Origin of the sequence: Novosphingobium pokkalii (assembly GCF_014652855.1) — a bacterium.
GTDB lineage: Bacteria > Pseudomonadota > Alphaproteobacteria > Sphingomonadales > Sphingomonadaceae > Novosphingobium > Novosphingobium pokkalii.
The window spans coordinates 1-57,671 of the sequence record NZ_BMZP01000006.1 but is presented as its reverse complement, the minus strand read 5'-3'; the positions used below and the strand labels follow the sequence as shown (position 1 = coordinate 57,671).

34 protein-coding genes (1 of these 34 running past the window's edge) are annotated in these 57,671 nt (G+C 68.2%); 24 read left to right on the top strand and 10 right to left on the bottom strand.

What is annotated here, in order from left to right; translation table 11 throughout:
• The 15 genes from IE191_RS07930 to mmsB form a co-directional block, all read left to right on the top strand.
• Positions 1–2,505, top strand: the 3' portion of a protein-coding gene (locus tag IE191_RS07930) for a response regulator (protein ID WP_191323840.1). The gene continues 489 nt to the left of window position 1, outside the view; 2,505 of the gene's 2,994 nt are visible here — the last part of the coding sequence; its start codon lies off the left edge, out of view; the stop codon is at positions 2,503–2,505.
• Positions 2,502–3,500: a diguanylate cyclase gene (locus tag IE191_RS07925; protein WP_229815187.1), complete on the top strand. Its 999-nt coding sequence runs from the start codon at positions 2,502–2,504 to the stop codon at positions 3,498–3,500. The genes IE191_RS07930 and IE191_RS07925 overlap by 4 nt, the downstream gene beginning before the upstream one ends.
• 200 nt (positions 3,501–3,700) lie before the next feature.
• Positions 3,701–6,622 carry a TonB-dependent receptor gene (locus IE191_RS07920; protein ID WP_444544237.1) on the top strand — a complete coding sequence of 974 codons (2,922 nt, stop codon included), beginning with the start codon at positions 3,701–3,703 and terminating at the stop codon, positions 6,620–6,622.
• A 146-nt stretch (positions 6,623–6,768) separates the two neighbouring features.
• A complete protein-coding gene (locus IE191_RS07915; RefSeq protein ID WP_191323839.1) occupies positions 6,769–7,479 on the top strand; it encodes a SapC family protein in 711 nt (236 codons plus the stop codon).
• Positions 7,480–7,492: 13 nt separating this feature from the next.
• The gene (locus IE191_RS07910) at positions 7,493–8,497 is read left to right on the top strand and encodes a cupin-like domain-containing protein (RefSeq protein WP_229815185.1); all 1,005 of its coding nucleotides are present in this window, start codon (positions 7,493–7,495) and stop codon (positions 8,495–8,497) included.
• The gene (locus IE191_RS07905) at positions 8,494–9,993 is read left to right on the top strand and encodes a tryptophan halogenase family protein (RefSeq protein WP_191323837.1); all 1,500 of its coding nucleotides are present in this window, start codon (positions 8,494–8,496) and stop codon (positions 9,991–9,993) included. The genes IE191_RS07910 and IE191_RS07905 overlap by 4 nt, the downstream gene beginning before the upstream one ends.
• Positions 9,990–10,913, top strand: coding sequence for a glycoside hydrolase family 16 protein (locus IE191_RS07900; protein WP_191323836.1), 924 nt, complete (start codon positions 9,990–9,992; stop codon positions 10,911–10,913). The genes IE191_RS07905 and IE191_RS07900 overlap by 4 nt, the downstream gene beginning before the upstream one ends.
• Positions 10,914–10,930: 17 nt before the next feature.
• Positions 10,931–11,983, top strand: a complete 1,053-nt coding sequence (locus IE191_RS07895) for a LacI family DNA-binding transcriptional regulator (protein WP_191323835.1) — start codon at positions 10,931–10,933, stop codon at positions 11,981–11,983.
• The gene (locus IE191_RS07890) at positions 11,976–13,193 is read left to right on the top strand and encodes an MFS transporter (RefSeq protein WP_229815184.1); all 1,218 of its coding nucleotides are present in this window, start codon (positions 11,976–11,978) and stop codon (positions 13,191–13,193) included. Before IE191_RS07895 ends, IE191_RS07890 begins: the two co-directional genes overlap by 8 nt.
• A gap of 94 nt (positions 13,194–13,287) precedes the next feature.
• The gene (locus IE191_RS07885) at positions 13,288–15,726 is read left to right on the top strand and encodes a glycoside hydrolase family 3 protein (RefSeq protein WP_229815183.1); all 2,439 of its coding nucleotides are present in this window, start codon (positions 13,288–13,290) and stop codon (positions 15,724–15,726) included.
• A 24-nt stretch (positions 15,727–15,750) separates the two neighbouring features.
• Complete coding sequence (locus IE191_RS07880) at positions 15,751–17,043, top strand: sugar MFS transporter (RefSeq protein WP_191323834.1); 1,293 nt, start codon at positions 15,751–15,753, stop codon at positions 17,041–17,043.
• Between the two features lie 190 nt (positions 17,044–17,233).
• The gene (locus IE191_RS07875; RefSeq protein ID WP_191323833.1) at positions 17,234–18,376 is read left to right on the top strand and encodes an acyl-CoA dehydrogenase family protein; all 1,143 of its coding nucleotides are present in this window, start codon (positions 17,234–17,236) and stop codon (positions 18,374–18,376) included.
• Complete coding sequence (locus IE191_RS07870) at positions 18,373–19,458, top strand: enoyl-CoA hydratase/isomerase family protein (protein WP_191323832.1); 1,086 nt, start codon at positions 18,373–18,375, stop codon at positions 19,456–19,458. Before IE191_RS07875 ends, IE191_RS07870 begins: the two co-directional genes overlap by 4 nt.
• Positions 19,455–20,237, top strand: coding sequence for an enoyl-CoA hydratase-related protein (locus IE191_RS07865; protein WP_191323831.1), 783 nt, complete (start codon positions 19,455–19,457; stop codon positions 20,235–20,237). The genes IE191_RS07870 and IE191_RS07865 overlap by 4 nt, the downstream gene beginning before the upstream one ends.
• A 171-nt stretch (positions 20,238–20,408) precedes the next feature.
• Positions 20,409–21,281: a 3-hydroxyisobutyrate dehydrogenase gene (mmsB, locus tag IE191_RS07860; RefSeq protein ID WP_191323830.1), complete on the top strand. Its 873-nt coding sequence runs from the start codon at positions 20,409–20,411 to the stop codon at positions 21,279–21,281.
• Here the strand turns inward: mmsB and IE191_RS07855 are convergent.
• The 6 genes from IE191_RS07855 to IE191_RS07830 form a co-directional block, all read right to left on the bottom strand.
• The gene (locus IE191_RS07855; protein WP_191323829.1) at positions 21,268–22,287 is read right to left on the bottom strand and encodes a GGDEF domain-containing protein; all 1,020 of its coding nucleotides are present in this window, start codon (positions 22,285–22,287) and stop codon (positions 21,268–21,270) included. The two genes, mmsB and IE191_RS07855, sit on opposite strands and share 14 nt — an antisense overlap.
• Positions 22,288–22,297: 10 nt before the next feature.
• Complete coding sequence (locus IE191_RS07850; protein ID WP_191323828.1) at positions 22,298–24,742, bottom strand: hypothetical protein; 2,445 nt, start codon at positions 24,740–24,742, stop codon at positions 22,298–22,300.
• 40 nt (positions 24,743–24,782) lie between these two features.
• Positions 24,783–25,661, bottom strand: a complete 879-nt coding sequence (locus tag IE191_RS07845; RefSeq protein ID WP_191323827.1) for a hypothetical protein — start codon at positions 25,659–25,661, stop codon at positions 24,783–24,785.
• A 51-nt stretch (positions 25,662–25,712) separates the two neighbouring features.
• A complete protein-coding gene (locus IE191_RS07840) occupies positions 25,713–27,173 on the bottom strand; it encodes a glycoside hydrolase family 113 protein (RefSeq protein ID WP_191323826.1) in 1,461 nt (486 codons plus the stop codon).
• Entirely contained in the window at positions 27,170–29,527 is a 2,358-nt protein-coding gene (locus tag IE191_RS07835; RefSeq protein WP_191323825.1) for a GH92 family glycosyl hydrolase, read from the bottom strand. Before IE191_RS07835 ends, IE191_RS07840 begins: the two co-directional genes overlap by 4 nt.
• A gap of 124 nt (positions 29,528–29,651) precedes the next feature.
• Positions 29,652–32,384 (bottom strand): TonB-dependent receptor, encoded by a 2,733-nt coding sequence (locus IE191_RS07830; protein ID WP_191323824.1) that lies wholly within the window; start codon positions 32,382–32,384, stop codon positions 29,652–29,654.
• Positions 32,385–32,753: 369 nt separating this feature from the next.
• Here IE191_RS07830 and IE191_RS07825 point away from each other — a divergent pair, with 369 nt between their 5' ends.
• A complete protein-coding gene (locus IE191_RS07825; protein ID WP_191323823.1) occupies positions 32,754–33,485 on the top strand; it encodes a copper homeostasis protein CutC in 732 nt (243 codons plus the stop codon).
• 7 nt (positions 33,486–33,492) lie between these two features.
• On the opposite strand, the gene galA is transcribed toward IE191_RS07825, so the two are convergent.
• Positions 33,493–36,510 (bottom strand): beta-galactosidase GalA, encoded by a 3,018-nt coding sequence (gene galA, locus IE191_RS07820; protein WP_229815182.1) that lies wholly within the window; start codon positions 36,508–36,510, stop codon positions 33,493–33,495.
• Between the two features lie 242 nt (positions 36,511–36,752).
• On the opposite strand from galA, the gene IE191_RS07815 reads away from it, so the two are divergent.
• The 5 genes from IE191_RS07815 (at position 36,753) to IE191_RS07795 (ending at position 47,885) form a co-directional block, all read left to right on the top strand.
• On the top strand, positions 36,753–39,158 hold the full coding sequence (locus IE191_RS07815) for a beta-N-acetylhexosaminidase (protein ID WP_229815181.1): 2,406 nt from the start codon (positions 36,753–36,755) through the stop codon (positions 39,156–39,158).
• Positions 39,155–41,764, top strand: coding sequence for a beta-mannosidase (locus IE191_RS07810; RefSeq protein ID WP_191323822.1), 2,610 nt, complete (start codon positions 39,155–39,157; stop codon positions 41,762–41,764). The genes IE191_RS07815 and IE191_RS07810 overlap by 4 nt, the downstream gene beginning before the upstream one ends.
• Positions 41,764–44,346: a glycoside hydrolase family 3 C-terminal domain-containing protein gene (locus IE191_RS07805; RefSeq protein ID WP_191323821.1), complete on the top strand. Its 2,583-nt coding sequence runs from the start codon at positions 41,764–41,766 to the stop codon at positions 44,344–44,346. The genes IE191_RS07810 and IE191_RS07805 overlap by 1 nt, the downstream gene beginning before the upstream one ends.
• Before the next feature lie 161 nt (positions 44,347–44,507).
• Positions 44,508–45,908 (top strand): glycoside hydrolase family 125 protein, encoded by a 1,401-nt coding sequence (locus tag IE191_RS07800; protein WP_229815203.1) that lies wholly within the window; start codon positions 44,508–44,510, stop codon positions 45,906–45,908.
• A 33-nt stretch (positions 45,909–45,941) separates the two neighbouring features.
• Complete coding sequence (locus IE191_RS07795; protein ID WP_191323820.1) at positions 45,942–47,885, top strand: alpha-L-fucosidase; 1,944 nt, start codon at positions 45,942–45,944, stop codon at positions 47,883–47,885.
• On the opposite strand, the gene IE191_RS07790 is transcribed toward IE191_RS07795, so the two are convergent.
• The 3 genes from IE191_RS07790 to acs form a co-directional block, all read right to left on the bottom strand.
• Complete coding sequence (locus tag IE191_RS07790; RefSeq protein ID WP_191323819.1) at positions 47,863–49,437, bottom strand: carboxylesterase/lipase family protein; 1,575 nt, start codon at positions 49,435–49,437, stop codon at positions 47,863–47,865. The two genes, IE191_RS07795 and IE191_RS07790, sit on opposite strands and share 23 nt — an antisense overlap.
• 90 nt (positions 49,438–49,527) lie before the next feature.
• Positions 49,528–50,679, bottom strand: a complete 1,152-nt coding sequence (locus tag IE191_RS07785; protein WP_191323818.1) for a carbohydrate porin — start codon at positions 50,677–50,679, stop codon at positions 49,528–49,530.
• A gap of 549 nt (positions 50,680–51,228) precedes the next feature.
• Complete coding sequence (gene acs / locus IE191_RS07780; protein ID WP_191323817.1) at positions 51,229–53,178, bottom strand: acetate--CoA ligase; 1,950 nt, start codon at positions 53,176–53,178, stop codon at positions 51,229–51,231.
• A 449-nt stretch (positions 53,179–53,627) separates the two neighbouring features.
• Between acs and IE191_RS07775 the strand changes: the two genes are divergently transcribed.
• Genes IE191_RS07775 through IE191_RS07765 form a run of 3 tightly spaced genes read left to right on the top strand, consistent with a single transcriptional unit; the run spans position 53,628 to position 57,531 of the window.
• Positions 53,628–55,565 (top strand): CocE/NonD family hydrolase, encoded by a 1,938-nt coding sequence (locus tag IE191_RS07775; protein ID WP_191323816.1) that lies wholly within the window; start codon positions 53,628–53,630, stop codon positions 55,563–55,565.
• A complete protein-coding gene (locus tag IE191_RS07770) occupies positions 55,565–56,209 on the top strand; it encodes a DUF3237 family protein (RefSeq protein WP_191323815.1) in 645 nt (214 codons plus the stop codon). Before IE191_RS07775 ends, IE191_RS07770 begins: the two co-directional genes overlap by 1 nt.
• Before the next feature lie 47 nt (positions 56,210–56,256).
• Positions 56,257–57,531, top strand: a complete 1,275-nt coding sequence (locus IE191_RS07765) for a Xaa-Pro dipeptidase (protein WP_191323814.1) — start codon at positions 56,257–56,259, stop codon at positions 57,529–57,531.
• The last annotated feature ends 140 nt before the right edge of the window (positions 57,532–57,671 follow it).

Genomic DNA, 57,671 nt, shown 5'->3' with positions numbered 1-57,671 from the left:
GTTGCGTTCCAGACGGCGGTGCTGGTGTGGCTCAGCGACCGGCTGGTCGAATCCGTGCAGCGCGTCACGGCCATGGGCGAGGAAATCCGCGCCAAGAACCTGGCGCTGGAAGAGCGCACGCGCGAGGCGGAAAACGCCACGCGCGCCAAGAGCCTGTTCCTTGCCAACATGAGCCACGAGATCCGCACGCCGATGAACGCCATTCTCGGCTTCTGCCATCTGGCGCAGCGCACCGCGCTCAACCCGCGCCAGCAGGTCTATGTGGCGCGCATTGCCGAAGCGGGCGCCTCGCTGCTGCGGCTGATCAACGACATTCTCGATTACTCCAAGAACGAGGCCGGCAAGCTGTCGCTGGAGACGCGGCCGTTCGACGTGCGGGCCGCGGTGGAAAGCCAGGTGCAGATGCTTGGCGCCGATGCCGAAGCCAAGGGCGTCTCGCTGCGCACCGCAATCGGCCCGCGCGTGCCGCAGATGGTGGTGGGCGATGAACTGCGCTTTGGCCAGGTCCTGCTCAACCTGCTCAGCAACGCGGTCAAGTTCACTGAAAAGGGTGTGGTGATGGTCGGCATCGACCTCGTCGCCACGGGCGAGGGTACGGTCACTCTGGAATGCGCGGTGCGCGATATCGGCATCGGCATGACGGCCCAGGCCCGCGATGCGCTGTTTTCCTCGTTCACCCAGGCCGACAGCTCGATGACCCGGCGTTTTGGCGGCACGGGTCTCGGCCTTGCCATCTCGCGCCAGATCGTGGAGCAGATGGGCGGCGGCATCACCGTGGACAGCACGCCGGGCATGGGCAGCGTATTCACGTTCCGCGTGGTGCTGGGCGATGCCGGGTCGCTGTCGCGCGCCGGCCTGCTGCCGCCACCGGGCCTGGCCGGGCTGCGCATCCTCGCTGCCGACGACAATGCGGCTTCGCGCCAGATCGTGCAGGAACTGTTCGCCGACTGGAACATGCCGGTCGATCTCGTCGCCTCGGGCGAGGAAGCCCTGGCCGCGATCGAGGCCGCCGTGGTCGCCGGTCGACCGTTCGATCTGGTGCTGCTCGATTGGAGGATGCCCGGCCTTTCGGGCATGGATACGGTCAAGGCCATGCGCACCCGCGTGCCGCATGGCTGCCTGCCGGCAACGCTGCTGGTCACCGCCTATGGCGCCGATGAATTCCTGGGCGATCTCGAGCGCGCCGATGTCGATGCCTTCCTGACCAAGCCGCTGCAACCGCGCGCCCTGGTCGAGACGCTGTGCCACCTGTTCCCGGAACGCGCCGAGCGCACCGGGGGCGGCATCTCGCCGATCGGAGCCGGATCAGGCACGGGCGTGGCACCCTCTGTGCCGATGCCCGATCCGGTGGTGGAAGCGCCGCGCCTGCCCGAGCGGTTGCGCGGCGCGCGCGTGCTGCTGGCCGAAGACAACGAGATCAACCGCGAGATCGCCATGGAACTGCTCGGTGATGCCGGGCTGGAGGTGGACTGCGCGGAAAACGGGCGCATCGCCTGTGCCATGGTCGCCGCCCAGAACGGTGCCTATGCGGCCGTGCTGATGGATGTGCAGATGCCCGAGATGGACGGGATCGAGGCCACCACCCGCATCCGCCGCACCTGGGACGCGCAAACGCTGCCGATCATCGCGATGACCGCCCATGCCTATGCGGAAGAGCGCCAGCGCTGCCTGGATGCGGGGATGAACGATCATATCGCCAAGCCGGTCGATCCCGCCCTGCTGGTGCGCACGCTGGAGCGCTGGCTGCGGGTTCCCGATCTGTTGCGGGGCGCGCGCCCGGCAGACGGGCCGCCAGTCGAGGGGCAGGGCGCCGACGCGGCCTGGTCCGCGCCCGTGGCCAACGGTGCTGTCGCCAATCCCGAAGCGCACTTGCCCGATCATCTGCCGCCCTTCGGCATTCCCGCCGCCCTGGCGCGCGTCAACGGCAAGCGCACCCTGCTGCTCAAGCTGATCAGCGATTTTGCCGATATCTATGCCGCTACGCCGGGCGCGCTCGCCAGCCTGGTGGACGAGGGGCGCCTGGCCGAAGCCCGCCGCCTGGCGCACTCGCTGAAGGGCGTGGCCGGCTCGCTGGAACTGCCGCAAGTGCAGGCCGTCGCCGGACGCATCGAGCGGTTGCTGGCCGCCGAGCAGACGTTTGGCCTCGAGCAGGAAATCGCACTGCTCGGGCGCGAACTGGAACCGGCCGTGAACGCCGCCCGCAGCCTGGCCCCGCCGATCGCGTCGGGTGTGCATCCTGCCACGGCCGCCGGCCTGGCGCCGATCGATGCCGCCGCCGTCACCGAGGCGCGCGACGGGCTGGTCGATCTGGTGCAGCGACGCAGCCTGGCAGCGCGGGCGGCCTTTGCTGTCTATGCGCAAGCGCTGGGCCTTCCCGAGGCGGCGCGCCAGGCCCATCCCGTGCGCCTGGCCCTGGAACGGCTGGACTATGGCCGGGCGATGGCCCTGCTGGAAGCGGAACAAAGCCCCGCACCCATCGGCCGGGAGAGGGGGGCTGTTGCATGAGCCTGGCGTCGGTCACGCAGGCACCGGATCGGCCCATGGTGCTGATTGTCGATGACGAGATCGCGAATATCGAAATCATCAACGCGGTGCTGGAAGATGACTATGACGTCTGCTTCGCCTTGTCCGGGCAAGAGGCACTGGACCTGGCCAAGGCGGCCCAGCCCGACCTGATCCTGCTCGACGTGCTGATGCCAGGGATGGACGGCTTTGCGGTCTGCGCCGCGCTCAAGCAGGATCGCCTGCTGGCCGACGTGCCGGTGATCTTCACCACGGGCCTTGGCGACAGCGAGGACGAGATGCGCGGACTCTCGCTCGGCGCGATCGACTATGTGACCAAGCCGGTGCAGCCGCCGATCCTGCGCGCGCGGGTGGCCAACCATGTGGAGGTCAAGCGCCTGCGTGATCGCCTGGCGCAGATGGCCGTGACCGACGCACTGACTGGCCTCTCCAACCGCCGGCACCTGGAACGCACCATGGAGATCGAGACGGCGCGGCTGGCGCGCCAGTGCGAATGGCTCTCGGTTGTCATGCTCGACATCGATTTCTTCAAGCAGTTCAACGATGCCTATGGCCATCCGGCGGGGGACCGTTGCATCGCCATGGTGGCCTCTGCGCTGACCCGCGCGGTGCGCCGGGCAAGCGACCTGCCGGCCCGCTATGGCGGCGAAGAGTTCGTCTGCGTGCTGCCCTCCACCGACGTTGCCATGGCAGAGATGGTGGCAGGCGAGATCAGTCGCCAGGTGCGCCAGCTTGGCATTCCGCACGAGCGCTCGGGCGTGGCGCCCGTCGTCACGGTCAGCATCGGCATCGCCGGTGCCCGCTGCGTGGCCGGGGCTTGTGCGCAGGACTGGATCGACGCTGCCGATGCGCAGCTTTATCGCAGCAAGCGGGAGGGGCGCGATCGCATTTCCGCCACGGTGTTCGAGCCCGGCACGCCCGATCGCGGCCGGCCCGACCACGATCGGGCTGCCCCGCCGCGTCGCGCCTTCGGCTGACCGCAGCATAGCCCGTTTCGCTTTGTCACGGATGATGTCGGCAGACGCTTGACAAAGTGAACGTTCACGCGCATTCGTCGCTCCAGTTGAGAACGTTCACAAACCGGTCGCCCAAGCGACGGAGTGAAAACGGGGAGAGGGATCTGATGAGCACAAGCTGCCATTCTCTGCGCGCGCGCCTGGTGTGGGGGGCTTCGGTCATGGCCATGGGGCTGGCCGCTGCGCCGGCCATGGCCCAGGATGCTTCCGGTCAGGCTGCCGCGCCAGAGCCGGAAAACGCAATCGTCGTCACCGGCATTCGCGCCAGCCTTTCGGCCGCCGCCGATATCAAGCGCAGTGCCCAGGGCGTGGTCGATGCGATCTCGGCCGAAGACATGGGCAAGTTTCCCGATACCAACCTCGCCGAATCGCTCCAGCGCATCACTGGCGTGTCGATCGATCGCTCCAACGGCGAAGGTTCTACCGTCACGGTTCGCGGCTTTGGCCCGGAATTCAACCTGGTGCTGCTCAACGGCCGCCAGATGCCCACGTCCAGCCTGGGTGACGGTGCCAGCGCGCCGGCAACGCGCAGCTTCGACTTCGCCAACCTCGCTTCCGAAGGCGTGGCCGGAGTGGAAGTCTACAAGTCGGGCCGGGCCACGCTGCCCACCGGCGGCATCGGCTCGACCATCAACATCAAGACCCCGCGCCCGCTCGATCGGCCTGGCCTGCACGGCAGCCTGGCGATCAAGGGCATGATCGATACCTCGCGCAACGAGGGCAGCCCGATCACCCCGGAAATCTCGGGCATCCTCAGCGATACCTTTGCCGACGGCAAGGTGGGCGTGCTGGTCACCGGTGTGTGGCAAAAGCGCAAGGCCAGCGTGAACCAGGCCAATGTCGGCTGGCGCGATGGCTATCTCGGCTCGGAAAACAACTGGGGCTCGCTGCCGCAGCAGGGCGATCCGCGCTATGCCAACATCGTCAACCGCCCCGGCCCCAACGATGTCTACCAGGTGCCGCAGAATGCCAGCTATGACATCACCGACATCGATCGTGAGCGCATCAACGGCCAGCTCGTGCTGCAACTGCGCCCCACCGACACGTTGACGGCCACGTTCGACTACACCTATTCGCAGAACACCGTCCGCGCGCGCACCAACAGCGTGGGCATCTGGTTCAACTTCAACGACGTGTCGAGCCAGTGGACCGATGGCCCGGTGGCCGGGCCGGTGTTCTATGCCGAACACTTCGGCGCCAATGAAGGCAAGGACCTTTCGTACAGCGCCGCGCTCACCGAGAACCGCTCGATCAACCGCTCGATCGGCGGCAACCTCAAGTGGGAGGGCATCGACCGCCTGACGCTGGAACTCGACGCGCACCACTCCACCGCCGAATCCAAGCCCAACAATCCCTATGGCACCAGCGTTTCGGTGGGCACGGCGGTGTTCGGCATTGCCGACCAGAAGATCGATTTCACCCACGACCTGCCGGTGATCTCGGTGGCGATGAACCCGGGCGTCAACGCTCTCGATCCGGCCAACATCACGCCCACCGGCAATGCCTTCCGCAACGCCTATTTCCGCGACGAGATCAACGAGGCGCGGCTTTCGGGCCACTTCCAGTTCGACAGCGGGGTAATCGACAGCCTCGATTTCGGCGCGAACTACACCGAGAACAAGGTGCGTTCGGCCTATGGCTATATCCAGCACGATACCTGGGGCGGTTCGCTGCCGGCCAGCCAGACGCCGGACGACCTGTTCAGCCTGGTTTCGGTTCCGGACAAGTTCAAGGGCCTGTCGGGTGCCAACGATCCCAACATCATCAAGCAGTTCTATACCTTCAACTTCGAAAAGATGGTGAGCCTGCTCGACAGCAAGAACCAGATCTGCGGCGGCACCGGCAATTGCCTGGCGTCCTACACCGTCGATCGCCGCATCAAGGAGCGCACGATCGCGCCCTATGTGCAGCTCAACACCAAGTTCGACCTGCTCGGCCGCGAGGCGCACTTCCGCGCCGGCCTGCGCTATGAAAACACCCGCGTCACCTCTTCGGCGCTGGTGCCCGTGCCCACCGGCACGCAGTGGGTCTCGGCCAACGAATTCGGCCTGATCTATGGCGGAGACAGCGCGTTCACGACCTTTGCCGGCAGCTATGACAACTTCCTGCCCGCGTTCGACTTCGACATGCAGCCCGCGCGCAACGTGAAGTTCCGCGCGTCCTACAGCCACACCATCACCCGTGCCGACTATGCCAGCCTCCAGGGAGGCCGTACGCTCGACCAGCTCTTCCGCATCGGCGGCGGCACCGGCAGCCAGGGCAACCCCGGCCTGATGCCCTACAAGTCGAAGAACATCGATGTCAGCCTGGAATGGTACTACGCGCCGACCAGCTATGTCTCGGTGGGCTTCTTCAACAAGAACGTGTCGAACTTCATTTCCTCGGCCCGGATCGACAGCAGCGCCTTCGGCCTCACCAACCCGGCGAGCGGTCCGCGCTACCAGGCGGCGATCGCGGCGCTGGGGGCAGATGCCAGCACCGCGGCGATCCGCAACTACATCTTCCAGCACTATCCGGAATCCTCGCAGATCACCGGCACCGATGCGAGCGGCAACCTGACGGGCAACATCTTCGGCACCCCGCAGGATGCCGCGGTCAATTTCCAGATCACCACGCCGGTCAATTCCTCGCAGACGGCGCGGCTTTATGGCTGGGAATTCGCCATCCAGCATTCGTTCTGGAACACCGGGTTCGGCGCGATCCTCAACTACACGATCGTGCGCGGCGATGCGACGTATGACAACACCAAGCCGTCCAGCGTGACCCAGTTCGCGCTGACTGGCCTGTCCGACAGCGCCAATGCCGTGCTGTTCTACGACAAGCACGGGATCCAGGCGCGCGTGGCCTACAACTGGCGCGCGCAGTTCCTCTCGGGCACCGGCCCCAACCCCTATTACGTCGAGCCTTATGGCCAGGTCGATGCCAGCGCGAGCTGGGAATTCCGCAAGGGCTTCACCGTCTTTGCCGATGCCATCAACCTGACCAACCAGGGCCGCCGGGGCCACCTGCGGTCGGACAACAACGTGTTCTTCGCCTCCAGCGGCTATGCCCGCTATTCGGCCGGCTTCCGCGTCAACTTCTGACGCGGCCCTCCCCGTCCAGCCGGCTGGCGCTGCCCTGCCGGCCGGCTGGACGGTCCCTCGCTCCACCCCGCGCAGCGCTTGATTGCGGCGGCGGGGGATGGAACAAGAGCGGGCAAGAGCATGACCAGAGAGGACGCCGCACACCCATGACCAGCAGCCGCCACGCCCTGCTCGACAATGCCACCCATCGCGATCTCACCGTGGCCAGCGGCGCGGGGGCGCAATGGGGCGATGGCGTGATGGGGTGCCTGGTGGTGCCCTCCGAATTCCGCGCCGTGGCGGCGCACTATCCCATCGTGTTCCGCCGCGACGGGCAGACCGGGCGCTTTGCCCCGCTGGCCCTGTTCGGGTTCGAGCAGGGGGAAAACCTGTTCCTGCATCAGGATCGCTGGGACGCGGCCTATGTCCCGCTCGCCCACGCGGTGCAGCCGTTCCTGATCGGCCGCACCCGGCATGAGGATGACGTGCCGCAGGTCCACATCGATCTGGCCCATGCCCGCGTCGGCGCGCCCGCCGGGCAACGCCTGTTCGACGAAACCGGCGCGCCCACGCCCTATCTTGCCGCCAAGGCGGAGCAGCTTGGCGCGCTCGATGCGGGCTGGCGCGACACGGCTGCGTTCCTCGACGCGCTGGAGCGGCACGACCTGCTCGAACCCTTCACGCTGGAAGTGCCGCTGGCCGAAGGCTCCACCCGCAGTCTGGTGGGCTATCACATCATCGCCGAAGATCGCCTTGCCGCGCTCGATGGCGCGGCGCTGGGCGATCTCAACGCGCAAGGGTATCTCCTGCCGATCTACATGGCCGTGGCCGCATTGGGCCGCTTTCCCGATCTCATGGCGCGGCGCGGGCGTGGCTGAAACCCCGCTTCCCGTGCACAAAGGGGCCGTGCGCGAGGTCACCGCGCCCGATGCTGCGGCGCTCGATGCCCTGTTGGCGCAGGAAACCACGCCGTTCGTGGTGCGCGCCCTGGCGGCGCACTGGCCGCTGGTGCAGGCCGGGCGGGATGGCGCCGCAGCGGCCCGCGCGCATCTGGCTGCCCATGCCCGCCCGCGCGCCTTCACCGTCTCGCTCGCCGGGCCGCAGGCGGGGGGCCGCCTGTTTTACGACCCGGCGATGCAGGTCAATTTCCAGACCGTGCAGGAGCCGCTCACGGCGATCTGGGCGCGGTTCGATGCGGCCGAGCAGACCGCCGACGGGCGCCTGGTCTACATGGGCTCGATCGACATTCCCGGCTGGTTCGAAGGGCTGGACGCGGCCAACCCGATGCCGCTGGGTGATCGCGAGGCGCTGGCCAGCGTGTGGATCGGCACGGCCACGCGGGTCGCCGCGCACAACGATTTCCCCCACAACCTGGCGGTCTGCGCGGTGGGGCAGCGGTGCTTCACGCTGTTCCCGCCCGATCAGTTCGCCAACCTCTATCTCGGCCCGCTGGCCAACACGCCAGCCGGCCGCGCCGTCAGCATGGTCGATCCCGACGCGCCCGATCCGCTGCGCCATCCCGGCTATGCCAGCGCGCTGGCTCATGCCCAGGTGGCCGATCTGGCACCGGGCGACGCGTTGTTCATCCCCAGCGGCTGGTATCACGCGGTCGATGCCACCGCGCCGTTCAATGTGCTGGTCAACTATTGGTGGCGTGACACCCCGCGCTGGCTGGGCCAGCCGCAGGACGCGCTGATCCACGCGATCCTGGCGATCCGCGATCTGCCCGAGGCAGAGCGCCAGCAATGGCGCGCCTTGTTCGAACACCATGTCTTTTCCGGCGGAGAGGCCGCGCGTGCCCATCTGCCGCCAGCCGGGCAGGGCATCCTCGCCCCGCTCGATGCCACCGCCGCCGGGCGCATCCGCGCCTTCCTGCTTCGGAGCCTGAGCCGATGAATCCTGAACCCCTGCGCATCGTCGTTGCCGGTGGCGGCACCGCCGGCTGGATGGCCGCCGCCGCGCTGGCGCGCACCCTCGGCCCGGTGGCCACGGTCACCCTGGTGGAAAGCGAGGCGATCGGCACAGTGGGCGTGGGCGAAAGCACGATTCCGCCGCTCGTGGCCTACAACCGCCTGCTGAACATTGCCGAAGCCGATTTCATGCGCGCCACCCAGGCCACATTCAAGCTGGGCATCGCGTTCGAAAACTGGAAGGCAGCGGGCGAAAGCTATTTCCACTCGTTCGGCGGCACCGGCCGCGATCACTGGAGCGCCGGGTTCCAGCACTTCTGGCTGCACGGCCGCGCCCGCGGCCATGCGCAGCCCTATGACGACTATTGCCTGGAACTGATGGCGGCCCGCGCCGGACGGTTTGCCCACTTGCCCGATGGGCGGATGAACTACGCCTATCAGCTCGATTCCGGGCTCTATGCCGCGTTCCTGCGCCGCCTGGCCGAAGCGGACGGGGCCACGCGCATCGAAGGCCGCATTGCGCACGTGGAACTCGATAGCGAAAGCGGGGCGATTGCCGCGCTGCGCCTGGATGGTGACCGGCGGGTGGAAGGCGATCTGTTCCTCGATTGCACCGGCTTTCGCGCCCTGCTGATCGAAGGGGCGCTGCATGCCGGGTTCGACGATTGGACCCACTGGCTGCCCTGCGACCGCGCCATTGCCGTGCAGACCGCCAGCGTGCGCCCGCCCGTGCCCTATACCCGCGCCATCGCGCACGATGCCGGCTGGCAATGGCGCATCCCACTGCAACACCGCCAGGGCAACGGCATCGTCTGGTGCAGCCGCTATCTCTCGGAAGAGCAGGCGCTCGATCACCTGCTTTCGAGCGTGGAAGGCCAGGTTCTGACCGAGCCCAACCGCATCCGCTTCACCACCGGGGCACGGCGCCGGCAATGGGTCAAGAACTGCGTGGCCGTGGGGCTGTCGGGCGGGTTCATGGAACCGCTCGAATCCACCTCGATCCACCTGATCCAGCGCGCGGTGCTGAGCATCCTGCGCCTGCTGCCGGTGGGCCAGCGCCCCGATCCGGCCGACATTGCCGAATTCAACGAACAGCAGATGACCGACATGGTGCAGATCCGCGATTTCCTGATCCTGCACTACAAGGCCACTGAGCGGCGCGACAGCCCGTTCTGGCGCCAGTGCGCCGGGATGGAAGTGCCCGAAACGCTTGCGCACCGCATGGACCTGTTCGCCCGCACCGGCCGCGTGTTCCGCAAGAACGAGGAACTGTTTGCCGAAAACAGTTGGGTCCAGGTGATGATGGGCCAGGGGCTGATGCCGGCCGCCTATCACCCCGTGGCGGCCAAGTTGCGCGACGACGAACTGGACCGCCTGCTGGCCGGGCTGCGCCGCGAAGTGGCCGAAACGGTACAGGGCCTGCCCGGCCACGCGGCCTATGTCGATCACTACTGCGGCGCGCGCACCGGGGCTGCTGCATGAGCCTGGCGCTGGCCCTGCTCGCGTCGGCTGCTGCAGCAGCCAGTTCGCCGCCGCCGTCAGCGCCGGGCTGGCACCTGGTCTGGTCCGACGAGTTCGACGGCACCGCGATCGATCCTGCGCGCTGGACGCTGGCCGATGATTGCTGGGGCGGCGGCAACCAGGAACGGCAATGCTACACCTCGCGCCGGGCCAACGCGCATCTCGCCGATGGCAAGCTGGTGATCACCGCGCGCAAGGAACCCTGGCGCGGCCCGGCCTATCCGGTCGACCTGCGCGACAGCCCGGAAAAGCGCGCCGCCCGTGCCGACAAGCCGTTCACGTCCGCGCGGCTCAGCACCAAGGGCAAGGCGGCCTGGCGCTATGGCCGGGTGGAAGTGCGCGCCAAGCTGCCGGGCGGGCAGGGGAGCTGGCCGGCAATCTGGATGCTGCCCGCGCAGGATCGCTATGGCCACTGGGCCGCCTCGGGCGAGATCGACATTCTCGAAACGGTGAACCTGGGTGTGCCGTGCCCCACCTGCACCGCCGGGCGGGAGGATCACGCGCTGGGCACGATCCACTTCGGCGGCACCCCGCCGGCCAATCGCCATCTTGGCGCCGAGACGCCAATTCCCGCCCCGGTCGATGGCTATCACACCTATGCCGTGGACTGGGCGCCCGGATCGATCACCTGGAGCATCGATGGCGTGCCCTATGAAACCCGGCGCGCCGGGGAATGGTCCACCACCGGCAGCGCCGATCCGCTGGCGCCGTTCGATCAACCTTTCCACCTCGTGCTCAACCTTGCCATCGGCGGCGGTCTGCCCGAAAGCCGCAATGGCGGGGGCGTGGACAACACGGGTTTCCCGCGCAGCATGATGGTCGATTGGGTCCGCGTCTGGCAAAGCGATGCCGCTGTGGCCGCTCCGGCCGCGACGAAATAAAGGATAGCAGGCAGTTCATGGCGCGCCGCCGTCAGACCGTGACGATCAAGCACGTGGCTGCCGATGCCGGCGTCTCGCTGCAAACCGTCAGCCGGGTGATCAACAACGAACCCAACGTGCGCCCCGAAATGCAGGAGCGCGTGCGCGAGGCGATTGCCCGGCTGGGCTATGTCCCCTCTATCGCGGCGCAGCGGATGAGCGGCTCGCGTTCGTACCTGATCCTCGCGCTCAACGATCGCGACCGCACGATCGCCGATTGGCGCGCGCGCCAGGGCAGCGACTGGGTGGACCAGATGCTGCTGGGGGGCATGCTGCAATGCGCCGAACATGGCTATCGCATGATCTTTGAACTGGTCGATACCCACAACGACCATGTCGAGCGCGAACTGCTCGCCGCCATTGCCGCGCTGCAACCCGATGGCGTGGTGCTCACCCCGCCGCATTCGGACAATCCGCTGATCGTGGGCGTGCTCGCGCGCCAGAATATCCCGTTTGCCCGCATCGGCTCGCTGGGGCGGGGCGGCGGCATCCCGCTGATCATGGACGACGAAGGTTCGGCGCGCAAAGCGACGCAGGCGCTGATCGAGCTGGGCCATCGCCGCATCGGCTTCATCGCCGGCAATGCCGAATACAGCCTCAGCCAATGGCGCGTCGATGGCTGGCGCGCCGCCATGGCCGATGCCGGCCTGCCCACCGATGGCCTGCTGGCCGCCAGCGACTTCAGCTTTGCCACCGGCACCAGCGCGGCGCGAACCTTGCTGGGCCAGGCAGAGCGGCCCACCGCGATCATCGCCAGCAACGACCAGACCGCGCTGGCCAGCCTGGACGTCGCCCATGCCCTGGGCCTCGCCGTGCCCGACGATCTCTCGCTGATCAGTTTCGACAACACCCCGGTGGTGCGCTTTGCCCGCCCGGCCCTGAGCGCGGTGGACCAGCCGGTGGCCGAAACGGTGGCGCGCGCGGTGGACCTGATCATCGCCGCGCAGCGTGACGGCACCGTGCCCGCCGCGCCGGTGGTGGTGCCCGCCGGGCTGGTTCTGCGCGAATCCGTGGCGCCGCCGCGTGGCTGAGGCCGTGCTGGCCGCGCCCGCTGCGCGCCGCAGCGATTGGCCGTTCCTGCTATGCTATGCCCTGGCCTGGGCCGGGGCGACGGCGGGCTATGGCCCCTTGCTCACGCTGCTGCTGCCGCTGCGCGTGGCCGAACTGGCCGGGCCAGCGGCAGTGCCGTGGCTGGCGACGCTCACGTTCATCGGCGCGGTTTCGGCGAGCCTGACCAATATCGCCTGGGGCTGGGCGAGCGACCGCACCGGCCATCGCCGCGCCTGGGTGGCGGTGGGGCTGGTTCTGGCGAGCGCGCTGCTGCTCGCCCTGCCGCTCGCCACCACGCTACCCGGCCTGATCGCGCTGCTGGTTGCCTGGCAGGCCGCGCTCAACATGGTGCTGGGGCCACTGGCCGCCTGGGCGGGCGATTGCGTGCCCGATCGCCACAAGGGCGTGCTCGGCGGGTTGCTGGCTTTCGCCCCGGCCTGGTCGGGCGCGGTGGGGGCTTTCGTCACGCTGCCCGCGCTGCATGGCGGGCCGGGCGTGGGCTTTGCCACGCGGGTGGCCGTGCTGGCGCTGATCGTGGTGCTCTCGATCCTGCCCCTGCTGCTCTTCGGGCCGCGCTTGATGCCGGCTCAAGCTCCGGTGGTATCGGCCGCCGCCACCGCACCATGCGCTCCCACGCCCACCGGGCCAGTGCGGCGCATGTGGCTGGCGCGGCTCCTGGTGCAACTGGCCGAAGCCACGCTGTTTGCCTTCATCGCCTATTGGTTCCTGTCGATCGATGCCACGATGCATCCTGCCACCATGGCGCGCATCTATGGAGTGTTGCTCGCCCTGTCGGTGCCGCTGGCCCTGCTCGTGGGGCACTGGGCCGATCGCCGAGTGCGGCCCTGGCGCCCGCTCGCCCTGCTTGCCGCGCTGGTCGCGCTGGGCCTGGTGATCATGGCGCTGGCGCCGGGCAAGGCCGTGGCCTTGGCGGGCTATGCCCTGTTTGCGCTGGCCATGGCGGTGTTCCTGGCGCTGCATGCCGGGCAGACCCTGCGCGTCCTGCCCCGGCCCGATCGGCGCGGGCGCGATCTCGGGCTGTTCAACCTGACCAACACGGTGCCCTCGCTGATCGTGCCATGGCTGGCGGTGGGGCTGGTGCCTACGCTCGGCTTTGGCGCGCTGTTCCTGGTGCTGGCCACCTGCGCGATCCTGGCCAGCGCCTTGCTGTTGTCCATCCGCCAAGCCTGAACCCGCGCGATAAAGCCCGTTGATCTCCATCGCCCGGCATGCCACAAACCGCAATTGAGAACGTTCACAAGATTTGCCCGAGAGAGGACCTGCCATGATCCCGCGCCGCCTGCTGCTGGCCGCCACCGGCCTGATGGCCCTGATTCAACCCGCGCTGGCCCAACCTGCACTGGCCAGCGCAGCGCCTCCGCTGCCCGCGCGCGCCACCGCCCATCCCGCGCAGTGGCCCGCTGCGCACAGCCCGGCAGCGATCACCGCCCCCGCCACCGAAGCGCGGATCACCGCGCTGCTCAAGCGCATGACGCTGGCGCAGAAGATCGGCCAGATGATCCAGGGCGATATCAGCTCGGTCACGCCGGCCGATCTGCAACGCTATCCGCTCGGCTCGATCCTGGCCGGCGGCAACAGCGGCCCTTATGGCAACGAGCGCGCCAGCGGGGCGGAGTGGGCGCGGCTGGTGGGCGAATATCGCGCCGCATCGGCCAAGGCGGGGGCGGGCATCCCGATCCTGTTCGGCGTCGATGCCGTGCACGGCCACAGCAACCTGCCCGGCGCCACGATCTTCCCGCACAACATCGGCCTTGGCGCGATGCACGATCCGGCACTGGTGCAGCGCATCGGCGCGGCCACGGCCGACGAGATTGCCGCCACCGGCATCGAATGGACCTTCGCTCCCACGCTGGCCGTGCCGCAAGACTTGCGTTGGGGCCGCAGCTATGAAGGCTATGCCGCCGATCCCGCGCTGGTCGCCGCCTATGGCCGCGCCATGGTCACCGGCCTGCAAGGCCCGCTGCGCGCAGGCCGCCCGGTCGATAGCACCCATGTGGCGGCCACCGCCAAGCACTACCTGGCCGATGGCGGCACGTTCGAGGGCAAGGACCAGGGCGATGCCCGCATCGGCGAGGCCGAACTCGTGGCCCGCCATGCCCAGGGCTACCCCGCCGCGATCGATGCCGGCGCGCTCACCGTCATGGCCAGCTTTTCCAGTTGGAACGGGGTGAAGAACCACGGCAACCGTTCGCTGCTCACCGATGTGCTCAAGGGCCGCATGGGCTTTGGCGGCTTCGTCGTGGGCGATTGGAACGGCCATGGCCAGGTCGAAGGCTGCACGGTCACGTCGTGCGCGGCCAGCTTCAACGCCGGGCTCGACATGGCGATGGCGCCCGATAGCTGGAAGGGCCTGTTTGACACCACGCTGGCCCAGGTGCAGCAGGGCGCGATTCCCATGGCGCGGATCGACGATGCCGTGCGCCGCATCCTGCGCGTGAAATTCAAGCTCGGGCTGATGGGGGCAGCCCCGGTCCTGCGCGGTGCGCCCGATCAGCTCGGCGCCCCCGCGCATCTTGCCGTGGCGCGCGAAGCGGTGGCCAAGTCGCTGGTCCTGCTCAAGAACAACGGCGGCCTGCTGCCGCTCAAGCCCGGCGCCAAGGTGCTAGTGGCGGGGCCGGGGGCCGACAGCATGGCGATGCAGGCCGGCGGCTGGACGATCACCTGGCAGGGCACCGACACCGCGGCCGCCGATTTCCCGCGCGGCGAGACGATCGGGCGCGGCCTGGTCGATGCCCTGGCCAAGGCCGGTGGCAAGGCCACCCTCTCGCCCGATGGGCAGTTCACCGACAAGCCCGACGTCGCCGTGGTCGTCTATGGCGAGGCGCCCTATGCCGAATTCCAGGGCGACGTGGCCAATCTCGCGTTCCGCCCGCGCCATGGCGAAGATGCGCTGATCGCCCGGCTCAAGGCCCAGGGCATTCCGGTGGTCTCGGTGTTCCTCTCGGGTCGGCCGCTGTTTGCCGGGCCGCTGCTCAATGCTTCCGACGCCTTTGTCGCGGCCTGGTTGCCCGGCACGCAGGGCGCCGGCGTGGCCGACGTTCTCGTGGCCGGGGCCAATGGCAAGCCGGCGCGCGATTTTGCCGGTACCCTGCCGTTCCCCTGGCCGGCCGATGCGCGCTCGCCCGTGACTGCGCCGCTGTTCCCGGCCGGCTATGGCCTGACTTATGCCCATGCCCAGTCGGTCGGCCCGGTCAACGAAGATCCGCGCGTCGATCTCTCGGCGGCCGCGAGCGACAACCTCTGGTTCAACCGTGGCGTGGCCCCGTCGCCCTGGCACCTCGGACTGGACAATGCCGTCACCGCGCGTTCGGTCGATCTCGCCGCGCAGGAAGATGCGCGGCAGTTCACCTGGGCCGCGCCCGGCGCGCTGGCCATCGACGGGCCGCCCGTCGATCTCACCCGCCAGGCCGACGAAGGCTTTGAAGTTCGGCTGGATTGGCGGATCGACGCGCTGCCGGCCGGGCCGATCAAGGTTTCGGTTGGCACGGGCAGCCTGGATGTGGCATCGCTCCTGCGTCTTGCGCCGCAGGGGGCCGTTACCCAGACACGAATTCCGTTGCGCTGTTTTGCCGATGCCGGCGCCAACCTCAAGGAGGTGGGCACCCCGCTTCGCATCACGGCGCCGCAGGGATTTGTCGTGACGCTCAGCAATGCGCGTGTCGAGGCAACTGGAAGCGTCGTTCCCTGCCCGCCCAAAGGGTGAGGGAGCGTTAGGAGAGACATCACCATGGCCCTTGCCCCCGATCTTGCTGCGGGCGCCCATCCCGACGGCCCGGACGGAGCCGCCCATATCGACGCCCCGCAGTTGCAGGTCTTCGTCATCGGGCTGTTCTTCATCTTTGGCGGGATCACTTCGCTCAACGACGTGATCATTCCCAAGCTCAAGGAACTGTTCACGCTGAACTACACCCAGGCGATGCTGGTGCAGTTCTGCTTCTTCACCGCCTATGCCGTGATCGGCATTCCCGGCGCCCGCCTGGTCAAGCGCATCGGCTACATGCGCGGCGCGGTCGTGGGTCTGCTGACGATGATGGCTGGCTGCCTGCTGTTCATCCCGGCTTCGCAAAGCGCCACCTATGGCGTGTTCCTGCTCGCGCTGTTCGTGCTGGCCAGCGGCGTGGTGGTGGTCCAGGTCGTGGCCAACCCGCTGATCTCGCTGCTTGGCCCGGCGCGCACCGCATCCAGCCGCCTGACTTTTGCCCAGGCGTTCAATTCGCTGGGCACCACGCTGTTTCCCTGGTTCGGCGCCGCGCTGATCCTCGGCAGCCTGGCCAAGGTTTCGGCCGCCGATCTCACCGGCCCGGCGCTCGATGCCTATCGCACGGCGGAAAGCGGCGCGATCGTGAAGGGCTATATCGGCCTGGCCGTCGCGCTGGCGCTGGTCGCGGCAGTGGTGTGGTCGTTCCGCAATCGCCTGCCGGCTGAAAAGCACACCCAATCCGGCGGTCTGGCCGGGCTCGATCTGCTCAAGCGCCCGCGCTTCGGCTTTGGCGCGCTGTGCATCTTCCTCTACGTCGGCGCCGAAGTCTCGATCGGCTCGCTGATCGTCAACTATCTGCGCCAGGCCCATGTCATGGGCCTGGAAGAAGCCGCTGCGGGCAAGCTCATCAGCGTCTACTGGGGCGGGGCCATGGTTGGCCGCTTCATCGGCTCGGCCGTGCTGCGCAAGGTTGCACCGGGCAAGGCGCTCGCGTTCAACGCGATCCTCGCGATTGCCTTGATAGCGCTGTCCACCCACACCAATGGCGTCGTGTCGGGCTACAGCCTGCTCGCCATCGGCCTGATGAACTCGATCATGTTCCCCACCATCTTCAGCCTCGCCTGCGAAAAGCTGGGCGCGCGCGCGGCCGATGGTTCGGGCATCATCAACGTGGCGATCTTCGGCGGCGCGGTCCTGCCGCTGCTGACCGGCGGCGTGGCTGACGTAACGCACAGCCTGGCACTGGCGCTGGCGATCCCGGCGGTCTGCTATGCGGTGATTGCCAGCTATGGCTGGTACGCGCGGCGACCGGTCGCCTGATCGGCCAGCGATCGGCCAGACTGGCAAACCTGCCAGTTGCATGCACGGGAAGGGGGCGCGACCATGGGGTCGTGTCCCCTTTTTTGCACAACCGATGCGACCAAAAAGGCATTTGTGCGCCTATCCCCGCTGGGCCATGGTGCCGCCAAACAGAACCACCGCCTTTGCTGCGGGAGCAGGAGCGCCCTTGATGTCTCAGGCATTTGCCCTGACCGAAGACCAGCTTGCCATTCAGGACATGACACGCCGGTTCACTGCCGAAGCGATCACCCCCCATGCCGCCCGCTGGGACGAGGAACACACGTTCCCGCGCGACGTGCTGCGCGCCACGGGCGAGCTGGGCCTGGGCGGCATCTATGTGTCCGAGGCGGGCGGCGGCGTCGGCCTCGGCCGGCTGGAAGCGGCCCTGGTGTTCGAGGCGATGGCCTATGGCTGCCCCACCACCGCCGCGTTCCTGTCGATCCACAACATGGCCGCCTGGATGCTCGACAGCTATGGCTCGCCAGAGCTCAAGGCGCAGCATCTCTCCGGCCTGCTGGCGATGGACAAGCTCGGCTCCTACTGCCTGACCGAGCCTGGCTCCGGGTCCGACGCGGCCGCGCTCGCCACCACCGCGCGGCTGGACGGCGATCACTATGTGCTCAATGGAACGAAGCAGTTCATTTCCGGCGGCGGGGTCAACGATCTCTACCTGATCATGGTCCGCACCGGGGAAGCCGGGCCGCGCGGCATTTCCTGCGTGCTGGTGGAAAAGGACACGCCCGGCCTGTCGTTCGGCGCGCCCGAACGCAAGCTCGGCTGGAATGCCTCGCCCACCGCGCAAGTGATCCTCGACAACGTGCGCGTGCCGGTCGGCAACCGCCTGGGGACAGAGGGCGAGGGGTTCCGCATCGCCATGGCCGGGCTCGATGGCGGGCGGCTCAATATCGGCGCCTGCTCGCTCGGCGGGGCGCAGCGCTGCCTGGATGAAGCCATCGCATACGTGAAAGAGCGCCGCCAGTTCGGCCGCGCCCTGGCCGAATTCCAGAACACCCAGTTCGTGCTGGCCGACATGGCCACCGAACTCGAAGCGGCGCGCGCGCTGCTCTATCTCGCCGCGGCCAAGGTCACTGCCGGTGCGCCGGACAAGACGCGCTTTTCCGCCATGGCCAAGCGCTTTGCCACCGATACCGGCTCGGCCGTGGTCGATCGCGCGCTCCAGATGTTCGGCGGCTATGGCTATCTGCGCGACTATCCGATCGAACGCTTCTGGCGCGACTTGCGCGTGCACCGCATTCTGGAAGGGACCAACGAAGTCATGCGCCTGATCGTGGGCCGGGACCTGCTGCAATGACCCCTGACGTGATCGTGCGCCGCGATGGCGCGGCCGGCATTCTCTCGCTCAACCGCCCGCGCGCGATCCACGCGCTGACTCTGCCGATGGTCAAGGCGATGACCGACGCGCTGCTCGCCTGGCGCGACGATCCGGCGATCACCGCCGTGATCATCGACCACGCGCCCGCGCCCGATGGCGATCCCAAGCTGTCGCGCGGGTTTTGCGCGGGTGGCGACATTGCCCTGCTGCGCGGCTCCGCGCTGGAAGACGGCGGCGCGCGCGGACGGGAATTCTTCTTCCACGAATACCGCCTCAACCACTTGCTGTTCACGTATGCCAAGCCGGTGGTGGCGTTCATGGACGGCATCACCATGGGCGGGGGCGTGGGCATTTCCCAGCCGGCGCGCTGGCGCGTGGCCACCGCCAAGACGCGCCTGGCCATGCCCGAGACCGGCATCGGCCTGTTTCCCGACGTGGGCGGCGGCTGGTATCTTTCGCGCCTGCAAGGCCGGCTGGGACAATATCTGGCACTGACCGGCGCGCGGCTCGACGGCGCCGAATGCCTCTGGGCGGGCCTTGCCACGCACTATCTGGACGAAGCCGCACTGGCCCAGGCCAAGGCCCGCATCGCGGCGGGCGAGAGCGTCGGCCAGGCGCTCGATGCCTTGGCCGCCACCCCCGGCCCGGCGCCGATCGCAGCGTGGGCGGAGGCCATCGCGCGCCATTTCAGCCATGACAGCCTAGCCGAAATCCTTGCCTCGCTGGCCCGCGATCCGTCGCCCTTCGCGCAGGAAACCCTGGCCACCTTGAACACCCGTGCGCCGTTTTCCTGCGCGGTGTCGCTGCGCCAGCTTGCCACCAGCCTGACCTTGCCTGATTTCGCGGCGAACATGGCGATGGAATACCGCATCGGCGGCCGCATGATCGTGCGGCCCGATTTTGCCGAAGGCGTGCGCGCGGTGATCGTTGACAAGGACAACAGCCCGCGCTGGAACCCGGCCAGCCCAGATGGCGTGGCGCCGGACGAACTCGATGCGATCTTTGCGCCGCTTTCGGTTAACAGGGATGGGCCGCAGCAAGAGGAATGGACCCCGTTATGAGCTATGAAACGATCCTGGTCGAAACCCAGGGCGCCGTCACGCTGATCACGCTCAACCGGCCGCAGGCGCTCAATGCCTTGAGCAGCCAGGTGCTGGCCGACCTGATCACCGCCTTTGCCGCGTTCCAGGCCGATCCGGCACAGCGCTGCGCGGTCCTGACCGGCAGCGGCGACAAGGCCTTTGCCGCCGGGGCCGATATCAAGGAAATGGCCGACAAGCCGGCGGCCGAATTCTATGCCGAGGATTTCTTCGAAGGCTGGACCAGCAAGCTGGTCAAGGCCACGCGCAAGCCGTGGATCGCGGCGGTCAACGGCTTTGCCCTGGGCGGTGGCTGCGAACTGGCGATGATGGCCGATTTCATCATCGCCAGCGAGAACGCAAAGTTCGGCCAGCCGGAAATCAAGCTGGGCGTGGCGCCGGGCATGGGCGGCTCGCAGCGCCTGGCCCGCGCCGTGGGCAAGGCCAAGGCGATGGACATGTGCCTGACCGGGCGGATGATGGACGCCGCCGAAGCCGAACGCGGCGGCCTGGTCAGCCGCGTGGTGCCGCACGCCGATCTGCTGCCCGAAGCGCTGAAAGCCGCGCAGACCATTGCCGCCATGCCGCCGCTGGCCGCGCTGATGAACAAGGAAATGGTCAACCTGGCGTTCGAAACCACGCTGGACCAGGGCCTGCTGGCCGAACGCCGCATGTTCCAGGTGCTCACCGCCACGCAGGACAAGGCCGAAGGCATGGCCGCTTTCGTGGAAAAGCGCGCCGGCGTCTGGCAGGGGCGTTGACCATCCGATCGGGATTTCCGGCCAGCCGGAAATCCCGATGTTCGGCACCAGCCCGCTCCCCCACCCGGCCTCCCACAGGATAGCACCGCTGGAAGGCCAGGCGGGGGAGCGGGCCGATGCCGAACGCCGCTTCGATCAATACCAGCAATGCTTACAACGGGAGAGGCTGCCATGGCGGCAATTGCATTCATTGGCCTGGGCAACATGGGCGGCGGCATGGCCGCCAACCTCGCCAAGGCGGGCCACCAGGTGCGCGCGTTCGATCTGTCCGCGCCCGCGCTCGCTGCCGCGCAGGAAGCGGGCTGCACGCCCTGTTCCACCGTGGCCGATGCCGTGACAGGCGCCGACGTGGTGGTGACGATGCTGCCCAACGGGGCTATCGTGGGTGACGTGATCGAAAACCAGGTGATCGGCACGGCCCCAGCCGGCGCCCTGCTGATCGATTGCTCCACCATCGATGTCGCCACTGCGCGGCGGCTGGCCGAGGTGGCGAGCGCGGCGGGCCACCCGATCGTGGATGCCCCGGTTTCCGGCGGCATCGCGGCGGCGCGCGGCGGCACGCTGACGTTCATGGTCGGCGGCACGGATGCGGCATTCGCGGCGGCCGAGCCGATCCTGGCGGCGATGGGCAAGGCGGTGATCCATGCCGGCGCCGCCGGTGCCGGGCAGGCGGCCAAGATCTGCAACAACATGCTGCTGGGCGCGACGATGGTGGCCACCTGCGAAAGCTTCCGCCTCGCCGAACGGCTGGGGCTGGACTTGCAGACGTTCTACGACATCGCGTCAAAGGCGTCCGGCCAGTCTTGGTCGATGACCAGCTATTGCCCGGTGCCCGGCGTCGGCCCGCAGACCCCGGCCGACAACGGCTATCAGGGCGGCTTTGCCACGGCGCTGATGCTCAAGGACTTGCGCCTGGCGATGGGTGCGGCGGAAGAGGCCGGCGCACCGGTGCCGATGGGCCACCTGGCGGAAAAGCTCTATGCCGCGTTTGCCGCCGATGGCCATGCCGGGCAGGATTTTTCGGCGATCATCAAGACACTGTGACCGCTTCCCGGCGCCGCCGCTTGTCTTCGTACATAGCGGCGTCGGCCAGGCGCAGCGCGTCTTCTGGCGTCAGGGTGCGCGGATCGGCGCTGATCACGCCCACGCTGGCGCCGGGATAGGCGATCCGGCAGGTTTCCAGATCGTATTCCCCGCAGGTCAGCGGCGTGAGCCGGGCGTGCCAGGCATGAACCGCGCCTTGCGGGCCGTCATCCAGCGGCGGGCCAAGCCCGATCGCCACGAATTCATCGCCGCCCAGGCGGCCGATGCAATCGGCGTTGCGCAGCCCCGCTTCCAGGCGGCGGCCGATCTGCACCAGAAAGCGATCGCCGGCGTCATGGCCGTGCTGGTCGTTGATCGCCTTGAAACCGTCCAGGTCCAGGAAGGCGACCAGCACCGTGCGCTCCACCCGCCGCGCCATGGCAAACAGGCGCTCCATCTCGTGCAGCAGGGCGCGACGATTGGGCAGGCCGGTCAGCGGATCGGTGCGCGATTGCCGCTCCAGTTGTCGGTTGGCTTCGTGCAACTGTGCCAGCAGTGTTTCGCGTTCGATCTGGCGCAGGATCAGCATGCCGAACAGCGTCAGCACCTGGCGGCCCTCTTCGGTCACCGGCGTGGGCGTGCGGCTGGTGCCGCACAGCGTGCCCACCAGCGTGCCGTCTGCCAGGCGCAGCGGCGTGGTGATATAAGTCGCGATCTTCAGCGCCTTGGCCGCCTCCACTTCGGGCCAGCAGGCGCTGACGTCGGTGCACACCAGATGGTCCTGCGCCAGCGCACGGCGGCACAGCGTGTCATGCCAGGGCACCGAGAAGTTTTCCGGAATGTCCATGCCCCGCCCGTTGCAGGCGTACAGCACTGTCTGCACCCCGGCGGCTTCGTCCACGCGGGTGAGATAGGTACTTTCCAGCCCGGTCACGCGCTGCAACAGCTCCAGCAGCGCGCGGGTCAGGGATTCGGTGGTGTTGGCGTCCTGAACGGTTTCCGAGATGCGGGTGAACAGATCATCCATGGCGCAAGTCTTACCCCGGATTGGCGGGCAATGTCACCTTGGCTTGTGGAGCGTCGCGCAGGCGCAGGTGTAGCGCGCCATCGGCCGGGCGCGGCACTTTCAGGCTCGATCCGGTAAAGCCCGGCTGCACCGTGACGGCGCGGGTGAAATCCCCATCTGCCCCCACGGCATCGAGCAGGAACAGGTTGCGCCCGGTCAGCGTGCAAGGCAGCGAGCCGCCGCTGTCGCAGGCAAAGCCGGTGATGCGCGGCAGCCGCGCCATGGTGGCCAGCGGCTGCCAGGCGCCAAGCTGGCCATCGCCCTTGACCAGGCGATAGCGCAGCGGGCCAAAGCTGGCGGGCGGCAGGTCGGCCGCGCGCATCGTTGCCACCAGCACGCTGGGGTCCGTGGCCATCAGGCCCTTGGCCGTGGTCAGGCGCAGGCCGGTCTGGGTTCCGGCCGGCGCCACTTCGATGGCATCGCTGCTCGCCAGCGTGGTGTTGGCCCCGGCGCGCACGGAAAAGACCAGTTCGGCGTCTTCGGGCAAGAGGTCGTCAGAGGCGAAGCGCAGCGCGCGCGTGCCCGGCGGCACCGGCGCGGCGTTGACCGTGCGGCTGATCAGGTCGATGCGCGGGCGGGCCGGGCCGATCCGGATCGACACCGCCTGGGTGCGCCCGTCGTCCAGCTTGATCTGGGCCTTGGCGGTGGTGCCGGCATCGCCCGCACGGGCATTGCCGGTGACGGCCAGGTGCAGGCGGTCGATCCGCCCGTCGCGCACCAGGCCATCGGGGCGGAACTCGGCATCGCCCAGGCTCAGCGAAACGACCTGTTCCAGACGCTGCCCGGTGATCATCGCTTCGCTGTCGCCGGCACGGATATCGACCGAATCGATCCGGCTGCTTTCCGCCCGCGCGCGCAGCGTGACGCTGGCCGGGGTGCCCAGGCTCTGCTGGTGCACATCCAGGCGCAGTTCGCCGGTCTCGCCTTCGGCCAGCGGCACGGTCACGGCGAGGTGGGTGGCATCCACGGCGCGGAACGTGACGCTGCGGCTCGTGGCGCTGTTGCCCAGGCGCAGGCTGACATCGTCGACGCAGCCCGGCGCGGGGCCTTCCAGGATCACTTCGTTGTCGCGCCCGGCCACCAGCGCCCCGGTGGCGCCGGCGGCGCGCGCCCAGGTGCCGCCATCGGGCCGCTGCACCACGTAGTCCGGCCCTTCGAACGGATCAAAGCCCCAGCGCCCATGCATGTGCATGGCCAGCGTGGCGCCCGGCGGCAGGCTGTCGGCCACCACGGCATAGCCGCCCTGATCGGGGCGGGGTCGCAAGGGAAACTCGCGGGTGGATCCGTCGGGCGCGGTCACTTTCACCGCCATGTCATGGGCATAGGCCGTGGCAAAGACCAGCGGCGCCCCTTCCACCGGCAGCACCAGGGCATTGCCCGGCGCGCAGATCGGCCCCTTGGTGGGATTGCGCAGTTGCGGCGGGCTGTCGGCGCCGATCGCCGGCATCGCCATGACCATCACCGACTTGGGCTTGTTGAACGACGGCGCGGTGTTGAGTTTCAGCGAGGCGGTTTCGCCATGCAGTTCCGAAAGCGTGGGCAGGTAATTGAACTGCGGGTTGCTGAACGCGCCGAACACTTTGGCCAGATCGCGCACCACGCCGATGTAGGGGCTGTAGAGGCCCGCGCCGCCTTGGGTGGTGGTGCTTAGCGACAGGGCCAGCGTGGTCGGCGCGCCGGTCAGCGTGTCGGTCAGCGAATTGGTGTGGATGTCGCTCAGCACCAGGGTGTCGCGATCGTCCACCAGGCACGAGGCCTGCTGGTCCACCACCTTGGACAGGCAATCCTCGTTGAGCTTGATGCCCAGGCTGCGCGCCAGGTTGGGCGCCTGGCGCTGGAGGTCTTCGGGATGGGTGGCGTTGTCGCCGTTGATCGCGCTGACAAAGGCGATCAGGCGTGCGTGATCGAGCGAAGCCTGGTTGAGATCCTGGCTGGCGCGCACGAATTCGCCGGGCTTGCCGCGCACCGCATCGATCAGCGTGCCTTGCGCGCCGTTGGTTTCCGGCACGATCAGCACCACCATCTGCCGCGCGCCCTTGGGCACGGTCAGGTTGAGCGAATGCTCGCTGGCCTTGTCCTTCCAGGTGCGGGCCACGCCGATCCATTCGCGCGGCGGGGGATTGGTGGCGCCGCGCAGGAACGCGGAAACGACCATCAGGTGCGCCCCCTGGTCACCGGGCAGCGCGGCCGAGATCTTGAGCGTGTCGCCCTCGGCCAGGCTGGGCACGCTGCCGATCGGCAGGTCCTGCCCGTTGCGCGTGACCATCACCTTGATATCCGGCCCGATCAGTTCGAACCGGGAATCCGCCGCCTGCGCCCCGCCGGCCGGCAGGGCCACGGCGAGACTGGCCAGAGCCAGTGCCGAAGCGGTTGAACGAAAACGTAAAAGGCCCGAGGCAAGGGATCTGGCAAACATCATCCGCGATTGTGTCCGCTATCGAGGGAAGGTCAAGCCATTATGGCCCCTGCCAGCGCCCTTCGCAGCGCAACTGGTCGGATATCGGCACCAGCCAGGTCTCGGCCACCTGCTGCCCGCGTCCGCTGCCGCCTGCGCCGGCCTGGCCGACGAACGCCAGCGAAAGCCGGCCTTGCGCGGTAAGCGCGGGGGGAATCGGCACTTCGACAAAGGCCGGATTGGCGGGGCGCTGCTGCGGCGGCAGGATTTGATGGCCATTGGCCTCGATTGCCATCGCCCGCCAGTAATCCTCCCCGGCCCAGGTGAAGCGCAGGCACCAGGCTCGCCCGCGCGGCAGGCGATAGGCCAGCCGCAGCGGGTTTTCATAAAGCGTCTCGGCATAGGTCAGCGCCGCAAGCGGCCAGCCATCGGCCGGCAGGTGATCGGCCACGCCCAGGATCGCGCTGCGGCGCCCTTGCGGATCGGCCAGCTCGCCTGCGCCGCGCACCAGATGGGGCTGCGCGCCGGGCATGCCGAGGTCATCGTAAAGCGCGTGATGGCGCACGTCTGCGCGATCTGCCAGCGCCTGCAACAGGGCGACGCGAGTGGCTTCGTCTCGCGACCGTTCCGCCTGCGCCAGCCGTGGCAGCAGGAACGCCCGGTCGGTCAGGTCGGCCATGGCGCGATCGAGATTGGCGCCGCGCTCCCAGTTCGACGCACCATAGCGGGCAACGCTCAGTTGCATCCGCGCCCGGTCCCACAGCCGCGCCGCCAGCGCTTCGAGCTGATGATACAGCGCCAGTGTCGCGGGTGGCTCGCCCGGCGCCAGCGCGCGGCGCGCCTCTGCCAGGGCCTGCGGGCTGCCGGTCTGCCCGGCCTTTGCCAAGGCAGCGCGCGCGGCCCGATCGGCCGCCTTGGCCGCAGCCCAGCGCCGCGCCACCAGCGCATCATAGACCGCGCGATAGCGATAGAGATCGATCCGCCAATCGGCCTAGGCCGCCGGGCGCAGCGCGCGGCTGGCCGCGAGCGTGCGGGCAGTCGCCGGGTTGCGCGCCGGATCGCCCTGCCAGTCCCGCTCCAGCGCGGCGGGCAGGGCGGCAAAGCGATCGTCACCGATGAAGCGGCGGGCATGGGCCAGCGCGATGGCGCGGGGCCGGGCGCGCGGGTTCCACGCCAGGGCCAGCCACTGCGCCAGGTTCCAATCGTCGTTCACGCCTTCGGAATAGGCGATGAAGCCGCGCGTGCCCGGCGCCTGATCGGCAAAGGCGGCGGCCATGGCGCGCGGGCGCGGATCGACCGGCTCGCGCCCCTGCGTCAGCGCAAAGGCCGGGTGCCAGGCCTGCACCGGCAGTTGCGCATGCATGGCATGGGCCGTGTCGGGATAGAGCTCCAGCGGCACCACGCCGCCCAGCAGCGCGCGATGCCGGGCGATCGAAGTGCGGGTCTGCGGGCCGACGAACACCGCCGAAAGCCAGGGCGGCCGCTGCTGCACCTGTGCCACGAAAGCGGCAAAGCCCGCTGCATCGAACCCCTGCGAAGACACCAGCATCTCCGCCGCCGGAAAGCGCGCGTGCAAGGGCGCGGCCAGCGTGCCGAGCAGGGCAAAGAGCGGCGCAGGCGCGGTGTGACCGGGATCGCCGCCGGGGAAATAGACCGCATCGAGCGCGGGGAAATCCGCGATCAGCGCAGCAAAGTCGGCCTGTTCGGCGGCCACGTCGGCCGGCTTGGCATAGTCGCGCAGCAGCGGATAATAGAGCGCCACTTGCAGCCCCAGGACATGGGCCGCGCGCGCGGTTGCCAGGATCGCGTCTCGCGCCGGCACCGGGGCAAGCGGCGATACGGCGGCATCGTCCGACACCGGCGCCACCAGTTGCACGCGGTTGGCGCCCATCAGTGCCAGGTCTTCCACCTGGCGCGCCAGCATCGCCGGGGTCCAGGCATCGAAGCTGTTGTTCTTGGCGCGAATGCCGATCTGGTCCCCCCGGATCGCCAGGGCCGGGGCGCTGTGGATCGGACCATGGAGCGCGAGGCGGACATGCTGCCTCGTCGCGCCAGTGCCCTTCGACAAGCTCAGGGCGAACGGGTGGTGGGGAGAGACGATTCCGCTAATATTACCACCGTTCGGGCTGAGCTTGTCGAAGCCCCCTCGCGCACCATCGCGCTCGATCAAGTGGCCCAGGATCCACCCCGCAGCATAGGCCGCGCTGCGCGCCTGGCCCACCTGCACCGTGATCGTGCGGCCATGGCGCGCCAGGGCAAAACCTTCACCCAGCGCGGGCGCGGTTTCAAACCGCAGCGTGACCGGGCAATCGGGCGCGGGATCGATCCCCCGCTCGTGCAGGCGCCGCGCCAGCAGGTCTGCCCCGGCGCGCGCCGGCGCATCCGCCACGATGCAGGCGCCGGAAAGACTGGGCGCCGCCGCCAATGCGAAGAAGGCCAGCGCCGCGCTCACGAGGCGGCTTGCGGCCTGTCTGCCGCCGCGCGGGCAAAGCCCCGGTCGGGCTCGGCCTGCATGTGAAACACCAGGCGCCCGCCCGCGATCAGTTCGTCATGGCGCAGCCACGCGCGGGTGAGCGGCTGGCCGTTCCATTCCACTTTGCCGTAATAGGGCCGGTCCGGCCCCTGGCCGCGCGCCTCGATCACCAGTTCGCGCCCCTTGCCCACCTGCACGCGCGCGCTATCGAACAGCGGGCTGCCCAGCACATAGACCGCGCTGACCGGATCGACCGGATAGAAACCCAGCGCGGAAAGGATGAACCACGCGCTCATCTGCCCGCAATCGTCGTTGCCGATGATGCCGTCGGGCTTGTCGGTATACATCGTGGTGAGCAGGCGGCGCACCATGCGTTGCGTCTTCCAGTGCGCGCCGCACCAGGCATAGAGATAGGCCACGTGGTGCGAGGGTTCGTTGCCATGGGCATATTGGCCCAGCATGCCCGAAATATCCGGCGGCGCGCCCTTGGGCAGCGTGGAAGGCGCGGCAAACAGCGCATCGAGCTTGGCCTCGAACGCGGCGTCCCCGCCCATCGCGGCAATCAGGCCGGGCACGTCGTGCTGGTTGAGGAACGTGGCCTGCCAGCCGTTGCTTTCGGTATAGTCGCGCCACTTTGACGAGTGGCCCAGTTGCACCGGGTCATAGGGGCTGGTCCAGGTGCCGTCGGCCAGGCGCGGGCGGGCAAAGCCCACGCTGGCATCGAACACGTTGCGCCAGTTGCCGCTGCGCTGTTCCAGGTGCGCGGCATCCTGCACGGCACCGGCCGCGCGCGCGATCCTGGCGGCGGCATAGTCGTCATAGCTGTATTCCAGCGTGCGGCTGACGCTTTCAAACACCAGGTCGGCCGGCACATAGCCAAGCTGGTCATAGAACGGGATGCCCAGCGAATTGTCCTGCGTGGGCGTGGTGAAATCCAGCGCGCGGCGGCGGATGCCCGGCCATGCGGCGGCATAGTCGGCGGGAATGCCCTTGGCCATGCCTTCGGCCAGCACGGGCACGGCATGCCAGCCGATCATGCAGCCGGTTTCCACCCCCTGCAAGGGCCAGACCGGCGGGCCATAGGGGCTCTGCTGCGTCTGGCGGATCAGGTCGGCCATCATCGTGGCGGCGTGGGCCGGGCGGATCAGCGTCTGCAAGGGATGGAACGCGCGATAGGTGTCCCACAGCGAATAGGCGCTATAGGCCGCTTCGCCCCGGGTCAGGGTGTGGACCTGGCGATCGAGGCCGATGGTGCGCCCGTCCACATCGCTCAGCAGCGTGGGGCCCAGCGCGGCGTGGTATTGCGCGGTGGCCATGATGGTTTGCTGCGCGGGCGTGCCGCCGCTCACGGTGATGCGCGCCAGTTCCCCGGCCCAGGCGGTTTCGGCCGCGCGGGCATAGGCGTCGAAATCGAAATGCGGCGCTTCGGCGGCCAGGTTGGCGCGGGCGCCGGCAATGTCCACGGCAGAAATGCCGGTGCGGATCACGATCGGCGCTGCCCCGGCATCGGGGAACCAGGCCACCGCTTTCAACCGCTTGCCGCTGATCGCCCGCGCATCGTGGGGAGCAGGCGCATTGTCGTCGCCAAAGAATTCGATCCGCGCCGGGGCGCGCGAAAACTGCATGGCGAAATGGATCCGCCGCCCCTTGGCCCAGCGCCACACCCGGCGCGTGCCCACCAGCGTGCCATCGGGCAGCCATTCCAGCGCGGCGGCATCGATCAGCGGCGGAAAATCCGAACTGTCGAGCACCAGGTGCGACAAGTCGATCAGCAGGTGCCCTTCGCCGGCAGGATAGCTGTGGCGCTGGATGCCGGTGCGCAAGGTGGCGGTCAATTCGCTGGTCACGCCGTTTTCCAGCGCGACGCGGTAGAACCCGGGGCGCGCTTCCTCGCGGGCGTAGCGCAGGCGATAGCCGTGATCCGGCCCCTGCCACGTCTTGGGATCGAGCGGGCCGGGATCGAGCCGCAAGGGTCCGCGCGCGGGCACGACCAGCACATCGAGCATGTCACCGATGCCGGTGCCCGAAAGATGGGTGTGCGAAAAGCCGAGCAGCGAGGGATCGCCGTGGTGATAGCCCGAGCAGGTATCCCAGCGCGCCGTGTCGGTATCCGGGCTCACCTGCACCATGCCGAACGGCAGACTGGCGCCGGGGAAGGTGTGCCCGTCGCCGCCCGTGCCGATGAACAGGTCGGGCTGGTTGCCGCCAGCGCTCGTGCCACCGCGCCGCGTTGCGGCCAGCGCCGGGGCCGATGAACCGGCCAGCAGCGCCATGTGGCACGTGGCACGAAGCAGGCTGCGGCGGGCAACGGGAAGCTTTGCTGGACAGTTCATCGCGGGTTCCGGGCAAGCGGGGTCAGGACATGGCAACGCCTGCCGGAGCGGAGCTTCCGACAGGCGTTGCGAGGGGCCCATGGCAAGGGAGGAGACATGCCATGGGCGTTCGAGGGGCTGCGGCTCAGTAGGCGAACTGCAAGGTGGCAGCGAAGACGCGGCCATTCTTGTAGAACGCGGTCGGCGCCGCCTTGGTGCCGCTGTAGGCGTAGTAGGTCGAGTCGAGCAGGTTCTGGGCATTGGCCTGAACCGTGAAGTGCTCGTTGATCTTGTACCCGATCGAGGCGTCGAGCTGGTGATAGCCAGCGGTCTTGTCCACCGAGTTCAGGCGACCCACGCCGGTGAAGTAGTCGCTGCGCCAGTTCCAGCTCACGCGTGCCTGGAACCCGTCCTTCTCGAAGTAGGGGATCACGTTGACGGTGTGCTTGGACAGGTAGGGCAGGTTGACCACGTTGCCGTCGGCATCGACGCCGCTCTTGGCGTTGGCATAGGTGTAGTTGGTCAGGATGCCGAAGCCGCCCCAGATCGCCGTCTGGAAGCCGACCGAGACCCCGTTGACCGTGGCGTTGCTGGCATTCACCGGCTTGGTTACCTGGTATTCCTGCGGGGTCGTGCTGCCCAGCGGGGTCAGGAATTCCGACACGGTCTTGGTGACCACGTAGGAGCTGATCTCGCGACGGAAGTATTCCACCGACAGCAGCGAACCGGGGCGGAAATACCATTCGCCCGACAGTTCATAGTTGGTCGACTGGTAGGGATCGAGATCCGGGTTGCCGGTGCTGGCGGTCAGGTTCGTGTCGCTGCGGCTGAATGCGCCGGCAAGCTGGGCATAGCGCGGACGGGCGATCACCTTGGCCACGGCGCCGCGCAGCTTGAAGGTGTCGGTGATGTCCCACGAAACGTTCAGGCTGGGCAGGAACTTCAGGTAGTCCTTGTTCGACACGGTCGGCGTATAGGTGTTGCCGCCGTCGGTCGTGGCGTAATAGCTCGACTTGTCGCTGGTGTAGACCATGCGATAGCCACCCGAACCGTGGATCGGGCCGCTGCCGAAGTCCAACTGGACATAGGCGTTAGCGACCTTTTCGCGCACCTTGTAGGTCGAGCTCTTGTCGATACCGGTGTCGACATAGAGGCCGGCGTTGAGCGCGTCGATCACGCCCTGCTCGGTCAGCGTGGCGAACTGGTTGGAGTTGCCGTTGTCGTTGAGGCCGTTGAACAGGCCCGACGGGGTCAGGTGGGTGGTGAAATCGCTCAGCGAGACCGGGCTGGTGTAGAACACCTTGGAGCCGGTCACGGTCAGCGCGTTCTCATGCGTGGAGGCCTTGATGCCCATGCGCACGTCCTTGAAGAACGCATCGTCCACGTCCCACTTGCCGTCGAGCTGGCCATAGAATTCCTCGTCCTTCTGGCGCGAGGTGGCGATGCCGCCGATCTGGTAGCCGGTGATCGTGCTGCCATCGGGCAGCGTCTGGGTCGAGGTGGAGAATCGGCCCCACTGGCTCGTGTCGGTCGGCGCGGTGTTGTAGTTCACCGTGGTGGAAGAGCCGGTGTAGTCGAACGTGTAGCCGCCGTTGGAATAGAGCGACATCAGGTATTCGGGGTTGGTGCCGCCGGTCGCCTTGCTCCAGCCGCCGTTGCCCGACAGGGTGAAACGATCGCTGACGTGCCAGGTGCCCGCCAGGTTGTAGCTGTCGTTGGTCACCTTGGTCTTGCGATAGTTCATGTCCAGCTCGGCCTGCGTGCTGGTGCCATCGGCCATCGTCGCCTTGGAAATCAGGCCGTTGGACAGCGTCACCGACGAGATGTTGCTGGGGTTGTAGTTCGGATAGATGAATTCCGACTGCGAGAAGTTGTTGTAGGTGCCCTGGATGTGCATGCCCGTGGCGATCAGCTCGAAAGCGCTGCTGGGGGCATACTGGATGGCAAACTGGCCGCCGATGCGCTGGCGCGTCTGCTTGAAATAGGCGTGGTTGATCCCGGCAGGATAGCGCGAGTTGGCCAGGTCGGAGAGGCTACCGCCATTGACCTGGAGCGCCGAATTCTTGGGCACGTAGTTGCCGTTGTCGTCGGTGATCAGATTGCCGTCGGAGTCCTTCTGGAGGAAATCCTTGCCGGTGGAATAGCCGAAGTACTCGATCCCGGCGCGGGCGAGCGAGTCCTTGTCATAAGTGCCGGCGACGAGGATGCCGAAGGTCTCGTCCTTGTTCTTCCAGCTATAGAGCAGCGAGCCGCGCGGATTGGCGATCTTGGAACGATCGTTGTAATTCACCCCGATCGAGCCGGTCAGCGAATTGGCCTTCATGTCCAGCGGCTTGCGCGTGCGCACGATCACCGTGCCGCCCAGCGCGCCTTCGTCGATCCACGGTTCGGGCGACTTGTAGACTTCCACGCGCGAGATCACTTCGGGCGCGAGCAGCGAATAGTTGAACGTGCGGCCGGTCACGTCGCCCGGGCTGCCGCCCCAGTCGGCCGAGGCGATCGAGTGCCCGTCGATGAAGATGCGGTTGAGCGCCGGATCGGTGCCCTGGATCGACACGCGCTCGCCGATGCCGAACTGGTGGTCCACGGCGACGCCGGGGATGTGCGAGAGCGATTCGGCCACGTTGCGATCGGGGAACTTGCCCACGCCTTCGGCGGTGATCACGTCCATCACGGCGATGGCGTTGCGCTTCACGTCGATCGCGTTCTTGAGCGAGGCGCGGATGCCCGAGACCACGATGGCTTCACCGGGCGTTTCGGCAGTGCTGCTGGTGTCGGCGGCGGCCGGTGCGGCGGCCTGGGTGTCCTGCGCCATGGCCGGCGACGACACGACGATCGCGGTTGTGGTGGCAAGCAGTGCTGCACGGAAGAGAGACATCTTTAAACCCCCAATCCCACCCGGTGATACGGGCACGGTTGTTGAACCCTGGTACGGTATTGTTCACCCTGTGCGGCCGTTGCCTCGATCCGGTGTGTAACCAATCTAAGTCCAGCCGCCGGGCAATATGTCACTTAAATGAAACCGCCTGTCTACCAAAACTTGTCGGAGTTATGCTGCCGGGGACCTTTGAAACAATGCGCAAAAATCGATAGAATGGGCGGATTTCCGGCTTTTCTGCCCTTCGTGAAGTGCGGCATATTGGCCTCAGTCCGAAAAATTTTTAAGACGAGCCGATCATGACCAAAACCAATCCACATCAAGCGACGGTGATTCGCTGGATCGGTTTAGCGCTAAAAGGATGCGGCGATGCTTGAAGTCTGCGTGGAAGATGGCGCGGGGATGGCCGCTGCCCGGGCAGGCGGCGCGGCCCGGCTCGAACTGTGCGTTGCGCTCGATCTGGGTGGGTTGACGCCGCCCGCCTCGCTGCTGGCGCTGGCGGCGGAACAAAGCCTGCCGGTCCATGCCCTGTCGCGGCCAAGACCTGGCGATTTTGTCTACAATCCGCGCGATGCTGCGCTGGTGCGGGCCGATCTGGCCGATTTCGCGCAGGCCGGGCTGGCCGGCGCGGTGATCGGCTGCGGCAGCCGCCAGGGGCTGGATCGCGCGGTTCTGGCCGAATGGGTGGATCATGCCCGGCATCTGCAAGCCGCGCGCGGCGTACCGTTTTCGCTCACGCTGCACCGCGTGTTCGACTTGCTCGACGATCCGCTGGAAGGCCTGGAAATCGCGGTGGAACTGGGGTTTGACCGGATTCTCACGTCGGGCGGCGCGGTGCGGGCGGGCGAAGCGGTGGGCCGCTTTGCCGCTTTGGTGGAGGCTGCACGCGGGCGCATCGCGATCATGGCGGGCGGCGGGCTGGAAGTGGGCGCCATTGCCGCACTGCGGGCCGTTGGCGTGCGTGAATTCCACGCTTCTTGCCGCAGCCCGGTACCCAAGGCCTGCGTCGACGCGCGCCTGATCGAGCTGGGCTTCCAGGCCGGGCGCGGCCGCCAGACCGACACGGCGCGCGTGGCCGCCTTCGCTGCTGCAACGGCGTAAAGTGGTATTATAAAGGCATTGTATTTTCTGGGGAAAGATCCACCGGGCCGATCATCCCCTGCGGCATCCCTTCTGCCCCGGCGATGATCACCACCAGCGTGCGCGGCCCGGCGCCGGGGGGCACCTGTGCCAACAGAGGGCCAGGCGCGGCGTTGTCCTTGCGGGCCAGCAGCACGCGGTCGAGCCACACTTCCGCACGGCCCGCCACGCCGGCAAAGCGCAGGCGTCCGCCCCGCGCCGCCACTGCCCGCCACGGCGTTAGCGTGGTGCGATAGAGCCGCCAGGCCCCGTCGCCCGGCGCCGTGTCGCTGCCGCTGACGCTGTCCCACGAATTGTTGTCGCCGGAGGCGGGCGCCAGTGCCGGATCGGGCCGGGCGGGCAGGGCGGGGGAGCGCAACCAGCGCGCCAGGCGCTGCCGGGGCGGCTCGGGCGCAACGGCGGGCAGCCCCTCGCGCGCCACGCGGGGAAGGACCAGCCGCGCCGGCGCCAGGCCGGGCGCGCGCGCCTCCAGTACCATCGGCGCCAGGCCCGCCTCTCCCTGTACAATGGCTTGGGCCAGTCCGTTGAACAGGCGGCGCTGGTTGCCTTTCTCGCTTTCGTGGCTGTTGGGATCGCCATTGCCCAGCCCGATGATCGCGCCACCCCGGATCGCCAGCGTCACGCTGTCCTGTGCCACGGGCACGTGGCGCCCCTGCGCGTCGATCGCGTCGATCGCCACGGCCATGGCATCGGCGGCATCGCTGCCCAGCGCGCGCCGCGCCGGGGTCAGCCGCAGCGCGCGCGCCGGGCCGGTGGTTTCGTGGACCATGCGCGCCACCACGCGGCCACTGTCCAGCGCCAGCGCTTCCAGCCGGCCCGGCGCATAGGGAATGTGGAACGTGTGGCCCTGGATGCGATCTGCGCGCGCCACCGCGCCCACCACCTTGCCGTTGAGCCGCAGTTCCAGCGCCGGCGCGTTGGTCAGGGCCAGCACTTCGATATCCTGCCCTTCGCGGCCGGGCCAGGTCCAGTGCGGATCGATCCACACCATCGGTTCGCTGTCCAGCCATTGCGCCTGGCGGATGCCGAACGCGGTCTTGGCAAAGCCGCACAAGTCCATGATGCCAAAGAAGCTGCCTGCGCTGGGCCAGGCATAGGGCGTCGGCTCGCCATGATAGTCCAGCCCGGTCCACACGAATCCGCCGGCCACGAACGGTCGCGCGGCGATGGCCTGCCACGATTGCCGGTGGGTGGCGCCCCACCCGGCCGCTTCCTTGTCCAGCGCGGTGATCACATGGGCCTGTGGATCGCTGGCAAAGGCACCGCGCGTGCCATAGGCGCTGGTATCCTCGCTGCTCAGCATCGGCTGGTCGGGATGGAGCGCGTGATAGCGGTCGTAATCACCCTGGTAATAGTTGAAGCCCATGAGATCGACCGCCTGGCCGACGTTTTCGGGGTTGAAGAAGCCGCCGCTCATTGCCGCCGTCACCGGGCGCGCGGGGTCCAGCCGTCGCACCGCCGCATGCAGGCGCCGCACCATTTCCTTGCCGGCGTGGGTGCCCTGCATCGGTTCTTCGTTGAACACCGACCAGGCGAACACGCAAGGATGGTTGCGGTCGCGCCGTACCAGCCATTCCAGTTGCGCGAGATAGTCCGGCGCGGGGTTGAACAGGCGGTTTTCGGCCATGACCAGAAAGCCCAGCCGGTCGCACCAGTCCATCACTTCGCGCGCGCAGGCGCCATGCGTCATGCGGATGGCGTTGCAGCCCAGTTGCTTCAGGCGTTGCAGCCGCCACAGCATGATCGCATCGGGCACGGCCACGCCAACGCCCGCGTGATCCTGGTGCAGGCACACGCCCTTGATCTTGGTCGCCACGCCATTGAGCAGCAGGCCGCGCGCCGGATCGAACACCACCTCGCGAAAGCCGATGGCGAGGCGGCGCTGGTCGATCACCGCGCCATCGCGCACCAGCTCCACTACCAGATCGTGCAGCACCGGATCGTCGGGCGACCATAGCGCCGGGGCGGCGCCCGGTGTCAGCGTCATCGTGGCGGTGGCCTGGTCCAGCGCGGAGACCGTCGCGCTGGCACTGCCCTGGCACAGCACGCGGCCTCGGGCATCCTCCACGCGGGCGCGCACCTCGGCCTGCGCCGGGGCATCGGCCACATTGCCCAGCGTGACGCTGACCGGCACTTGCCAGGCGCCGTCGGTGGCACGGACGGGATGGCCATGCACGCCATCGCCCGCGATGTGCAGCGCCGGGCGCGTGATCAGCCAGGCGTGGCGATAGATCCCGGCGCCTTCGTACCACCAGCCTTCGCGCACGCTGGCATCGGCGCGCACCGCGATCCAGTTGAGATCGTCGCCATAGCGGGCAAACGGGGTGAGATCGACGGTCACCCCGGTATAGCCCGACCAGCTATGCGCCACTTCGCTGCCGTTGACCCAGATCGTGGCATGGCTGGCGATGCCGTCGAAGCGCAGTTCGATTTTCTGCCCGCTGAGCGCCGGATCGAGCCGGATCAGGCGGCGATACCAGCCGATGCCGCGCGCGCGATAGCCTTGGGAGACATTGGCTGTGGCATCGAACGGCTGGGCGCTCGCCCAATCATGCGGCAGCGTGACCGGCTGCCAGTCCGACGCATCGAAATCGAGCGCGGCGGCGCCACCGGCATTGCCGGCCTTGACCGACAGGTAGGTGGCATTGTGGTCCGCCGGCTCGGGAAAGGGAATGTCGCCTTCGTGGAACAGCCAGCCCTCGTCCAGCGACAGCCGGTTCGGCTCGGTGGCGGGCAGGCGCGGCGCGGCGCCGGGTAGGGGGGCGGGCAGGCGCAACCCGCCCGGCAGCATTTGCGTGGGCGGGTAGAGATCGGCGGCAGGCTGTGCCGCGCGGGCCAGGGCGGCGCCCGGCGCGCGCCAGCCCAGCGCCGTTGCCAGAGTCCAGCCCGCCACACCCTTGAGCAGCGCGCGGCGCGATGCGGGCAGGAGGCGGTTGTGGCCATGGCTGTGGGCAGCGCGCAGCGAGGGATTGTCGGCAAGGGGCATGGCGCTATCCTGGGGCTTCGGCGGTTTCGCCAAGAGGATTTACATTGGTCATGTCTTTGCCGCAATGGATCGCGGCGCATGGATCGGCCTAGCAGGCAGTCCATGCGTGGCTGTCACGCTTTTTTGGCGGCAACAACACAATACCGGTTGTCGTATTGGATATATTTTGGTTACCTCTCGGCATCGGGTGACAACAAGCAGAGGCAGGGACGCGCGGCATGGCAACGGCAGGATCGAACGGGATGCAGCAAGCGCGTACGGGAATGACCGTGTTCGCGGCCAGCCTTGCCCTCGGCATCTCGTCCCTCGCGCTTGCGGCGCCCGCGCCGATGGCGGGCAAGGTCCTGCCGCTGGTGCCCTGGCCGGCACAAGTCGCGCCGCAGCCGGGCACGTTGCGCCTGACCGACGGCGCCACGCTGGCGGTGCCGACAGGCGACGCGCCGGCCAGGGCAGCGGCCACCCTGCTCGCCGCGCGCCTCGCCGCGCAGCACGGCCTGACCCTGCGCGTGGTGGAAGGCGACGTCGGCACCGTCCGCTTCGTGCGCGGCGCAGTGGCGGGAAAGACGGGTGAGGAAGCCTATGCGCTCACCGTGGCGCCGGGCGGCGCGGTGATCACGGCGCCGGGCGATCACGGCCTGCTCTATGGCGCGATGAGCCTGGAGCAACTCGCCGGGGCGCCGGGCAAAGGCGCGGTCAGCCTGCCCGCCGTGACGCTGGCCGATGCGCCGCGCTTTGCCTGGCGCGGGTTGATGATCGACACGGCGCGCCATTTCCAGCCGCTCGATTCGATCCGCGCGGTGATCGACGGCATGGTGGCGGTCAAGCTCAACGTGCTGCATCTGCACCTGACGGACGATCAGGGCTGGCGCTTTGAAGTGAAGAAATATCCGCGCCTTACCCAGGTTGGTGCCTGGCGCACCGAGCCCGATACCGGCCACGGTCCAGGCCCGCGCAGCGGCGGGTTCTATACCCAGGACGAGTTGCGCGATCTGGTGGCCTATGCCGCCGCGCGGGGCATCACCATCGTTCCCGAAATCGATCTGCCCGGCCATGCCCAGGCGCTGGTCGCGGCCTATCCCGATCTCGGCGTGCTGGGCGGCACCCCGCCGGTTTCGGGCGACTGGGGGGTCAATCCCTATCTGTTCAACCCGGGCCCCAAGGGCATGGCCTTCGTCAAGGACGTGCTCGACGAACTCATGGCGGTGTTCCCGTCCACGTTCATCCACCTGGGTGGAGACGAAGCGGTCAAGGACCAGTGGGAGCGCGCGCCGCAGGTGCAGGCGCAGATGCGCGGCCTGGGCATCAAGACCGAAAACGGCCTGCAAAGCTGGATGATCGATCAGCTCGGCAGCTATCTGGCGCAGCACGGCCGCCGCCTGATCGGCTGGGACGAGATTCTCGAAGGCGGGCTGCCGGCTTCGGCCTCGGTGATGAGCTGGCGCGGCGAGGCCGGCGCGGTCGACGCCGCCAATGCCGGGCATGACGTGGTGCTCAGTCCGGCGCCCAACCTCTACCTCGACAATCTCCAGTCCGATCGCGGCGATGCCCCGCCGGGGCGCATCGCCATCCAGACGCTGGAAGCGGTCTATCGCTATGATCCCATGCCCAAGGGGATCGACGCGCAAAAGGCAGCCCATGTGCTGGGTGCGCAGGCCAATGCCTGGTCGGAATACATCGTCACGCCCTGGCAGATGCAGCACAAGATCTTCCCGCGCATCGGCGCACTGGCCGAAAGCGTGTGGTCCGATCCGCAGGCGGCCAAGGACTACCCCGGTTTCCTCGCCCGGCTCGATCCGCAGATGCGCCGGTGGCGCGCCGCTGGCCTGGAAGTGGCCGACAGCGCGTTGGCGGTCGATTTCAAGCTGGCGGGCACGCGCAGTGCCGCGCTCGACGCGGCGTTCAACGGCAAGCGCGTGGGCGTCACGCTCGCCACCCAGGCGCCCTATGGCACGATCCGCTATACGCTTGATGGCAGCGCGCCCACGGCCCGTGCGCGGGCCTATGCCGCGCCGCTCAGCGTGGCGCCGGGCACGGTGATCACGGCCGCCGATTTCGCCGCCGATGGCGTGGCGCTGTCCGCCCCGCGCCGGTTCGAGGTGACGCGCGATGCCTTGCTGACCACGGCCAACAGCGCCCTCTCGGCCTGCCCGCGCGGCGCGCTGGGGCTGCGCGTGCCGCTCAATGCCGATGCCCAGACCAACGGCCCGGCGTTCAACGTCAACATCTTCGATGCCTGCGTGGCCGATGATCACGCCCCGCTGGCGCGTGCCCGGGCGATCACCGTGGACGTGGCGCGCCTGCCGCGCAACTATGGCCTGGCGCACGATCAGCGCATGGTGATCGCGCGCTATGCCACCAGCCCCCATGGCGAACTGGTGGTTTCGGCCGGGTGCCGCGCAGCGGAAAAAGCGGCAGACGATCGCGCCAAGGAACACGATCCCATGCCCGGCGCCACGGTGCTGGCCACCTGGCCACTGCCCGATCCGGCCCAGGCGCCGCAGCAGTTCACCCTGATGGCCGATCTGCCGCAACTGGGCCTGAAGGACGAAAGCGACGTGTGCTTCCAGTTTACCGCCTCGCCCGCCGGGCCGTTCTACACCGTGCAGCAGGTGCGCTGGTCGGCCAAGCCGGCCGGGGCGGCGCAGTGAAGCGCTGGGGCACGCTTGCCGCGCTGGCGCTCACCGGCGTGGCCCAGACCGCGCTGGCCGCGCCCGACAGTGTCTCGCTCGACAGCGGCTGGCAGGCGCGCGTCGCGCCCGAGGATGCCGCCGCCAGGGCGCACCCGCGTGAGGCGGCGTGGTTTGCCGTGCCGGTGCCGGGCACCGTGCAGCAGGCGCTGGTGGAACAGCATCGCGTGCCCGATCCGTTCATCGGCACCAACGAAGGCGCGATCCAGTGGGCCGGCCTGGCCGCCTGGGACATGCGCCGCACGCTGGACGTGACCCCGGCGATGCTCGCCCACGGCCATCTCGATCTGGTGTTCGACGGGATCGATACTTTTGCCACGGTCAGCGTCAACGGGCAGGTGGTGCTCAAGGCCGACAATGCCCATCGCACCTGGCGCGTGCCGGTGCGCGGCCTGCTCCATGCCGGCGCCAACGAAGTGCTGGTGCGCTTCGCCTCGCCGATCCGCGCCTTGCAGCCGATGGTGCTCAAGCAAGCGCACCCGCTGCCCGGCGAATACGATTCCGCCTTTGGCGACGAGCCCAAGGGCGTGCAGACCTCCCCCTATATCCGCAAGCCCAAGTACCAGTACGGCTGGGACTGGGGGCCGCGCATCGTCAACATCGGCCTGTGGCACGGCGTTCGCCTGGAAGGCTGGGACGGCGCGCGGATCGGCGGGCTTGACGTGCAGCAGGATGCGCTGACCGCGACAGAAGCGCGGCTGACCGCGCGCCTGGCGGTGGAGGCCGATGCCGCAGCGCCGCTGACCGTGGAACTGGCCGTGACCACGCCCGATGGCACCGCGCTGCCGCCCGTTCGGCGCACGGTTTCCCTCGATCCGGGCACGGGTACGGTGACCGTGCCGATCAGCATTCCCGCGCCGCAGCGCTGGTGGCCGGTGGGGCTGGGCGCGCAGCCGCTCTATAAAGTCGCCGCGCGCATCGTCGATGGCGCCGGGGCCGGGCAGGCCGCCGCGCGCACGGTGGGCCTGCGCACCGTCGAACTGATCCGGGGGGATGGCGCGTTCGGTTTCAAGGTCAACGGCGTGCCGGTGTTTGCCAAGGGCGCCAACCTGATCCCGTTCGACAGCTTCCCGTCGCGCGTCACCGCCGCCACGATGGACCGCATGCTGGCCGATGCCAGGGCGGCCAACATGAACATGATCCGCGTGTGGGGCGGCGGCACCTACCTCGACGATGCGTTCTACGACAGCGCCGATCGCATGGGCTTGATGATCTGGCAGGATTTCATGTTCGGCGGGGCCGTGCCGCCGCCCGATCCGGCCTATCGCGCCAGCGTCGCGGCCGAGGCGGACGAGCAGCTTGCGCGGCTGGGCAGCCACCCTTCGATCGTGGTGTGGACCGGCGGCAACGAAGTGCTGTCGGGCTGGGCCAACTGGTCCGACCGCAAGGATTTCAAGAAGGCCGTGGGGCCTGACGAGCAGGAGCGCATCGCCACGGCCATGACCGTGCTGTTCGATCGCGTGCTGCGCGATGCCGTGGCCGCGCACAGCCCGCAGACGCCCTATTGGCCCGGCTCGCCCTCCACCGATTATCAAGGCCCGGTCGATACCGATGCGGCGGGTGATCGCCATTTCTGGGATGTCTGGTCCGGCTCCAAGCCAGTGGAGAACTACCTGGATTCCTGCCCGCGCTTCATGTCGGAATACGGCTTCCAGGCCATGCCCGGCATGGCGACGATGGCCGAATTCGCCGGGCCGAAAGTGTCGGACCCGCAAAGCCCCGTGATGAAGGCGCACCAGAAGTTCCTGGCCGGCGAAGGCAACAGCCGCTTGGCGTTCTATCTCGATGCGCGGCTGCGCCCGGCACAGGGTAGTGGCCCGGCGCGGCTGGCGGACTTTGCCTATCTCACCCAGGTCAACCAGATGCAGGCGATCGACATGGCCGCGCGCCACCATCGTGCCTGCGCCCCGGTGACGATGGGCTCGCTCTATTGGCAGCTCAACGATGTCTGGCCGGCGATCTCGTGGGCCAGCATCGACCATGCCGGGCGCTGGAAACTGCTGCACTATGCCGCGCGGCGCTTCTTCGCGCCCCAGGCCGTGGTGGCCGAGCACAAGGCCGACGCGACCCGCGTGGCGCTGGTCTCCGACGCGCAAGGCCCGGTGCCGGCGCAATGGCGCCTCACCGGCTATGCCATGGACGGCACCCGGCTGGGCGCGGCGCAGGGCGATGTCACGCTGGCTGCCGATGGCGTGACCGAGGCGGGGCGCGTGCCCGATGCCCAGGTCTTTGGCGCGGCGGCGCCCGGCGCATCCTATGCCGTGGCCGAACTGCTGCGCGATGGCCAGACCGTGTCGCGCCAGATCGTGGAGCGCATGGTGCCCAAGGCCATGGCCTATCCCGATCCGGGCCTTGCCGTGCAATGGCACGGGCGCACGGTGACGATCACCGCGCGCCATCTTGCCCGCGCCGTGATGCTCGATTTCGGCACGCTCGATGCCACCGCCGATGACAATGGGTTCGACCTGCTGCCCGGCGAAAGCCGCACCTTGACCATTTCCGGCGCCGCGCCGGATGCCGCCCTGCGCCGCGCCCTGGTGCTGCGCACGCTGGCCGGGAGCCACTGATGCGTTTGCTGCTTGCCTCTTCCGCCCTGTGCCTTGCCCTTGCAACGGCAGCGCATGCCGATCCGGTGAATGAAAAGGTCGCCAGCGCGCTCAAGGGCGTGAGCCTGGAGCGCAAGGCGGCGCAGTTGCAGAGCACGGCGCCGGCCGATCCCGCGCTGGGCCTTCCTGCCTATGACTGGTGGAACGAAGGGCTGCACGGGCTGGCCCGCAATGGCGTGGCCACGGTGTTCCCGCAGGCGATCGGCCTGGCCGCCACCTGGGATCCGGCGCTAATGGAGCGCGTCGGCACGGTCATTTCCACCGAGGCGCGCGCGCGGTTCAATGCGCAAAGCCCCTTGGCCGACCGCCGCATCTACGAGGGCCTGACGATCTGGTCGCCCAACATCAACATCTTCCGCGATCCGCGCTGGGGCCGGGGCCAGGAAACCTATGGCGAAGACCCGCTGCTGACCGGCAGCCTGGCCGTTGGCTTCATCAAGGGCCTGCAAGGACCGGACCTTGCCCACCCGCGCGTGATTGCCACGGCCAAGCATCTCGCTGTCCATTCCGGGCCGGAAGCCGGGCGCGACAGCTTCGATGTCGATGTCAGCCCGCAAGACCTGGAATGGACCTATCTGCCGCAGTTCCGCATGGCGGTGACGCAGGGCCATGCCCTGTCGCTGATGTGCGCCTACAATGCGATTGCCGGAACCCCGGTCTGCGCCAGCGACGCCCTGCTCAACCAGCGCGTGCGCAAGGACTGGGGCTTTGATGGCTTCATCGTCTCTGATTGCGATGCCATCGGCAATATCTGGCAGTTCCACCACCATGCGTTCGATGCGGCCGAAGCGGCAGCGGCGGCGATCAAGGGGGGCACCGATTTCAACTGCGGCACCGCCTATGGCGCCTTGCCCGAAGCCGTGCGGCGCGGTCTGGTGAGCGAGGCGGAGGTGGACCGCGCGCTGACCCGCTCGCTTGCCGCGCGCGCCCGGCTGGGCATTGCCTTTGGCCAGGCCAACCCCTGGGCGCGGATCAGGCCCGACCAGGTCGACACGCCCGATCACCGCGCCCTGGCGCTGGAGGCCGCGCGCAAAGCCATGGTGCTGGTGCAGAACAACGGCGGCGTGCTGCCCCTGAAGCCGGGTGTCAGGCTGGCGGTGATCGGCGCCAATGCCGATGACCTTGCCGTGCTGGAGGCCAATTACCACGGCACTGCCGCCGCGCCGGTCACCCCGCTCGAAGGGCTGCGCGCCCGCTTTGGCGCCGATCACGTGACTTATGCGCAAGGCTCGGTGCTGGCCGAAGGGGCGCCGGTGATCCTGCCCGAAACCGCGCTCTCCGCAGGCGGCAAGCCGGGGCTAGCGGGCGAATACCGCGATGCTGCCGGAAAGCTGGTGCTGGCCCGGCAGGACCGCCGGATCGATTTCAATTTCACCCGCAGCGCGCCCAAGGGGCTGGACCCGCAGCGCTTCTCGGCAAGCTGGAGTGGCATGCTGGTGCCGCCGGGGCCTGGCGCCTGGCGCCTGGCGATCGATGCGCCGCAATGCTGGAAGGATTGCCACCGCCACGATGACGTGGCGCTGTGGGTGGGCGGGCAGCAGCTTCACGCTGGCCCGCTGGGCGGCGCGCGCCAGGAATTCGCGCTCACCAGCGATGGTACGCCGCAGCCGATCCGCCTCGATCTGGACCACTATGGCGACGATGAAGGCCTGCGCCTGCTGTGGCTGCCGCCCGCCGGGGCGGAAGAGGCCAGGGCGCTGGCCGTAGCCAGGGACGCCGACGTGATCGTCGCGGTGCTCGGCCTTTCGCCCGATCTGGAGGGGGAAGCGCTGCAAGTGCAGGTGCCCGGCTTTGTCGGCGGGGACCGTTCGGAAATCGAGCTGCCCCGGCCTCAGGCCGATCTGCTCGGCCGCCTGCGCGCCACGGGCAAGCCGGTCGTCGCCGTGCTCGCCACGGGCAGCGCGGTGGCCATGGACGAAAACCTGGCCGATGCCGTGGTGGTGGCGTGGTATCCGGGCGAGGCGGGCGGCACGGCGCTGGCCGATACGCTCTCGGGTGCCAGCAATCCGTCCGGCCGCCTGCCGGTCACGTTCTATCGCCACACCACCGATCTGCCTGCGTTCGTGGACTATGGCATGAAGGAGCGGACCTATCGCTTCTTCTCGGGCAAGCCGCTGTGGGGCTTTGGCCATGGCCTGTCCTACACCCGCTTTGCTTATGCCGCGCCGCAGGTCCGCGCGGCCGACACCGCCAGCCCGGTCACGCTCTCGGTGCAGGTGCGCAACGCCGGGGATCGCGCGGGGGAAGACGTGATCCAGGCCTATGTCGTGCCGCCGGTCGTGCCGCACGATGCAGTGCTGACCGAGCCCGTGCTGCAACACCAGCTTGCCGGTTTCACCCGTGTTAACCTGGCACCGGGCACAATGCAGACGGTGACGCTGACGCTCGATCCGCGCAGCCTTTCGGTGGTGGACCGCCGGGGCACGCGCCGGGTTCTTCCCGGCAGCTACAAGGCGTGGATCGGCGATGGCCAGCCGGGAGACGGGCCAGGCACCTGGGTGACCTTCACTCTGGCCGGCCAAGCGCAGGAGATGCCCAAGTGAGTGCCGAACCGACCAACGCCACCGTTGCCAACGCCCCGTCACTCGATCGCCGGGCGCTGGTCAAGGGCGCGGCGGCACTGGCGACGGCTGGCCTGCTGGGCAGCGAGACCGCGCATGGCGCCGTGGCCGCCCAGGCGGTGCCGGCAATTGCCGCGCAACCCCTGCCGGCGCCCACTCCCGCTGCACAGGCCCCGGCCACGCCCGGCGCGCCGACCGCCTTTGCCGCGCGCCCGCCCAAGGCGCAGCGCCGCTTCACCAGCCCGGCGGTGGAGGCAGAGATCGCCCGCGTTTCGGCGATGATCGCCGATCCCAAGCTGCGCGCGATGTTTGCCGCATGCTATCCCAACACGCTCGATACCACGGTGGAACTGGGCCTGGCCAATGGCCGAGTCGATGCCTTCGTCATCACCGGCGACATTCCCTGCATGTGGCTGCGCGACAGCAGCGCCCAGTTGCTGTCCTATGTGCACCTGGTGCGCAAGGACGCGCATCTCGCCACGCTGTTTCGCGGCGCCATTGCCCGCCAGGCGCGTTCGGTGCTGCTCGATCCCTATGCCAACGCCTTCATGCGCGATGCCACGGCCAAGACCAACCTGCCGTGGGCGCTGGAAGACCAGACCGAAATGAAGACCGGCGTGGCCGAGCGCAAGTGGGAGGTCGACTCGCTGTGCTGGACCATGCGCTTGGCTTATCGCTATTGGCAGGCGAGCGGGGATGCCGCCCCGTTCGACGGCATCTGGGTTTCGGCGCAGCAGGCGATCGTCCGCACCTTTCGCGAACAGCAGCGCAAGGACGGGCGCGGCCCCTACAGCTTCCGCCGCAGCAGTGACCGCCCGACCGAGACGCTCGGCCTCGATGGCTATGGCGCGCCGACGCGGCCGGTCGGGCTGATCCACAGCGGCTTCCGCCCGTCCGACGATGCCTGCATCTACCCCTTCCTGATCCCGGCCAACCACTTTGCCGTCACCACCCTGCGCGAAATGGCGCTGGTGGCCGAAGGCGCGGCGGGTAATGCCGCCCTTGCGGCAGAGGCGCGCGCACTGGCCGATGAAGTGGCCGTCGCGTTGCTCAAATGGGGCACGATGCGCCTGCCCGATGGGCGCCAGGTCTGGGCTTATGAAGTCGATGGCTTTGGCAACGCGGTGTTCATGGACGATGCCAACGTGCCCTCGCTGCTGGGCCTGGCCTATACCGGCTGCGTTGCGGCCGACGATCCGCTGTGGCTGGCCACGGCCGATGCCTGCTGGTCGGATGCCAATCCCTATTTCTTCAAGGGCACCGCGATCGAGGGGATCGGTGGGCCGCACGTGGGGCTGGGCCAGGTCTGGCCGATGAGCCTGATCGTGCGCGCCCTGTCGTCCAGCGATCCGGTGGTCATCGCCACGCTGCTGCGCCATCTGCGCGATACCGACGCGGGCACCGGGTTCATGCACGAAGCGGTGGATTGCAACAATCCGGCCCAGTTCACCCGCAGTTGGTTCGCCTGGGCCAACGGCCTGTTCGGCGAGATGATCGTGGGGCTGGCCGACCGCCTGCCTGCTGTCCTCGCCAACCCGCTCTGATCGCCTTCTTCGCGCTTTTCCCAAGGATTGCCCATGGACTTGTCCCGCCGCCGCTTCCTGTCGCGTTCGGCTGCCGCCGGCGCGGCCGCTCCTTTGCTGGGTGGTGCGCCCGCGTTCGCCGCCGGTGCTGCCGCCGGTGGGCCCAAGCCCTGGGGGGCAACGCCGTCGCCGCGCCAGTGGCGCTGGCACCAGCGCGGCATGTATGCCTTCGTCCACTTCTCGATGAACACGTTCACCGGCAAGGAATGGGGCTTTGGCGATGAAAAGCCCGCATGGTTCAACCCCACCGATTTCAGCGCGGACCAGATCGTGCTGGCGGCCAAGTCTGCCGGGATGACCGGGGTGATCCTCACTGCCAAGCACCATGACGGGTTCTGCCTGTGGCAGACGCAGCTTACCGAACATTCGATCCGCAACAGCCCCTACAAGGGCGGCAAGGGCGATATCGTGGCCGAAATGGCCGAGGCCGCGCGCCGCCATGGCCTGTCCTATGGCCTCTATCTCTCGCCGTGGGACCGCAACCACGCCGACTATGGCCGCCCCGCCTATATCGACTATTACCGCGCGCAACTGACCGAGCTGTGCACCCGCTATGGCAAGCTGTTCGAAGTGTGGTTCGATGGCGCCAATGGCGGTGATGGCTATTACGGCGGCGCGCGCGAGACGCGGCACATCGATGCCCCGCGCTATTACAACTGGCCCTCGATCATTGCCCTGGTCCACCAGATGCAGCCCGATGCCTGCACGTTCGATCCGCTGGGTGCGGATATCCGCTGGGTCGGCAACGAGGATGGCGTGGCCGGCGATCCGTGCTGGCCGACCATGCCCAACAAACCCTACGAGCAGGACGTGGGCAATGCCGGCCTGCGCGGCGGAGAGCTGTGGTGGCCGGCCGAAACCGATGTGTCGATCCGGCCCGGCTGGTTCTATCACCCCGATGAAGACACCAAGGTGAAAAGCCCCGAGCGGCTGGTGCGGCTCTATGACGAATCCGTGGGGCGCGGCACCAATCTCAATCTCAACCTGCCGCCAGACCAGCGCGGGCGCCTGGCCGATCACGATGTCGCGGTGCTCAAATCGTTCGGTGACGCGATGCGCGCCACCTTTGCCCGCGATCTGGCCAAGGGCGCGGTGGCCCATGCCAGCGCGGTGCGCGGGCCGCGCTTTGCCCCGGCGGCCGTGCTCGACGGCAACGCGGAAACCTATTGGTCCACGCCCGATGGCGTCACCACGCCCACACTGACGCTCGATCTGGCGCCGGGCACGCGGTTCGACCTGATCCGCCTCGCTGAATACCTGCCGCTGGGGGTGCGCGTCACCCGCTTTGCCGTGGAGGCGGAAGTGGGGGGCACCTGGCAGCGGCTGGCCGAAAAGGACTGCATCGGGGCGCAGCGCGTGGTGCGCCTGCCCGCGCCGATCGCCGCGCGGCGCGTGCGCCTGGTGATCCTCGATGCCCCGGCCTGCCCGGCGATCCGCGAGTTCGCGCTGTTCCGCAGCGTGGCCCCGGTGCCGGTGGCCGCCCCGGCGGAACGCACCAGCGACGTGCTCAATACGCTGGGCTGGCGCGTGGTGGAAGCCAGCGCGCCGGGCGGGGAAGCGCTGCTCGATGGCGATGTCGGCACGCTGTGGACGCAGGGCCTGCCCACCACCGCGCATCCGGCGGCGGTCACGCTCGACATGGGCCGCGCTGTCACGCTGGGCGGCTTCAGCCTTACCCCGCCGCGCCATCTGGCCGCCGATGCCACGCCGCCGCGCGGCTATCGCGCCCAGACCAGCCTCGATGGGCAGACCTGGCAGGACCAGGGCAGCGGCGAGTTTTCCAACATCGCCTATGCCTTGGCCACGCAGCGCATCGGCTTTGCCGCGCCGGTCCAGGCCCGTTATCTGCGCCTGACCTTTGCCGAGCCGGCGCTGGCCGGGCGCACGGTGCTGGCGATTGCCGGGGTGGGCGGGTTCAGCGGCGCCTTGCCGCGATAGGTCGCTCTGGCGGGGTGTCCTGCCAGATCAGCCGTTCCACCGCGTCGGGATCATTTTCCACCACGCTGACGCGGTCGAACACCATCGTGGCGCGGGCCTGGCTGTTGAAGCGCGGCCAGGCCGGCATGCCCGCCGATCCGGGTGCGCCGCCCTTGACGAAGCTGACGATGGCCATGTGCCAAGCTTCGGCGATCGGCTGGTCGGCGGCGGAAAGGCCGAACATCTGCGCCATCGACGGCAGCGTGACATGGTCGAACGTCAGCGGCAGGTCCAGCACGTGGGGGCTGTGCCCCTTGTAGGGGCCGCCCGGCGCGGGCCAGGCCAGGCGATAGCGCCACACCGGCGCGCCATGCCCGGCCTGCGCCTCGGCCAGTTGCAAGGTCGGCATGCCATATTCTTCCGCCGTCAGCAGGCGCCAGTGGCGCTGCGCGTCGGTCCATTCGGGAAAGGCGCGGGCATAGGCGCGGTTGAGCGCGGCCATGCGGGTCATCGGCTCGTTCGAGACGCTTTGCGACCATAGCGGGCGCGCTGCCTGCGCTTCGTTCAGGAACAGGCGGCTTTCGTTGGCGTTCGATCCGGCCAGCAATGGCACGCGCGGCGCCTTGCCCTGTGCGATCCGCGCCAGCGGCACTTGCGGCAGGAACGCGCCATCCACCGTGGGCCGGAACGGCAGGTTGCGCGGCCAGCCGCGCCGCGCCAGCACTTGCGCCTCGACCAGCGCGGGGAAGGGCGCCACCAGCAGCCGCTCCGCGCCGCCCAGCCGCGTCACCACGGCGCTGGCGAACATCGCCGCCTCTTCGGGCGTGTGCACCGTGTGCGCCCCGCCGCTGAACACCATGGCGCGGGCATAGAGCCCGTCGGCCGCCGGCGTGCCCATCAGCGCGCAGACATTGCGCGCGCCCGAGGATTCGCCCGCCAGCGTCACCGCGCGGGGATCACCGCCGAACGCGGCGATGTTGTCCTTCACCCAGCGCAGCCCCAGCACCAGATCGCGCAGGCCGTTGTTGCCACTGCCGGCATAGCCACGGCCCAGCACATGGCCCAGCTCCAGGAAACCCAGCGCGCCCAGGCGATAGTTCAGCGTCACGCAGATCACGCCATGGGCGGCAAAGCGATTGCCGGCGATCACCTCCCATCCGCTCCAGCCGGTTTCGTTGCTGCCGCCGTGGACGAATACCAGCACCGGATAGCGCGCGCCGCGTGGTGCTGCCGCCGGCGCCCAGACATTGAGCTGGAGGCAATCCTCGGCCTGGATCGCGGACAGCGGGTCCATGCCCGGCGGCTGCGGCGCGGCGCGCGCCGGGCGTGTCGCGTCCCACTCCCCGGTCCAGGGTCGCGCCGGGGCGGGGGCGGCAAAGCGCGCGGCCGTGCCATAGGGGATGCCGGTAAACACCCGCACGCCTTCGGCCATGCGCCCGCGCACCACGCCGGCGCGCGTTTTCACGCGCAACCCGTCCGTGGCCGCCCAGGCGCTGTCCGGCCGTGCCAGTTGCGGCAGCGCCAGCGTGGCGGCCAGCCCGCCCAGCGCGCGGCGCCGCGTGATGTCGGCCATCCGTCCCTCGATCCTTTGTCCGTTCCCGTCCAGGCTCTTACCCGAAAGGATCGGAAACGTTCCAGCCCGCGCGGCGGGTTGGCATGCGTTTTATCGGGACCAGGTCAGCTTGAAGCGCATGCCCCAGACCAGCGCCGAACGCAGTGCCGGATCCCAGCCGGGATGGATCACATATTGCAGTTCCGGTTGCAGGGTCAGCCAACCGGTCACCGGCCGGGCGGCGGTGAGTTCAAACGCGGTTTCGTGGGCGCTGGCCAGGCCATCGGCGCGCAGCGTGGCGCGGGCGCGGCCACCGAGGCGGGCATGGGCCATGGCCACCCCCAGTTGCCAGGCGCCGGCCTCGCGCACCAGGCCGGTGCCCAGGTAGCAACTGATCGGGTTGCTGCGCGCGTCGGCCAGCCCCAGCCTTACCCAGCCGTGCCAGTGCGGTGCCAGCGGCCCTTCCAGCAGGGCATAGGCACCATGGGACCGCGCGTTCCGCGTATCGTCGTCCACGCGCGGCATCGCGCGGGTATAGCGCCACACGCCCAGTTGCAGTTCCCCTTGGCCCAGCGGCACTTCCACTTCGCCGATCAACAGGGCGCCGGTGGTTCCCGGCAGGCGAAACGCAGGCAGGCGATCGTTGTTGACACTGCCGGCCTGCGCGTCGAACGCGCCCAGCCGCACGGTCAACTTGCCCGCCGTGCTGGCGGTGACCAGCGCGCCGCTCGCCGCCATGGGAAAGATGCCGGGGCCGTTCGGGCCGCTCTGCGCCAGTTCCGCGCCGGTGCCGTGGCTGGCGTGGACGAACAGCGCGCCCACGCTCTGCACGTCGAATTCGGTGTTCACGTCGATCAGGCCGATCTTGGTGGCGATGGCCAGCGGGGCGGCATTGTCGCTCGCCTGCCAGCGCACCCAGGCTTCGTAGAGATGGTGGCGGCTCGGTGCCTGGATGCTGCTGATCCCTTGCGCATCGCCTGCCCACGAATCGGAAAAGACCGGCCCGTGTACCGCGATCATGTCGACATGGGCGGTCAGGCGCGAGACGCCCAGCGCCGCACCGTTGAGGTCTACCCAGGCATCGGCCCGCGCCGCCAGCCCGCCGCCGCGCGCTACCCCGCCATCGGCCACATGCAGCGCGTCGGCAACATAGCTGGCGCCCAAGCCCAGCAGCCGGGGCGGCGGCGGCGCCTCTTGCGCCTGGACGGCCAGAGGCGCTGCCAGCGCCAGAGACGCAGCTGCCTGGCAGGACCAGCGGCGCACAGACCGCGCAAGGAACGGGGAAGAACACATGCCGGGCACTGTGCGGCATGGGCAGCCAAGCTTGGATGGACGGCCGGCTGCGGACAATTGCGCATCGCGCCATTGCGGAACCCGGCCTTAAGCTGCCGTTGACCGGCAAGACCTTGCCGGAACAACGCCATGCGCTGCCGCAAGCAGCGCGCTTGCGTGAGCCTGAAGTGTTGCAAGACTGCACCAGATCTTGTCAAAGAATAGGTATGCACTTTAGGGCTGGCGCGTCTCGCTTGAGCCGCTATGATGATCCGGCATAAGACAGGATAAGCCCGGCGCGGCGGTGGGAGAGGACGCCGTTAAATTCCCTGCGCCGGGCGAACCTGTCCCGCGGCCCTTCGAGCCGCTTTTCCCCACAATTCAGCTATTTACCGCAGGCGCGGGTTCCGTGCGTCCGCAGCCGGAAACGGCGCGCGACTCGTTGGCTTGCGGTGCCTCTTCACGTCTTTGTATCGCCCGTCGGCAATGCCGTGCCCCGCGCGCAAAGCAGCGCGGGGCCGGGCTTCCAGGCGGTGCGACTCAGGCTGTCGCGAGCACCGGGCGATTGGCGATGAGGTTGTCCACCACCGACGGATCAGCAAGCGTGGAGGTATCCCCCAGCGAGCCTAGGTCGTTTTCGGCGATCTTGCGCAGGATGCGGCGCATGATCTTGCCCGAGCGGGTCTTGGGCAGGCCGGGGGCGAACTGGATCACGTCGGGCGTGGCGATCGGGCCGATCTCGTGCCGCACCCAGGCCACCAGCTCGCGGCGCAGCGCCTCGTCCGGCTCCACTTCGGCATTGCACGTGACATAGGCATAGATGCCCTGGCCCTTGATCGCATGCGGCATCCCCACCACGGCGGCTTCGGCCACCTTGGCATGGGCCACCAGTGCGCTTTCGATCTCGGCCGTGCCCATGCGGTGGCCCGAAACGTTGATCACGTCGTCGATGCGGCCGGTGATCCAGTAATAGCCATCCTCGTCGCGGCGGCAGCCATCGCCAGTGAAGTACCAGCCCTTGAACGTGGTGAAATAGGTCTGGAAAAAGCGCTCGTGATCGCCCCAGACGGTGCGCATCTGGCCCGGCCAGCTATCGCCGATCACCAGGCAGCCGTCGGTTGCGCCGTCCAGCACCAGGCCATCGTTGTCGAGCAGGGCGGGCTGCACGCCGAACATCGGCTTGCTGGCCGATCCGGGCTTGAGCGCGGTGGCGCCGGGCAGGGGGGTGATCATCGCCCCGCCGGTTTCGGTCTGCCACCAGGTGTCGACGATCGGGCAGCGGCCTTCGCCCACCACCTTGTGATACCATTCCCAGGCTTCCGGGTTGATCGGTTCGCCCACGCTGCCCAGCAGGCGCAAGGACTTGCGGCTGGTCTTGTGTACCCAGTCGTCGCCTTCGCGCATCAGTGCACGCAGCGCGGTGGGGGCGCCATAGAAGATTTCCACGCCGAACTTGTCCACCACCTGCCAGAACCGGCTGGGATCGGGGAAATTGGGCACGCCTTCGAACATCACCGTGGTCGCGCCATTGGCCAGCGGGCCATAGACGACATAGGAATGCCCGGTGACCCAGCCGATATCGGCCGCGCACCAATAGATCTGGCCGGGGCGATAATCGAACACGTACTGGTGCGTCATGGATGCCCAGACGGAATAGCCGCCGGTGGTGTGCAGCACGCCCTTGGGCTTGCCGGTGGAGCCGGAGGTATAGAGAATGAACAGCGGGTCTTCCGCGTTCATTTCGGCCGGGGCGCACTCCGCGCTCTGCGCAGCCACCGCTTCGGCCCAGCGCAAGTCGCGCCCGTCCTGCATCGCCACGTCGGCACCGGTGCGCGCCAGCACCACCACGGTAGCGACCGCAGGGCAGTGGGTCAGCGCCTCGTCCACGTTCTTTTTCAGCGGCACGCGCTTGCCGCCGCGCAGGCCTTCATCGGCAGTCAGCACCACGCGGCTGTCGCAATCCTGGATGCGCCCGGCCAGGGCGTCGGGCGAAAAGCCGGCGAAGACGATCGAGTGGATCGCGCCGATCCGCGCGCAGGCGAGCATCGCCACGGCCGCCTCGGGCACCATCGGCAGGTAGATCGTCACGCGGTCGCCGCGCTGCACCCCGCGCGCCAGCAGCAGGTTGGCCAGGCGGCAGACATCGGCGTGGAGTTCGCGATAGGTGATCGCGCGCGAGGGGTCTTGCGGGCTGTCCGGCTCCCACAGGATCGCCACGGTATCGCCACGCTCGGCCAGGTGGCGATCGAGGCAGTTGGCCGACAGGTTCAGCGTGCCATCCTCGAACCAGCGGATGCCGAAGTCTTCCTCGTGGAAGCTGGTGTTCTTCACCTTGGTGAACGGCTTGATCCAGTCGATCCGCTGCGCTTCCTCCGCCCAGAAGGCATCGGGCTCTTCCACCGAGCGGCGGTGCATGTCGAGGTAACGCGCCTCGTCGATCAGGGCGGTCTCGGCCCAGTCGGCGGGAACGGGATAGATGGCTTCGGCCATACGGGAACCCTCTCGATATCGTTGTCGCGCCCAGCGCGACCGTCATGATGTGCTCGCTTACGCTAGCCGTTCGGGCGCCTCTAGGCCAGTTGGATATAAGTCTACCATGGCCCCGCGGGCGAGAGGACGACCGCCCCCTGTGCGCAGACGCTCCGTGCCAGGTGTCGCAGCGCCGAAACACCCCGGCGCCTCGTTGTTGTCGGCGGCGCCACGGCAAAAACGCGGCGCGCATCTCCCAAATGGAAGGTGCGCGGCCTCCCCCTCTCGTGCACAAAATGCACCGGTCGCGTGACCGGATGACAAGTCAATGAATTAAAACGATATTACTGATCATGCGTGGCATTGGGCGGTGGGGGCGTGTTGACAGAATGCTATCGGCCATCACAGTTCTTATCTGGGATCGCAGCGTCGGCCGGGCTGCCTTCCGTTGCATTGCAGATGAGGTTGCCATGATTCCCCGCTTCGCCCGGCGTGCTGGCCGCGCCACCCTGGCCGCCGGTGCGGCTTTGCTGCTCAGCCAGCCAGCCGCTGTCCTCGCCCAGGCGCAAGTGCCTGTCGGCACCGGCACCTCGCCCGATGAACTCGCGCCGCCGGTCAAGCACCAGGCCCTGTTCTTTGCCCGCCGCATTACCGGCTACCTGCCCACCCGCGATGGCACGCTGCTGCGCTTTTCGGCGCTGCTGCCCAAGGGCAGGGGGCCGTTCCCGGTCATCGTCAACTACAGCGGTTATGACCCGGGCTCGATCGGCGGCGCGGCCTACATGAACGACAACACCGCGATGTCGGTCAATCTCGATCGCTCGCTGGTCCAGGCCGGCTATGCCGTGGTTGGTGTCAACGCGCGCGGCACGGCCTGCTCGGAAGGGCAATTCGAATTCCTCTCGATGCTCTATGGCCAGGATGGCCGCGATGCGATCGAATGGATCGCCACCCAGCCCTGGGCCAATGGCTCGGTCGGCATGGCCAACTGGTCGTGGGCGGGCATGTCGCAGATTTCGACCGCCGCCGAACAGCCCCCGCATCTCAAGGCCATCGCGCCGGGCATGGTGCTGGGCGATGCCCGGCTGGATAGCTGGTTCATTGGTGGCATTCCCGCGCCCGGCTTCGTCGATGGCTGGTGGGGCTATCTCCATTCGCGCTGGGATGCCGCAAGGCAGAGCGCGCAGGCCGAAGGCGACAAGCGCTGCCTGGCGCAGATCGACCAGAACCTGCAAACCGCCGAAAAGAACCGCGTTCCCTCAATCCTGATCCGCCACCCGGTGCGCGACGACTATATCGAGATCCGCAACATCGCTGCCCGCACCCACAAGATCCAGGTGCCGGTGTTCTCGATGGAGGCGTTCCAGGACGAGGCGGTGATCGCGCGCGAAGGCTATTACCAGGAAACGCTCGATCCGGCCAAGCTGTGGTTCCTGCAAACCAACGGCGCGCACGATGTCTATGTCTCCACCCGCTTCCGCAAGCAGCTGATTTCGTTCTTCGATCGCTTTGTCAAAGGCAAGGCCAACGGGTTCGAGACCACAACGCCCCATGTTCAGGTGTGGACCGAAGCGGCGCTGACCGGCCCCGCGCAGGGCATTTTCGAGAACCTCACGCCCGGCGTCACGCTCAAGAGCGACACTTTCCCGCTCAAGGTCGCGCCGCGCGCCTTTGCGCTCGATGCCGGGGGCAAGCTGGTGGCCGATGCGCCCGCCGGCGCGGGCAGCGATGCCTATGACTATCCGCTGCGCGGCCCGGCGGTGGAGCATGAATTCACCCGCGATAGCTGGGAACCGCTCAAGCCCGGTTGGGAAAAGGCCACACTGGCCTATACCACCCCGGCGCTCTCGGCCGATTTCATCGGCTATGGTTCGGGTTCGGTCGACCTGTGGATGGTGGCCAGCGGCGCGGATGCCGATGTGCAGGTCACGCTCACCGAAGTGCGGCCCGACGGGCAGGAAGAATATGTCCAGCGCGGCTGGCTGCGCCTGTCGGATCGCTTGCAGGATCCGGCCAAGTCCACGCCGCTGCGCCCCTGGCCGCTCGACAAGCCCGAAACCATGGAAGCCATGGTGCCCGGCAAGCCTGCGCTGGCGCGGATCGAGATCCAGAAGTTTGCCCATGTGTTCCGCAAGGGTTCGCGCATCCGCCTGTGGATCGACACGCCCAGCCAGTTTGGCGGCAACCTGTTTGCCCCGCAATCGGTGCCCACCCGGCTGGACGTGCTGCACGATGCCGCACATCCTTCGCGCCTGGTGCTGGGCGAAGCGCCTGCCAGCGCCGTGGTGGGTGGCATTCCCGTCGCTCGCCCCGCCTGTGGCAGCGTGGTGCATCAGCCTTGCCGGCCCGATCCGCTGGCCGCTGGCATCACGCCCCTCGGCCTGCCTGTTTCCGAAGGAGCCAACTGATGACGCTTTCCCGCCGCAATGCCCTGGGCGCGATCGGCGCCGGCCTGCCGCTGGCCGCTGTTGCCACGCGGGCGCTGGCCGCCCCCGTGGTACCGCCCGCGCCGCCACCGATGCCCACGGGTGCCGCCGTGCACGAACCGTCCGCGCCGCCGCTGCCGCCCGAAGGCGCCCCGCCGATCTACGACAAGGTCGGCCTGGAATGGGTGATGGATATCCTGCCGTTCTGCTCGCAGCCCGAATACATGGGTAGCGCGCAGGACCAGGTCGCGTCGGACGGCTATCGCAACGATGTCTGGCCGATCATCGGCGGCGTGTTCCACGGTCGCGGGATCAGGGGCACGGTCATTCCCGGTGGCGGCGATTTCCCGGTGGTCCGCCCCGATGGCGTTGTCGTGGTCGATGCGCTCTACCGCCTCAAGACCGACGACGGGCAGCAGATCATCATCCACAACAAGGGGCTGGGCTATACCGAGGAGAAGTATCGCCTGCTGCCGACGTTCGAAGTGCCGGGCAGCAAATATGCCTGGCTGCGCGAATCCGTGTTCGTCGCCACGCTCACCTTTCCGATCCCGCCCACGATCAAGGCGCCCGATTACGGCCCCAAGGCCAATGGCCGCCTGATCCAGGTTTTCCGCATGACCTGATCGGAAAGCCTCTCCCGCTGCGATGCCAGACGCGCTAGGCAAGGGGCATGCTCACCCGCACGCTTCTGCTCGCCGCGCTTTGCGCCAGTGCCACACCCGCCCTGGCCGACACGATCTACGTGCGTGCCGGTCGGCTGATCGATCCCGAAGCGGGCAAAGTGCTCGACCATCGCCTGATCCGCGTGGAAAACGGCCGCGTCGTGGCCGTCACCGCCGATGCACCTGTGCCCGCCGATGCCCAGGTGATCGACTGGAGCGGCTATACCGTGCTGCCCGGCCTGATCGACATGCACGTGCACCTGGCCGATGTGGACCAGTCCGAAAACGTGGCAGAGCCGCTGCTCCATTCGGCCATGGAAATCGCCTATATCGGCGCGCGCAATGCCCGCACCACGTTGATGGCCGGGTTCACCACGGTGCACAATGTCGGCAATTTCCGCGCCTATGCCGATGTCGAACTGCGCAATGCGATTGCCCGGGGCGATGTGATCGGCCCGCGTATCAGCGCCGTGGGCGCCTATGTCACGATCCCCGGCGGTGGCGGCGAAGTGACCGGCTTTGCTCCCGATGTGGAAGTGCCGGCCGACATGCGCGCCGGGGTGGTGGCCGATGCGGCCGACACCACGCGCAAGGTCAACGCGCTGTTCCAGCATGGCGCGGATTCGATCAAGCTGATCGCCACGGGCGCGGTGCTGGCGCAGGGCACCGAACCGGGCCAGCAGGAACTGAGCGAGGACGAGATGCGCGCGGCGGTCGAAGTGGCCAAGGCGCGCGGATCGTGGGTCACGGCCCATGCCCATGGCGCCCAGGGCATCAAGGCGGCGATGCGCGCCGGGGTCAAGGCGATCGAGCATGCCAGCCTGATCGACGATGAAGGCATCGCCATGGCCAAGGCCAAAGGCGTGTGGCTCGACATGGATATCTATGATGGCGACTATATCGCCGACTATGGCCGTGCCCACCACTGGCCCGCCGACATGCTGCGCAAGAACGACGAGACCACCCAGGCCCAGCGCGACGGCTTTGCCAAGGCGGTGAAGGCCGGGGTGAAGCTCTCGTTCGGCACCGATGCCGGGGTCTATCCCCACGGCCTCAATGCCCGCCAGTTCAAGTACATGGTCCGCTACGGGATGACGCCGATGCAGGCGATCCAGGCCGCCACCACGGTTTCGGCCGACCTGCTCGGCTGGAGCAAGGACGTCGGCGCGCTCTCGCCCGGCCACTATGCCGACATGATCGCCGTGCGCGGCGATCCGCTGGCCGACATCAGCGTGCTGGAGCATGTCGAGCATGTGATCAAGGGTGGTGATCTGGTGAAGTGAGGTGCTGGGCCTCCACCACCCCCCGACCCCCTCCTCTGAAGAGGAGGGGGAGCTAAGGCACTGATGGAAAAGCCCCCTCCTCTTCAGAGCAGGGCTATCGCATATGACGGAGTACGGAGAGCAGGAATGCGTCGTTCCAG

Bases quoted from the DNA above. Each gene is read 5' to 3' on its own strand.
- IE191_RS07865 (WP_191323831.1), top strand. From the start codon at position 19,455: ATGAGCTATGAAACGATCCTGGTCGAAACCCAGGGCGCCGTCACGCTG.
- IE191_RS07815 (WP_229815181.1), top strand. From the start codon at position 36,753: ATGCAGCAAGCGCGTACGGGAATGACCGTGTTCGCGGCCAGCCTTGCC.
- IE191_RS07775 (WP_191323816.1), top strand. From the start codon at position 53,628: ATGATTCCCCGCTTCGCCCGGCGTGCTGGCCGCGCCACCCTGGCCGCC.
- mmsB (WP_191323830.1), top strand. From the start codon at position 20,409: ATGGCGGCAATTGCATTCATTGGCCTGGGCAACATGGGCGGCGGCATG.
- IE191_RS07825 (WP_191323823.1), top strand. From the start codon at position 32,754: ATGCTTGAAGTCTGCGTGGAAGATGGCGCGGGGATGGCCGCTGCCCGG.
- IE191_RS07880 (WP_191323834.1), top strand. From the start codon at position 15,751: ATGGCCCTTGCCCCCGATCTTGCTGCGGGCGCCCATCCCGACGGCCCG.
- IE191_RS07915 (WP_191323839.1), top strand. From the start codon at position 6,769: ATGACCAGCAGCCGCCACGCCCTGCTCGACAATGCCACCCATCGCGAT.
- IE191_RS07885 (WP_229815183.1), top strand. From the start codon at position 13,288: ATGATCCCGCGCCGCCTGCTGCTGGCCGCCACCGGCCTGATGGCCCTG.
- IE191_RS07875 (WP_191323833.1), top strand. From the start codon at position 17,234: ATGTCTCAGGCATTTGCCCTGACCGAAGACCAGCTTGCCATTCAGGAC.
- IE191_RS07805 (WP_191323821.1), top strand. From the start codon at position 41,764: ATGCGTTTGCTGCTTGCCTCTTCCGCCCTGTGCCTTGCCCTTGCAACG.
- IE191_RS07790 (WP_191323819.1), bottom strand. From the start codon at position 49,437: ATGGCCGACATCACGCGGCGCCGCGCGCTGGGCGGGCTGGCCGCCACG.
- IE191_RS07855 (WP_191323829.1), bottom strand. From the start codon at position 22,287: ATGGATGATCTGTTCACCCGCATCTCGGAAACCGTTCAGGACGCCAAC.
- IE191_RS07765 (WP_191323814.1), top strand. From the start codon at position 56,257: ATGCTCACCCGCACGCTTCTGCTCGCCGCGCTTTGCGCCAGTGCCACA.
- IE191_RS07830 (WP_191323824.1), bottom strand. From the start codon at position 32,384: ATGTCTCTCTTCCGTGCAGCACTGCTTGCCACCACAACCGCGATCGTC.
- IE191_RS07925 (WP_229815187.1), top strand. From the start codon at position 2,502: ATGAGCCTGGCGTCGGTCACGCAGGCACCGGATCGGCCCATGGTGCTG.
- IE191_RS07795 (WP_191323820.1), top strand. From the start codon at position 45,942: ATGGACTTGTCCCGCCGCCGCTTCCTGTCGCGTTCGGCTGCCGCCGGC.
- IE191_RS07835 (WP_191323825.1), bottom strand. From the start codon at position 29,527: ATGAACTGTCCAGCAAAGCTTCCCGTTGCCCGCCGCAGCCTGCTTCGT.
- galA (WP_229815182.1), bottom strand. From the start codon at position 36,510: ATGCCCCTTGCCGACAATCCCTCGCTGCGCGCTGCCCACAGCCATGGC.
- IE191_RS07920 (WP_444544237.1), top strand. From the start codon at position 3,701: ATGGCCATGGGGCTGGCCGCTGCGCCGGCCATGGCCCAGGATGCTTCC.
- IE191_RS07770 (WP_191323815.1), top strand. From the start codon at position 55,565: ATGACGCTTTCCCGCCGCAATGCCCTGGGCGCGATCGGCGCCGGCCTG.
- IE191_RS07905 (WP_191323837.1), top strand. From the start codon at position 8,494: ATGAATCCTGAACCCCTGCGCATCGTCGTTGCCGGTGGCGGCACCGCC.
- IE191_RS07895 (WP_191323835.1), top strand. From the start codon at position 10,931: ATGGCGCGCCGCCGTCAGACCGTGACGATCAAGCACGTGGCTGCCGAT.
- acs (WP_191323817.1), bottom strand. From the start codon at position 53,178: ATGGCCGAAGCCATCTATCCCGTTCCCGCCGACTGGGCCGAGACCGCC.
- IE191_RS07850 (WP_191323828.1), bottom strand. From the start codon at position 24,742: ATGTTTGCCAGATCCCTTGCCTCGGGCCTTTTACGTTTTCGTTCAACC.
- IE191_RS07870 (WP_191323832.1), top strand. From the start codon at position 18,373: ATGACCCCTGACGTGATCGTGCGCCGCGATGGCGCGGCCGGCATTCTC.
- IE191_RS07900 (WP_191323836.1), top strand. From the start codon at position 9,990: ATGAGCCTGGCGCTGGCCCTGCTCGCGTCGGCTGCTGCAGCAGCCAGT.